57 protein-coding genes (1 of these 57 running past the window's edge) are annotated in these 55043 nt (G+C 72.2%); 30 read left to right on the plus strand and 27 right to left on the minus strand.

What is annotated here, in order from left to right; genetic code table 11:
* Nucleotides 1–215: 215 nt before the first annotated feature.
* Nucleotides 216–1097, minus strand: a complete 882-nt coding sequence (locus ACZ7OU_RS29340; protein WP_470257672.1) for a LysR family transcriptional regulator ArgP — start codon at nt 1095–1097, stop codon at nt 216–218.
* A gap of 69 nt (nt 1098–1166) precedes the next feature.
* Between ACZ7OU_RS29340 and ACZ7OU_RS29345 the strand changes: the two genes are divergently transcribed.
* Nucleotides 1167–1769, plus strand: coding sequence for a LysE/ArgO family amino acid transporter (locus ACZ7OU_RS29345; protein ID WP_470257673.1), 603 nt, complete (start codon nt 1167–1169; stop codon nt 1767–1769).
* A 1-nt stretch (nt 1770) separates the two neighbouring features.
* Here the strand turns inward: ACZ7OU_RS29345 and ACZ7OU_RS29350 are convergent, their stop codons facing one another.
* From ACZ7OU_RS29350 to ACZ7OU_RS29385, 8 genes are all read right to left on the minus strand, one after another.
* Nucleotides 1771–2259 (minus strand): methylated-DNA--[protein]-cysteine S-methyltransferase, encoded by a 489-nt coding sequence (locus ACZ7OU_RS29350; RefSeq protein ID WP_470257674.1) that lies wholly within the window; start codon nt 2257–2259, stop codon nt 1771–1773.
* Nucleotides 2256–2636, minus strand: a complete 381-nt coding sequence (locus tag ACZ7OU_RS29355; RefSeq protein ID WP_470257675.1) for a hypothetical protein — start codon at nt 2634–2636, stop codon at nt 2256–2258. Before ACZ7OU_RS29355 ends, ACZ7OU_RS29350 begins: the two co-directional genes overlap by 4 nt.
* Nucleotides 2633–3346 carry a 2OG-Fe(II) oxygenase gene (locus ACZ7OU_RS29360; protein ID WP_470257676.1) on the minus strand — a complete coding sequence of 238 codons (714 nt, stop codon included), beginning with the start codon at nt 3344–3346 and terminating at the stop codon, nt 2633–2635. The genes ACZ7OU_RS29355 and ACZ7OU_RS29360 overlap by 4 nt, the downstream gene beginning before the upstream one ends.
* Before the next feature lie 469 nt (nt 3347–3815).
* On the minus strand, nt 3816–4409 hold the full coding sequence (locus ACZ7OU_RS29365; RefSeq protein ID WP_470257677.1) for a methylated-DNA--[protein]-cysteine S-methyltransferase: 594 nt from the start codon (nt 4407–4409) through the stop codon (nt 3816–3818).
* Nucleotides 4406–4882 (minus strand): RNA polymerase sigma factor, encoded by a 477-nt coding sequence (locus tag ACZ7OU_RS29370; RefSeq protein WP_470257678.1) that lies wholly within the window; start codon nt 4880–4882, stop codon nt 4406–4408. Before ACZ7OU_RS29370 ends, ACZ7OU_RS29365 begins: the two co-directional genes overlap by 4 nt.
* Before the next feature lie 44 nt (nt 4883–4926).
* Nucleotides 4927–6231 carry a transporter gene (locus tag ACZ7OU_RS29375; RefSeq protein ID WP_470257679.1) on the minus strand — a complete coding sequence of 435 codons (1305 nt, stop codon included), beginning with the start codon at nt 6229–6231 and terminating at the stop codon, nt 4927–4929.
* A gap of 111 nt (nt 6232–6342) precedes the next feature.
* A complete protein-coding gene (locus ACZ7OU_RS29380) occupies nt 6343–7110 on the minus strand; it encodes a putative protein N(5)-glutamine methyltransferase (RefSeq protein WP_470259007.1) in 768 nt (255 codons plus the stop codon).
* A 13-nt stretch (nt 7111–7123) separates the two neighbouring features.
* The gene (locus ACZ7OU_RS29385; protein ID WP_470257680.1) at nt 7124–7627 is read right to left on the minus strand and encodes a L,D-transpeptidase; all 504 of its coding nucleotides are present in this window, start codon (nt 7625–7627) and stop codon (nt 7124–7126) included.
* Nucleotides 7628–7766: 139 nt separating this feature from the next.
* On the opposite strand from ACZ7OU_RS29385, the gene ACZ7OU_RS29390 reads away from it, so the two are divergent.
* The 4 genes from ACZ7OU_RS29390 to ACZ7OU_RS29405 are packed head-to-tail and all read left to right on the plus strand — an operon-like array spanning nt 7767 to nt 10150.
* Entirely contained in the window at nt 7767–8486 is a 720-nt protein-coding gene (locus ACZ7OU_RS29390) for a transglycosylase SLT domain-containing protein (protein ID WP_470257681.1), read from the plus strand.
* 1 nt (nt 8487) lies between these two features.
* The gene (locus ACZ7OU_RS29395; protein WP_470257682.1) at nt 8488–9504 is read left to right on the plus strand and encodes a CHAP domain-containing protein; all 1017 of its coding nucleotides are present in this window, start codon (nt 8488–8490) and stop codon (nt 9502–9504) included.
* On the plus strand, nt 9501–9755 hold the full coding sequence (locus ACZ7OU_RS29400; protein ID WP_470257683.1) for a YbaB/EbfC family DNA-binding protein: 255 nt from the start codon (nt 9501–9503) through the stop codon (nt 9753–9755). The genes ACZ7OU_RS29395 and ACZ7OU_RS29400 overlap by 4 nt, the downstream gene beginning before the upstream one ends.
* Nucleotides 9752–10150, plus strand: coding sequence for a hypothetical protein (locus ACZ7OU_RS29405; RefSeq protein WP_470257684.1), 399 nt, complete (start codon nt 9752–9754; stop codon nt 10148–10150). The genes ACZ7OU_RS29400 and ACZ7OU_RS29405 overlap by 4 nt, the downstream gene beginning before the upstream one ends.
* Nucleotides 10151–10500: 350 nt before the next feature.
* On the opposite strand, the gene ACZ7OU_RS29410 is transcribed toward ACZ7OU_RS29405, so the two are convergent.
* Nucleotides 10501–11274, minus strand: coding sequence for an ESX secretion-associated protein EspG (locus ACZ7OU_RS29410; RefSeq protein WP_470257685.1), 774 nt, complete (start codon nt 11272–11274; stop codon nt 10501–10503).
* Between the two features lie 48 nt (nt 11275–11322).
* Here ACZ7OU_RS29410 and ACZ7OU_RS29415 point away from each other — a divergent pair, with 48 nt between their 5' ends.
* A complete protein-coding gene (locus ACZ7OU_RS29415; protein WP_470257686.1) occupies nt 11323–12108 on the plus strand; it encodes a helix-turn-helix transcriptional regulator in 786 nt (261 codons plus the stop codon).
* Here the strand turns inward: ACZ7OU_RS29415 and ACZ7OU_RS29420 are convergent.
* From ACZ7OU_RS29420 to ACZ7OU_RS29440, 5 genes are read right to left on the minus strand one after another with little or no spacing between them, the layout of a single operon-like run.
* Nucleotides 12020–12616, minus strand: coding sequence for a hypothetical protein (locus tag ACZ7OU_RS29420; RefSeq protein ID WP_470257687.1), 597 nt, complete (start codon nt 12614–12616; stop codon nt 12020–12022). The genes ACZ7OU_RS29415 and ACZ7OU_RS29420 overlap by 89 nt on opposite strands.
* A complete protein-coding gene (locus tag ACZ7OU_RS29425; protein WP_470257688.1) occupies nt 12613–13305 on the minus strand; it encodes a hypothetical protein in 693 nt (230 codons plus the stop codon). The genes ACZ7OU_RS29420 and ACZ7OU_RS29425 overlap by 4 nt, the downstream gene beginning before the upstream one ends.
* Nucleotides 13298–13591 carry a hypothetical protein gene (locus ACZ7OU_RS29430; RefSeq protein ID WP_470257689.1) on the minus strand — a complete coding sequence of 98 codons (294 nt, stop codon included), beginning with the start codon at nt 13589–13591 and terminating at the stop codon, nt 13298–13300. Before ACZ7OU_RS29430 ends, ACZ7OU_RS29425 begins: the two co-directional genes overlap by 8 nt.
* Complete coding sequence (locus tag ACZ7OU_RS29435) at nt 13588–14727, minus strand: PPE domain-containing protein (RefSeq protein WP_470257690.1); 1140 nt, start codon at nt 14725–14727, stop codon at nt 13588–13590. The genes ACZ7OU_RS29430 and ACZ7OU_RS29435 overlap by 4 nt, the downstream gene beginning before the upstream one ends.
* A complete protein-coding gene (locus ACZ7OU_RS29440) occupies nt 14720–15187 on the minus strand; it encodes a hypothetical protein (RefSeq protein WP_470257691.1) in 468 nt (155 codons plus the stop codon). The genes ACZ7OU_RS29435 and ACZ7OU_RS29440 overlap by 8 nt, the downstream gene beginning before the upstream one ends.
* A gap of 126 nt (nt 15188–15313) precedes the next feature.
* On the opposite strand from ACZ7OU_RS29440, the gene ACZ7OU_RS29445 reads away from it, so the two are divergent.
* The gene (locus ACZ7OU_RS29445; RefSeq protein ID WP_470243678.1) at nt 15314–15568 is read left to right on the plus strand and encodes a hypothetical protein; all 255 of its coding nucleotides are present in this window, start codon (nt 15314–15316) and stop codon (nt 15566–15568) included.
* Between the two features lies 1 nt (nt 15569).
* Here the strand turns inward: ACZ7OU_RS29445 and ACZ7OU_RS29450 are convergent, their stop codons facing one another.
* On the minus strand, nt 15570–16946 hold the full coding sequence (locus ACZ7OU_RS29450; RefSeq protein ID WP_470257692.1) for an APC family permease: 1377 nt from the start codon (nt 16944–16946) through the stop codon (nt 15570–15572).
* A gap of 170 nt (nt 16947–17116) precedes the next feature.
* Between ACZ7OU_RS29450 and ACZ7OU_RS29455 the strand changes: the two genes are divergently transcribed.
* The 5 genes from ACZ7OU_RS29455 to ACZ7OU_RS29475 all read left to right on the plus strand — a co-directional run bounded on the left by ACZ7OU_RS29455 (nt 17117) and on the right by ACZ7OU_RS29475 (nt 21703).
* A complete protein-coding gene (locus ACZ7OU_RS29455) occupies nt 17117–17611 on the plus strand; it encodes an Lrp/AsnC family transcriptional regulator (RefSeq protein ID WP_286003766.1) in 495 nt (164 codons plus the stop codon).
* Between the two features lie 117 nt (nt 17612–17728).
* Nucleotides 17729–19102, plus strand: a complete 1374-nt coding sequence (locus ACZ7OU_RS29460) for an aspartate aminotransferase family protein (RefSeq protein ID WP_470257693.1) — start codon at nt 17729–17731, stop codon at nt 19100–19102.
* A gap of 317 nt (nt 19103–19419) precedes the next feature.
* Nucleotides 19420–20628 carry a cytochrome P450 gene (locus tag ACZ7OU_RS29465; RefSeq protein ID WP_470257694.1) on the plus strand — a complete coding sequence of 403 codons (1209 nt, stop codon included), beginning with the start codon at nt 19420–19422 and terminating at the stop codon, nt 20626–20628.
* 29 nt (nt 20629–20657) lie between these two features.
* Complete coding sequence (locus tag ACZ7OU_RS29470) at nt 20658–21047, plus strand: hypothetical protein (RefSeq protein WP_470243683.1); 390 nt, start codon at nt 20658–20660, stop codon at nt 21045–21047.
* Between the two features lie 2 nt (nt 21048–21049).
* Nucleotides 21050–21703: a response regulator transcription factor gene (locus tag ACZ7OU_RS29475; RefSeq protein WP_470257695.1), complete on the plus strand. Its 654-nt coding sequence runs from the start codon at nt 21050–21052 to the stop codon at nt 21701–21703.
* 48 nt (nt 21704–21751) lie between these two features.
* Here ACZ7OU_RS29475 and ACZ7OU_RS29480 read toward each other — a convergent pair whose 3' ends face one another.
* The 3 genes from ACZ7OU_RS29480 to ACZ7OU_RS29490 form a co-directional block, all read right to left on the minus strand.
* Nucleotides 21752–22888 carry a S53 family peptidase gene (locus tag ACZ7OU_RS29480; protein ID WP_470257696.1) on the minus strand — a complete coding sequence of 379 codons (1137 nt, stop codon included), beginning with the start codon at nt 22886–22888 and terminating at the stop codon, nt 21752–21754.
* A 13-nt stretch (nt 22889–22901) separates the two neighbouring features.
* Nucleotides 22902–25007, minus strand: a complete 2106-nt coding sequence (locus ACZ7OU_RS29485) for a hypothetical protein (RefSeq protein WP_470257697.1) — start codon at nt 25005–25007, stop codon at nt 22902–22904.
* A gap of 112 nt (nt 25008–25119) precedes the next feature.
* The gene (locus ACZ7OU_RS29490) at nt 25120–25845 is read right to left on the minus strand and encodes a FadR/GntR family transcriptional regulator (RefSeq protein WP_470257698.1); all 726 of its coding nucleotides are present in this window, start codon (nt 25843–25845) and stop codon (nt 25120–25122) included.
* Between the two features lie 142 nt (nt 25846–25987).
* On the opposite strand from ACZ7OU_RS29490, the gene ACZ7OU_RS29495 reads away from it, so the two are divergent.
* The 7 genes from ACZ7OU_RS29495 to ACZ7OU_RS29525 are packed head-to-tail and all read left to right on the plus strand — an operon-like array spanning nt 25988 to nt 36114.
* Nucleotides 25988–27586 (plus strand): ABC transporter substrate-binding protein, encoded by a 1599-nt coding sequence (locus tag ACZ7OU_RS29495; protein ID WP_470257699.1) that lies wholly within the window; start codon nt 25988–25990, stop codon nt 27584–27586.
* Nucleotides 27587–27599: 13 nt separating this feature from the next.
* Nucleotides 27600–28559, plus strand: coding sequence for an ABC transporter permease (locus tag ACZ7OU_RS29500; protein ID WP_470257700.1), 960 nt, complete (start codon nt 27600–27602; stop codon nt 28557–28559).
* Nucleotides 28556–30460: a dipeptide/oligopeptide/nickel ABC transporter permease/ATP-binding protein gene (locus ACZ7OU_RS29505; RefSeq protein ID WP_470243690.1), complete on the plus strand. Its 1905-nt coding sequence runs from the start codon at nt 28556–28558 to the stop codon at nt 30458–30460. Before ACZ7OU_RS29500 ends, ACZ7OU_RS29505 begins: the two co-directional genes overlap by 4 nt.
* Nucleotides 30457–31401 (plus strand): oligopeptide/dipeptide ABC transporter ATP-binding protein, encoded by a 945-nt coding sequence (locus ACZ7OU_RS29510; protein WP_470257701.1) that lies wholly within the window; start codon nt 30457–30459, stop codon nt 31399–31401. Before ACZ7OU_RS29505 ends, ACZ7OU_RS29510 begins: the two co-directional genes overlap by 4 nt.
* Nucleotides 31401–32324, plus strand: coding sequence for a dihydrodipicolinate synthase family protein (locus ACZ7OU_RS29515; RefSeq protein WP_470257702.1), 924 nt, complete (start codon nt 31401–31403; stop codon nt 32322–32324). The genes ACZ7OU_RS29510 and ACZ7OU_RS29515 overlap by 1 nt, the downstream gene beginning before the upstream one ends.
* Nucleotides 32324–34285: a beta-galactosidase gene (locus ACZ7OU_RS29520; RefSeq protein WP_470257703.1), complete on the plus strand. Its 1962-nt coding sequence runs from the start codon at nt 32324–32326 to the stop codon at nt 34283–34285. Before ACZ7OU_RS29515 ends, ACZ7OU_RS29520 begins: the two co-directional genes overlap by 1 nt.
* A 2-nt stretch (nt 34286–34287) precedes the next feature.
* Nucleotides 34288–36114 (plus strand): exo-alpha-sialidase, encoded by a 1827-nt coding sequence (locus ACZ7OU_RS29525; protein WP_470257704.1) that lies wholly within the window; start codon nt 34288–34290, stop codon nt 36112–36114.
* 21 nt (nt 36115–36135) lie between these two features.
* Here ACZ7OU_RS29525 and ACZ7OU_RS29530 read toward each other — a convergent pair whose 3' ends face one another.
* The 3 genes from ACZ7OU_RS29530 to ACZ7OU_RS29540 all read right to left on the minus strand — a co-directional run bounded on the left by ACZ7OU_RS29530 (nt 36136) and on the right by ACZ7OU_RS29540 (nt 39047).
* A complete protein-coding gene (locus ACZ7OU_RS29530) occupies nt 36136–37491 on the minus strand; it encodes a protein kinase domain-containing protein (protein WP_470257705.1) in 1356 nt (451 codons plus the stop codon).
* Between the two features lie 91 nt (nt 37492–37582).
* The gene (locus tag ACZ7OU_RS29535) at nt 37583–38044 is read right to left on the minus strand and encodes an HNH endonuclease (RefSeq protein WP_470243696.1); all 462 of its coding nucleotides are present in this window, start codon (nt 38042–38044) and stop codon (nt 37583–37585) included.
* Between the two features lie 64 nt (nt 38045–38108).
* Nucleotides 38109–39047 (minus strand): CE1 family esterase, encoded by a 939-nt coding sequence (locus ACZ7OU_RS29540; protein WP_470257706.1) that lies wholly within the window; start codon nt 39045–39047, stop codon nt 38109–38111.
* Nucleotides 39048–39210: 163 nt separating this feature from the next.
* Between ACZ7OU_RS29540 and htpG the strand changes: the two genes are divergently transcribed.
* Nucleotides 39211–41124, plus strand: coding sequence for a molecular chaperone HtpG (gene htpG, locus ACZ7OU_RS29545; RefSeq protein ID WP_470257707.1), 1914 nt, complete (start codon nt 39211–39213; stop codon nt 41122–41124).
* Between the two features lie 53 nt (nt 41125–41177).
* On the opposite strand, the gene ACZ7OU_RS29550 is transcribed toward htpG, so the two are convergent.
* Complete coding sequence (locus ACZ7OU_RS29550; protein ID WP_470257708.1) at nt 41178–42617, minus strand: glycoside hydrolase family 76 protein; 1440 nt, start codon at nt 42615–42617, stop codon at nt 41178–41180.
* A 162-nt stretch (nt 42618–42779) separates the two neighbouring features.
* On the opposite strand from ACZ7OU_RS29550, the gene ACZ7OU_RS29555 reads away from it, so the two are divergent.
* Nucleotides 42780–43436 carry a phosphoribosyltransferase gene (locus tag ACZ7OU_RS29555; RefSeq protein WP_470257709.1) on the plus strand — a complete coding sequence of 219 codons (657 nt, stop codon included), beginning with the start codon at nt 42780–42782 and terminating at the stop codon, nt 43434–43436.
* 58 nt (nt 43437–43494) lie between these two features.
* Nucleotides 43495–43929: a DUF6292 family protein gene (locus tag ACZ7OU_RS29560; RefSeq protein WP_470257710.1), complete on the plus strand. Its 435-nt coding sequence runs from the start codon at nt 43495–43497 to the stop codon at nt 43927–43929.
* A gap of 111 nt (nt 43930–44040) precedes the next feature.
* Here the strand turns inward: ACZ7OU_RS29560 and ACZ7OU_RS29565 are convergent, their stop codons facing one another.
* Nucleotides 44041–44454 carry a hypothetical protein gene (locus ACZ7OU_RS29565; RefSeq protein ID WP_470257711.1) on the minus strand — a complete coding sequence of 138 codons (414 nt, stop codon included), beginning with the start codon at nt 44452–44454 and terminating at the stop codon, nt 44041–44043.
* 310 nt (nt 44455–44764) lie between these two features.
* On the opposite strand from ACZ7OU_RS29565, the gene ACZ7OU_RS29570 reads away from it, so the two are divergent.
* From ACZ7OU_RS29570 to ACZ7OU_RS29595, 6 genes are all read left to right on the plus strand, one after another.
* Nucleotides 44765–45937: an FUSC family protein gene (locus ACZ7OU_RS29570; protein WP_470257712.1), complete on the plus strand. Its 1173-nt coding sequence runs from the start codon at nt 44765–44767 to the stop codon at nt 45935–45937.
* A 247-nt stretch (nt 45938–46184) separates the two neighbouring features.
* Nucleotides 46185–46799: a DUF47 domain-containing protein gene (locus ACZ7OU_RS29575; RefSeq protein ID WP_470243704.1), complete on the plus strand. Its 615-nt coding sequence runs from the start codon at nt 46185–46187 to the stop codon at nt 46797–46799.
* Nucleotides 46800–47795, plus strand: a complete 996-nt coding sequence (locus ACZ7OU_RS29580) for an inorganic phosphate transporter (protein WP_470243705.1) — start codon at nt 46800–46802, stop codon at nt 47793–47795. It begins immediately after the preceding gene.
* Between the two features lie 67 nt (nt 47796–47862).
* The gene (locus tag ACZ7OU_RS29585) at nt 47863–49047 is read left to right on the plus strand and encodes a zinc-dependent alcohol dehydrogenase (RefSeq protein WP_470257713.1); all 1185 of its coding nucleotides are present in this window, start codon (nt 47863–47865) and stop codon (nt 49045–49047) included.
* A gap of 133 nt (nt 49048–49180) precedes the next feature.
* Nucleotides 49181–50254, plus strand: a complete 1074-nt coding sequence (locus tag ACZ7OU_RS29590; protein ID WP_470257714.1) for an NAD-dependent epimerase/dehydratase family protein — start codon at nt 49181–49183, stop codon at nt 50252–50254.
* A gap of 17 nt (nt 50255–50271) precedes the next feature.
* Entirely contained in the window at nt 50272–51864 is a 1593-nt protein-coding gene (locus ACZ7OU_RS29595) for a phytoene desaturase family protein (RefSeq protein ID WP_470257715.1), read from the plus strand.
* A gap of 225 nt (nt 51865–52089) precedes the next feature.
* Here the strand turns inward: ACZ7OU_RS29595 and ACZ7OU_RS29600 are convergent, their stop codons facing one another.
* On the minus strand, nt 52090–52554 hold the full coding sequence (locus ACZ7OU_RS29600) for an SRPBCC family protein (protein ID WP_470257716.1): 465 nt from the start codon (nt 52552–52554) through the stop codon (nt 52090–52092).
* Between the two features lie 81 nt (nt 52555–52635).
* On the opposite strand from ACZ7OU_RS29600, the gene ACZ7OU_RS29605 reads away from it, so the two are divergent.
* Both ACZ7OU_RS29605 and ACZ7OU_RS29610 read left to right on the plus strand, forming a co-directional pair.
* Complete coding sequence (locus tag ACZ7OU_RS29605) at nt 52636–53622, plus strand: YihY/virulence factor BrkB family protein (protein ID WP_470243710.1); 987 nt, start codon at nt 52636–52638, stop codon at nt 53620–53622.
* Between the two features lie 4 nt (nt 53623–53626).
* Nucleotides 53627–54004, plus strand: coding sequence for a VOC family protein (locus ACZ7OU_RS29610; protein WP_470243711.1), 378 nt, complete (start codon nt 53627–53629; stop codon nt 54002–54004).
* Here ACZ7OU_RS29610 and ACZ7OU_RS29615 read toward each other — a convergent pair.
* The gene (locus ACZ7OU_RS29615; RefSeq protein WP_470257717.1) at nt 53920–54354 is read right to left on the minus strand and encodes a hypothetical protein; all 435 of its coding nucleotides are present in this window, start codon (nt 54352–54354) and stop codon (nt 53920–53922) included. The genes ACZ7OU_RS29610 and ACZ7OU_RS29615 overlap by 85 nt on opposite strands.
* A 133-nt stretch (nt 54355–54487) precedes the next feature.
* Nucleotides 54488–55043 carry the 3' portion of a DNA topoisomerase IB gene (locus ACZ7OU_RS29620; RefSeq protein ID WP_470257718.1) on the minus strand. It continues 458 nt past the right edge of the window, so only the last 556 of its 1014 coding nucleotides appear in the window; its start codon lies off the right edge, out of view; the stop codon is at nt 54488–54490.

Here is a 55043-nt window from a genome sequence, read left to right on the forward strand (position 1 = left end):
GCCGACAACCACCCCATCACCGACTAAAACCCCACCCTCTTGGCGCCGCGGCCGGCCACCACCCGCCGCGGCGCCACACCACACCCACCAGCACCGAGTTGATCTATAACCCCCACTGAAATTCGCCACTGACCCGCAGCGCGAGTGACCCGCCTCCGCGCGGGAGATTTCCCACGTCTGCGTGTGCGCGCTGGCCTTGTGAAGCGTTTTGCTGCTTAGCGGAGTGCGGTCTTCGCGCCGTTTGCCACCGCGTCGGCCACTGCGGCCAGTGCCGGGGAGTCCAGCTTCCACTGCTGCCAGTGCAGTGGGACGTCCAGCGGCCGGTCCGGGGCCAGGTCGACCAGGGCGTCGCCGCGGGGGGCCGCCTGGATCTCCGGGACCATGCCCCAGCCGAGGCCGGACGCCACCGCGTCCACGAACGACTCCGATGCCGGGATGTGGTGGCGGACCAGGGTGAAGTTCCGGCGGCGCGTCAGAGCCCGTAGGAAGCGGTCCTGGAGGTCGTCCTTGCGGTCGAACATGATCACTGGTGCTGCGGGCAGGGTCGTGGACAGCGTGCCCGACGACAGCCACCGCTCGATGAACGCCGGTGCGGCCATCGCCCGGTAGCGCATGCGGCCCAAGGGGGTCGACGTGCAGCCCTGGACCGGTTGCGGGGAAGCCGTTACCGCCGCCATGACCAGGCCGTCGCGGAGGAGGGTCGCCGTGTGGTCCTGGTCCTCTCGGCGGAGGTCGAACGCGATCGAGAGGGACGCCGGAAGGCGGGCCAGGGACGGGAGGAACCAGGTCGCCAGCGAGTCCGCGTTCACCGCGATCGAGAGCGTGCGCGTCGACGAGTCCAGGCCCAGCTCGGACAGGGCGTCCTGCTCCAGCTGAGCCAGCGAGCGGGCGAACCGGACCAGCACCTGGCCCGATGCGGTGAGCGAGATCGGCTTCGTGCGCAGCAGGAGGACCCGGCCGGTGCTCTGCTCCAAGGCCTTGATGCGCTGGCTGACCGCCGACGGGGTCACGTGGAGGACCGCCGCCGCCGCGTCGAAGCTTTGCTCGTCCACTACGGCCAGGAGGGTTCTGACCTGGTCGAGCGGGAGATCGGACATCACGAGCGCTAATGTTACGTTAAAATCTTTAGCTGGAGTAATCCCGCGGGACGGTCGTACCGTGGACGGGTGCTTCCACTGCTCCTCGCCGGGTTCGGGACCGGCCTGTCCCTCATCGTGGCCATCGGCTCACAGAACGCTTTCCTCCTGCAGCAAGGGTTGCGGGGCGGTGCCGTGACCCCACTCGTCGTCATCTGCGCGGTGTCGGACCTCGTGCTGATCGGGCTGGGCGTCAGCGGGATCGGGGCCGTGATCGAGCAGTGGCCGACGGCCATCGGGGTGATCGCGGTCGGGGGTGGGCTCTTCCTGCTGGGCTATGGCGCGCTCGCCGCGCGGCGGGCGTTCCGGCGCTCGGTCATGACCGTGGGCGACGACCGGACGCCGCTGCGGAAGGCCGTGCTCGCCTGCGTCGCCTTCACCTGGCTCAACCCGCACGTCTACCTCGACACCGTCCTGCTGCTCGGGTCGGTCGCCGTCGCCCACGGGGACGGGCGCTGGCTCTTCGGGCTCGGTGCCGGAATCGCCAGCGCCGTGTGGTTCAGCGCGCTTGGCTTCGGGGCCAAGAAGCTAGCCGGCGTGTTCGCGCGACCGGTGGCGTGGCGCGTGCTGGACGTCGTCATCGCCGTGACCATGACCGGGCTCGGCGCCACGATGCTCCTGAGCCACCTGTGAGCTACCAGAGCTGCCCCCGCTCCGTCGCCGGCGGGCGTTCCAGCTCCAGCAGGAACTGCTTGCGCTTCAGTCCGCCCGCGTAGCCCGTCAGCTTCCCGTTCTTGCCGACGACCCGGTGGCACGCCACCAGGATGCTCAGCGGGTTCTGCCCGACCGCCGCCCCGACTTCGTGCGGCAGCCCGCCGGCCGCCTTCGCCAGGTCGCCGTACGTCGCCGTCGAGCCGTACGGGATCCGGGCGATCTCGGCCCACACGGCGCGCTGGAAGTCGTCGCCGTCGGCCCGCGTGGGTGCGTCGAACTCCTTGCGCTGGCCCGCGAAGTACTCCTTGAGCTGCTCCGCGGCCGAGGCGAACGCCGAGTCGTCGCGCGCGCCGAACGTGGTGCGGTCCGGGCGGGTCCAGTGGTGCGGGAAGTACAGGCCGGTCACGACGTCACCGTCGCCGACCAGGGTGAGCTCGCCGATCGGCGAGTCGATGATCGCGTGGTTCATCGGTCCTCCCAAGTGGTGCCGTCCGCCCGGGCGCCGCGAACGCCGGGCAGGCGAAAGTCCGTCGAGGCCGCCGTGACGACCGTCCGGTGGGGACTCCACCGCGTCGACGTCAGCAGCCGTCGGGTCATGCCGGTCCAGCCCGCCGGGGTGGCGGCTACCACCCAGACGTCCGGGTCCGGTGCCGCGAACCGCCGGGCCTGGCGCAGCCAGGACGCCGCCGTCTCCGGCCACGTCACCGTCGCCAGCACCAGGCCGCCCCACGCCGCCGCGATCCGCTCCCCGTCGGCGCGGGAAGCCGGGTCCGCCGCGGTCCCGATGACCGCGTGCCGGGCCGGGCCCATCAGCCGCACGATCGCGGCCAGCTCTTCGGAAGTCATGTCGCGTCGTGGAAGACCAGGCCCAGGGTGTGCCGCCGGCCCGACCGCACGGCCGAGACGCCGTGCCGTACCGGGGCAGCCGACCAGCCGCGCGCCGAACGGACCGGGCGATCGCGGGTGGTGAACACCAGGCCGTGGCCCTGGGGGATGAGCGTCGCGGTGCCGCGCGACTGCGCCCGTGGCCTCTGCTCGACCAGGAGGAACTCGCCGCCGGTGTGGTCGGTACCCGGGTCGTTGAGGTTGATCACGACTTGCAAAGGGAACACCTTGTCTCCGTAGAGGTCGCGGTGCAGCGCGTTCCAGCCGCCCGTTTCGTAGCGCAGCAGGATCGGCGTCGGCCGTTGCTGGCCGGCGTCGTGGCAGACCCGCAGCCATTCGTCCAAAGTGGACGGCCATTCAGGATCTCGGCCGAGCCGGGCGTACCAGTCCCGGGCGATCGGCAGCAGACGGGGATAGAGCGCCTGCCGCAACCGCTCCACCGGCTCCGGGAACGGCGCGGCGAAGTAGTGGTAGTCGCCGTTGTCGCCGAAGCGGTAGCGGCGCAGGTTGACCGTCGCGCGGAAGTGTTCCGGCCGGTCCCACAGCGCGACGAGCTCCGCGCACTCGGCCGGGGTGAGCAGCTGCGGCAGGAGTGCGCAGCCGTAGTCGTCGACTTCCGCGGTCACCGCACCCCAGTCGGCCGCGGCGACGCGCTTTTCGAAAGTGCTCATACCCGGAAGACGCTCCGGCGGGCTGAAACGTGAGATCGGGCCGGGCTGGAAGTTTCCGGGCGGGTCGGTAGCGACGGTGGTGGGTGCCGACGGCCGGTTTGGCTGCAGACGAGGATGCCGCGGCTGGCAGGGCTGGAGTTGCCCAGCTCGCCCTGCTCGGCTGGCCGGGAGCCGGGAGCCGGGAGCCGGGAGCCGGGAGCCGGGAGCCGGGAGCCCGGGGGCCGGCCCGAACGGAAGCCGCGGCCCTGGCCGCAGGCCGAGACCCGGACCGGGCGCGGCCGGAACCCCGGTCTCGGCCGCGACCGGAGGCTGGGCCCGCATCCTGCCGCCGACGGAAGTCCCGACCCGGCCGGTCCGGAAGCCGGAGCCGGCCTCGACCGGAAGCCGGGGCCCGGCCCCGACCGCACGCTGGGGCGCGGCTGGAAGGCGAGTCCGGCCCGGCCTGGGAACCCGGAGCCGGAGCCGGAAGCTAAGCCGCTTCCATCGTCAGCAGGACCCGCTTCGCTTCCTCGCCGCCCGCGTACTGGCCGTACGAGCCGTCCGAGCGGACCACCCGGTGACACGGCACCACCACCGGCAGCGGGTTGAGCGCGCACGCCGTGCCCACCGCGCGGACCGCCTTCGGGCTTCCCGCGGCCGTCGCGACCTGCGAGTAGCTCTCCGTGTGGCCGTACTCGATCTCCGGCAGGTGCTCCAGCACCGACAGGCGGAACCCGCGGGCCAGGCGGAAGTCCAGCGGGACGTCGAACGCTCGCCGTCCGGCCGTGAAGTACTCGTCCAGCTGGCGGACCACCGCGTCCAGGCGGGCCGGTGCCCGGAGGATCCGCGGGCTGATGGCCGACGCCAGCTCGGCCAGCACCGCCTCGTGGTCCTGGCGATCGAAGGCCACCTTCACCAGACCTCGCTCGGTCGCCGCCAGGAGCAGCGAGCCGATCGGGGTGTCGAGGGTGCGGTAGGCGACGTCCAGCAGGCCCTCGTGCGCCGCGGCGGCGGTCAGCCGCTCGTGGAGGCGGTGCGGCAGGATCTCGACCTCCACCGGGAACGACGGGATGATGTCGATCATGAGTGCGCTCCTTCCAAGGGATAGATGGCCCGCAGGGTCTTGACGCCGTCGGCGGCCGCGCGGCGGGCGGCGTCCGTGCTGCCTCCGGTGATCTCCGCGATTTCGCGGTAGGGCAGCCCGGCCAGGTAGTGGTAGGCGACGGCGGCGCGCTGCTTGTCCGGCAGCTTCGCGAGTGCGTCCCACAGGTCGCCGTCCAGCGTGTCGGCGCGGCCGGGGCCGTCCGGGATCTCGCCGACCGGCAGCGGGCGGCGTGCCTGGGCGCGGGTGACGTCGATGGCCTTGCGGTGCGCGATCGTGACGAGCCACGCCTGGACGTTCGCGTCCGGCGGTAGCTCGGGATACGCCTTGAGGGCGGCCAGGAAGGTCTCCGACCAGGCGTCTTCGGCGTCGGCAGGGCCGAGCACGGCCCGGCAGACCCGGAGGACCATCGGCCCGTGCTCGGCCACGACTTGCTCGAACGGTTTCACGATCACACCCTGTAGACGTCCGCCGACGCCGCAACGTGAGATCGAGTTTGTCACGCGTACGGGTAAACCCAGTACCCGTCCCCGTCGAGGATGTGGTTGTTCACCACGAACTGCCCGACGCTCGCCAGAAGTGCCTGGTAGTCGCCGTCGAGCACCGGCTGGACGGCGTACGACGGACCCCGGTCGACGCCCGGGGTGGGCAGCGTCGCGCCGTCGTAGGTGGTGTCGAACGGGTAGACCGCGCAGGCGTTGACCTGCCCGTCCGGCCGGGTCGCGTAGCCGGGGCCCCAGTGCTGCGTGCAGGCCAGCTCCGCGGTCGAACGGTGGACGGCCTGCAGCGCGGTGTCGTAGAACAGCCGGGTGATCGGGTACGACCGGCCCGCGCTGCCGCCCTGGTAGCCGGGGTTGCCCGGCGCCAGGTGGCCCTGGGACGTGCCGGGGTACGTGCTCGGGAAGTTCACGAGGGCGGCCCGGACCAGCGCGGCCGACGCCGGGAAGCCGGACGTCGCCGAGTTGTCGAGGATGTACAGGGGCTGGAACCCGAACGCGCAGTCGCTGCCCGCCGCGTAGGCCGGGTTCAGCAGCCGCGCGAGGTCGCAGCGCAGGTAGGCGCTGTGGGCGCCGGTGACGAGCGTCGTGCGGTCGCCGGTGTCTTCGGCGACGAGGTGCCGCTCGCCGACGTACCAGGTGCGCTGCTCGGCCTGCACCGCGGGCGAATCGGTCGCCACCGGCAGGTCGGTGCCCTCCATGGTGAAGACGTGCGTCTCGTCGGACTGCGCGCGCCAGTCGGCGATGCTCTTGACGACCTGCGCGGACGGCTCGTCGCAGTGCGCCGTGCCGGCCGTGTAGCGCGGGCCGCAGCTCATCGAGATGCCGAACTTCATCGCGTCGGTGACCACGCCGGACAACGACCAGCCGGCCATCCGCGTCGCGACTTCGAGCTTTCGCTGCGCCGGCAACAGGTTGCTGGTCGAGATCACGCGCGCCCAGACCGTGCCGGTGACCGCGCAGCCCGCTTCGGGACAGGCGTAGCGCTGGTAGGCCATGTCGGTGATGGTGCAGCTGGCGAACCGGTTCTTCGTCCAGTACCCGGCGCGGATGTCCTTGTGGCACTCGTCGAACGTCACCGGCGTCGGGACGTTCTGGTCGAGCGCGGACACCTGGAGCTGCTGGGCCTGGGGCATCGCCGCGGGCAGTTTCCGCAGGTCGAGGTACTTCGTGAGCGGGACGCCCGCGGGGACCTCGCGGAAGACGCCGACCGAGCGGTCCGGCGCGGCGTATGCGGTGGCCGGGATGACGGTGAACAACGTGAGAAGGGTGACGAGGGCGCAGAAGACCCGTCTTCGATTCGGCATTGCTCCCCAATTCTGCCGGGAAATCGACAAGAGCTGCCACGCTAGCGCAGCCCGATCGGGACGGTCACTCCGACGAAGGAGTGAACGGAAGTCGTTGCCCCATCGGGCAAATCACGACGTCGGGGCGGTCCCCGTGACGACGGTGGCGCCCGATTCCTCGGACTCGTGCACGCGCGGTGTCAACCCGGCGGCGGTGAAGATCGCGCCCAGTACCGGCGCCTGGCGTTCACTCGTTTCCGTCAGCAGGGTGCCACCCGGCGCGAGCCACCGCGACGCGCCCGCGGCGACGCGGCGGGCGAGATCGAGGCCGTCTGTTCCACCGTCGAGCGCGACGCGGGGTTCGTGCAGCCGGGCTTCGGGCGGCATCGTCGCGACGGCGTCCGAAGGGACGTACGGCACGTTCGCCATGAGGACGTCGACCCGGCCGCGAAGCGACGACGGCAGCGCGTCGTACAGGTCGCCTTCATGGACGTGGGCGTCCGGAAGGTTCACCCGGGCACAGGAGACGGCCGCGGGCTCGACGTCGGCCGCGTGCAGCTCACGCGGGCGCAGCGCGGCGGTGAACGCGGCGCCCAGCGCACCCGAGCCGCAGCAGAGATCGAGCACCACCGGGCCGGGCGGCGCGAGCGAGACGGCGACGTCGACCAGGAACTCGGTGCGGTGGCGCGGCACGAACACCCCCGGCCGCACGGTGATCCGCAGGCCGTGGAACTCCGCCCAGCCGAGCAGGTGCTCCAGCGGCAGCCCGGCGACCCGGCGTTCGACGAGGGAGCCGAGCTCCGCGGGCGTCGTCGCGGCGGCGATCAGCAGGTCCGCCTCGTCCTCGGCGAACACGCAGCCCGCGGCGCGCAGGCGGGAGACGACAGTCGAAGTGTCCAACAAGGAACGGACGTTACAGGACCTGCACCGCGTCCCCGACGTTCAGGCCGTCGAAGAACGCCGCCGAATCGGCGTCGGTGAGGTGGACGCAGCCGTGCGACGGCGCGTCGAGCGGCCCCGCGTGGAAGGCGATGCCGCCGGCGGCGAAGAACACCGAGTTGGGCATGTCCGTGCCGTACACGCTGCTGGTGTGCTCGCGGTCCTTCCAGGCGACGCGGAACGAGCCGGCCGGCGTCGCCTGGTCGGGCGGGCCGAACCCGGCCGGGACCGGGCCGCGCACGACCTGGCCGTCGCGCAGCAGCCAGGCCAGGTGCTGCGCCAGGCTCACGCACGCGCCGGTGGTCACCGCGCACGGCGGCGCGGGCGGCGGGGTCGTGGTGGCCGGCGGGGTCGAAGTGGACGTCCGGACCAGCGGCGCCGGTTCGGCGATCGGGCTCGGCGTCGTCGTGCGCGGTGCCGCGCACGACGCCGTGACCAGCGTCAACCCCAGCAGGGTCAGCACCCTGGTACCGCGCATCCGTTCATCCCCTCGCCGAAGGCCTCCCGGGGATCAGTACGGGTGAGCGGCCCCGAAGGTTGAGCCGCACGTGCACCCGGGTTGTCCCTGCGTGCAGCGCGGCTACCGCCGGGAGTACCCGGACGGTCAAGGTCGAACCATGACGAAGCTGAGCGCCGAGCAGATCGCCCGGCACGCCTACGACGCCGGGTTCCGCGGCCAGGGCCTGACCACCGCGGTCGCCGTCGCGCTGGCCGAGTCCGGCGGCCGGACGACCGCGCACAACGCCACGCCACCGGACGACTCCTACGGCCTCTGGCAGGTCAACATGCTGGGCGCGCTCGGCCCGGAGCGGCGCCGGCAGTACCACCTGAAGTCCGACGACCAGCTGTTCGACCCGGACACCAACGCCCGCGTCGCGAACAGCATCTCGGGCGACGGCCACGACTTCACGCCCTGGTCGACGTACACGAACGGCGCGTACAAGCACCACCTCACGGCCGCGCGCAAGGCCGCCCAGGACGTCACGAAGCACCACGGGAAGGCCGCCGGGGCCGGCACCCCGGGCGGCAGCCCGCTGCGGGTGGACGACACCGTGCTGCACTCCTACGTCAGCCGGACCCGGCACGTCGCCGACGCGCTGGGCACCGCGACCGGGCAGCTGCGCGACGTCCGGGAGATCGGCCGCGAGAGCTTCGGCAAGATCGGCGAGGAGTCGGGGTTCGCCGGCGCGCTCACCGGGTTCGGGCTGGCCCTGCAGAAGCAGGTCAAGGGCGTCGGCACGCACGCCGACGGGCTGGCCACCGCCGCGCAGAAGGCCGCCAGGACCTACCGCGACCACGAGACGGCGACCGCCGCCGCGTTGAACGGAAGGCGCTGACATGGACACCGCCGCGCTCGCGCAGTCCTTCGCGAAGGACCTCGTCGCGCACCGCAACAAGCTCGCCGGGAAGGCCGAGGACGCCGTCCGCGCGGAATACGCCCTGCACCAGGTGGCCGGCGCGCTGGACGCCCAGCACCACGCCTACCACAAGGAAAGCACCACCGTGCTCGACCACTGGCACGGCCACGGCGCCGACGGTTTCCGCCACGCCAGCGCGAAGCTGACGAAGGAGCTTCGCATCACTGGCGCGGCCGGGGCGGCGGCGGAGAAGGTCGTCGCGCACGTGGCGTCCACAGTGGACTCCGGACACACGGCTGTGCAGCGGCTGGTCGACGAGTACACCGCGAAGGCGAAGCAAGTTCTCGACGCCGGTGTCGCGGCCGGGACGCAGGCCGCGCTGATGCGCGCGGTCGGGCACGCGGCCGACCTGGCACCGCAGTACACGCGGCAGTCGGCGTCGACGCTGCGGCACGTCGACGCGGAACTCAAGGCGGCGGCGAAGAAGCTGCACTCGTTGCAGAAGGACCTGACGCACGACGGTGTCGTGGACAAGACCGTGCACCAGGCGAAGGCGACCCACCCGAGCAAGGCTTCGGGGCGGGGCAAGGACATCGTCCACGCCGCGCGCACGCAGCTCGGCGTCCGGGAGAACCCGCCCGGCAGCAACCGGAACCCGTACGGGCCGACCGCGGCGTGGTGTTCGTCGTTCGCGACGGCGATGTGGCGCAAGGCCGGCGTGAAGATCCCGGTGCTGCCCTTCAGCGGCGACGTCTTCCACTGGGGCGAGCGCAACGGGCACGCGTACGGCAAGCACTCCCTGCACGAGGCGAAACCGGGTGACGTGCTGATCTTCGGCACCGGCCCGCAGAACACGTCGACGAGCACGCACATCGGCATCGTCGAGAAGGTCGAAGGCAACCAGGTCACGATGATCGAGGGCAACTCCGGGGACGCCGTCCGCCGGAACACGCACACGCTCTCGGCGTCGACGTTCTACGGAGGGGTACACCCGTGATCACCGGAAAAGCCGCCGACCGCACGGTCGCCGTCGAGGTCGCGCCGGGCGGGGCGCTGCAGGAGCTGACGCTGGAGGCGTCGGCGCTGAGGCTGGAGCCGGCCGAGCTGGCGCGCCGGATCCTGGTGCTGGCCGCGGCCGCTTCGGCGCGGGCGACGGCGTCGCTATGGCACGACGTGGACGGGCTCGGCCTGCCGGAGGCGGGTGAGGTCGCGGAAGAGACCACACCGGACAGCTGGCGGGCCCAGTGAACCCTTTCAGGACGGCTTTGGAGCTGGCCGACGACGCTTTTTCGCTGCCGGATCCGGGGTACGGGACGCGGCTGGCGGCGATCCGGGCCGCCGCGGAGGGCGACGGGGTCGCGGTGGCGGTCGACCTGCACGGGGCGCTCGTGGACCTGCGGTTCGACCGGTGGGCGCTGAACCGGTCGCCGCGGGAGCTGGCCGGGGTGATCCTGCGGCTGGCTTCGGAGGCGGGCGCGGACGCGCTGCGGCAGGGTCGCGAGCTGCTGGGTGGCTTGCTGCCGGAGGGGCCGCGGATCGGGGTGCGGCCGGCGAGCGAGCCTGGTGCGGTGGGCGGGCCGGCGATCCGGCCGCGGCCGGATCCCGAGGCTGACGGGTTCCTCCCGGCGACTTGGGCGACCTGACCGCGCGGGGTCGTGAGTGAGAAACAGGGTTAGAACACTGTTTCTCACTCACGACCGGCCGCGGTGGACTCGGGTCGGCGGGCGTCGTCCTGGTCTGCCCCGGTCTGCCGGGTCGCGCGGAGGCGGGACAGGCGCGAGCGGTCCTCGGCCCGGGACACGGCCGGCCGGGGGCGGCGCTTTCAGGTGGAAGCGTGTGCTCAGCGGGCGTTGTCGACCAGGCGCGCTGGCCGGCCGGGTGCCGTCGTCCGGGGCCGCGCGAGGGCGGTGCTTTCAGGTGGAAGCGCGTGCTCAGCGGGCGTCGTGGACCAGGCGCGCCGGCCGGCCGGGCGCCGTCGGCCGGGGCCGCGCGGTCAGCGGGCGTCGTCGACCATGCGGGTCAGGCGGTCGGCCAGCCAGGCGCCGTCCGCTGGTGTGATCGTCACCCATGGCTCGCCGGCCACGTCCTCCGGTGTCACCGCGTACCGCCCCGCCGCTGTGTCGAACCAGGCCAGGACCGGGGTGCGGCCCGCTGGGCCGGTCGCCGCCAGCTGGCCCGCCGCGTGCCGCTGCGCCGTCACCAGTGTCGCCAGGGGACGGACCGCGCGGCCGGTGATCCCGGCCGCCGCCAAGGCTCGCTCGAACGCGTCGTAGCCGCCGCGTGCGTACGCGTCCATCGCCGCCGAGTACGTCGCGCGGGGGAGGCGGAGCTGGTCGCCCGGGCCCGCCTCCGCGTCGCCGAGCATCCGGGTGACCGCGGGGACCAGGTCGGCCGGGCGCAGCGGCTCCAGTACCAGGTCGCGCTCGTCCAGCACCGCGAGCACCCCGGACGCGTCCCGCACCGCCGCGAGCAGCCGCCACGGCGCTTCGCCCAGCACCAGCGCGTCGACGCTCAGCGACGGCGCACCCAGCAGCACGACCAGGTCCGCCAGCCCGGGGTCGACGTCGTCGCCGTCCGTGAGACCCGCTTCCGCCAGCCCGGCGAAGACGCGCACGCCCAGGTCGTCGCGCTCGGCGTGGGTGGCGCCGTGCGCCGGCACGTCGAACGGGTACGGCGGCGGCCCGCCCGGCCCGAGGTCCGCCCAGAGGAGATCGAACTCGAGATGCGACAGGATCACTCCGGCCGTCGTCGCGGTGCGCCGCGCCATGGTCACCCTTCCCGTCGTGCGCGGCCGCCATCAGGCACGATGGTGCCGATGGCCGAGCCGCAGTCGATGGACGTCCCCGCGAGCGGGTACCTCGTCGTCCGCGCTTCCGGCGCGGCGGCCGCGGCCGCGGCGATCCTCGGCGGCCGGCGCGACCCGGACGGCATCCAGCTGCTGCTGCGCTGCCCGGTCCCGCGCGCGGTGGCCGATTCGGGCGCGAAGCTGACGTACGCCGACGCGACGCTGCACCTCCTGCCGTCCGGCGTCGTGATGCTGACCGTCGCGACGGCGAAGCTGTCGATCTCGTTCGCCGAGCTGCGGCCGCTGATGTTCCGGCCGGTCGAGGTCGACGCGCCGCTGCGGTCGCTGTTCGCCGGCGCGGTGGCGCACGTCCTGGCGGCCGGCCCGCGGCTGGACCCGCACGGACTGGCCCACCACCTGCTGGGACTGGCCGAACTGGTGCTGCGTAGCGCGCTACGCGTCGAACTAGACCGCGTCGACGCCCTGGCGACGCGAAGGCGTGAAGCGCTCGAGTACATGCGCGCGCATCTCGGCGAACAGTCGCTCAGCGCGGACAGGATCGCCGAAGCGCTGTACATCTCGCGAAGGCGGCTGTACCAGCTCTTCGACGACGGCCAAGGCGTCTCGGAACGGTTGAAGGGCCTGCGCGTCGAGCGGGCGAAGGCGTTGCTGGCGGACCCGGCGAAGGCGGCGCGGGGGATCGCGGAGATCGCGCGGGACTGCGGGTTCACGAGCGCCCCGCACTTCTCGCGGACGTTCCGCCGCGCGACGGGCCGGACCCCACGCGAGTTCCGGGAGCGGGCGCTGCGGGCGTGAGGTCGACGCCGGCGACGAGCGTCCCGGCCAGCCCGGCGACCTCCAGCCAGCCCCGGCCACCGGGGGAGTGGAGCGTGAACACGGCCGCGCGCGGCCGGTCCGGGTCGAGGACGACGGCCTGCAGCTGCGCGCCGGACAGCCCGATCCGCTCGACGATCACCACCGGGTAGCCGCGGCCGGTCCGCGCGGTGCTGACCTCGCGGATGCCCGGGGTCGTGTCGGCGACGAAGTGGCCGAGGTCGGCGGCTTCGTCGATGGTGGTGTCCACCGCGACGACCCCGGCGATGAGCAACGCGGGATCGGCGTCGCGGTGTTCGACGAGCGCGAGCAGCCCGGCCCGCTGTTCGTGGGCGATCTCGGCGCACTGGACGGCGGCGGCCTCCAGGCCGAGATCGCGGGCGGCATCGGGGCCACGCAGGCGCGCCATGAGCGCGTGCAGCTCGGCGGTGGTGCGCGCGACCGAGTCCAGGTTCACCGGGGTGATCCCCGGAACGGCGGGCAGTTTCACCGGCCACCCAGTGCCGCGGCGAAGGCGCCGACCGCGCCCGGTGGCGGCGTCACGGGGGTGGCGGGTGTTTTCGCGACGGTGACGCCCAGCTCGCGTCCGATGGTCGAGAACGTCTGCAGATGTGTTGCCACGCCACGGAAATCCGGGGCGCTGGGTAGGGGCGCGCCGTCGCCGAGGGCTCGTAGCCGGTCGGCGACGCGGGTTGCTTCGCTGGTGTGGGCGCGTTCCAGCTCACGAGCTTCGGCGAGGACGCGGTCGAGGTCGTCTTTTTTCGCGGCGAGCCGGATACGGGCGGCGGCGAGGTTCGGCTGAGTGGTGGGGGAGAACTGCGCTTCGGTTTCGGCTTGGTCGACGTCGTCTTGGGCACTGGTCACGGCCCGTCGTGCTTCGATGGCCCGGCGGTCGAGTTCCTCGGCGCTGCGGTGGTGGGCGACGACGGTACCGGCCCAGTCGTCGAGGATCGCTGCGGCCGAGCGTAGGGCTTCGGAGACGGGGGCGAGGCCGGCCGAGGCACGCTCGGCGCGGTCGGCGAGGGCCTGCGCGGATCGGCCGGCCCACTCGGGGATCGCACCGGTGGCAGGGACTTCGCCGAGTTTCGCGGCTGCGGCGGCGTAGCGGCGCGCGGCTTCGGCGACGTCATCGGGGCGGCAGGGGACCGGATCGAAGCCGAGGCCGCGGAACTCAGCCATCGGCGCGGCCCAGCTCTTCGGCCGCGGCTGCGTCCGATGTCCGGTAAGCCTTCGCCGCCGCACGGACGCTGCCTGCCGCCGTTGCGAAGTCCGCTTCCACCGCACGTATCCTGCCGGACCACTCGCCGGTCAGCGCGGTGAGTGCGGCCGACACCGACGTCGGTCCCAACTCGCCCGAAGCCGCTGTCTCGACCTGGGCTGCCGCCTCGCCGTACTCCTCCGACGTGTCCTCGAGGCGGACCGCCAAGGCGTCGAGAGCCGCCGGGTCCGCATGGAAGCCCGTCATTCGCCGAACACCGGGGGATACGCCGGGGGCAGGTCGTCCAGCAGGTCGTAGCCGTCCGCGTACTTGTCGCGGTGCTCCGTGTCCTCCTCGCGGCGCGTGCCCTGGCCCGGTGGGTACATGCCGTACCCGGTTCCCGCGCCGCGACCGCCGGCCGCTCCCGGGCCGAAACCCGAGGTCGCCGTTCCGAAGCGTCCGACGCCGGCCCGCCCACCGTCGCCAACGGAGCCACCGGAGCCAACGGAGCCGCCAGCGCCACCAGGGCCGACGATGCCCGTGAAACCTGTTGCCCCGGAAGCAGCCCCGGGCCCGGCCGCGCCGATCACTCCGTCCAGAACGCCGGGAAGCGCCCCGGCCCCGGTCAACGTGGGCGGCAAAGCCGACGCGGTCGACGTCGAATCGTCCGGAACCCCGGGGTCGTGATCAGGCAGCGGGTCGTGGACCACAGGCACACGCGGAACCACAACGTCCGAACCCGCCGCGCTCACCTGCGGCGCCGTGTCGAACGCCGGGGGCAGGCGGTGGCGGACGTCGTGGCTCGCGCCCTCGTACTGCTCCATCACGCGGACCGCTTCGGCCTTCGCGTCGTCCGCCTGCTTCTTCGTCGGCAGCTTGTCGTCGAGCAGCTCGTCCAGCATGTACGCGCCCTGGGGGCCGTCGAGCCGCTTGACCGCGTACCCCTCCTGGAACCACCGCTCGGCCCAGTAGTGCACCGGTTCCGGCATCTTCCGCCGCGCTTCGCCGATCGCCGAGGTGTACGTGTCCAGGCCGTCGCCGATGTGCCTGGCGTTCTCGCCCGCCGTGCTCGCCCAGCCGGTCAGGCGCTGGACGGAGTCCGCCGCCTGGGCCGCCGACGGTCCGCGCCACGACAGCAGCAGCTTCTGGACCAGCGTGTGGACGTCGCCGGTGGCCGTGTCGACGCTGCGGGCCAGCTCGGCCCACCGGTGCGCCTGCTCGCCGAGCCTCGGCGGGTCGGCCGACTGCACCATGTCCCACAGCTCGCGGTGGTCGTAGCTGTCCCAGTTGATCTTGCCGAACGCGTCTTCGCGGTCGTTCACGGCCTTCTCGCGACGCACTCGCCGCGCCTTCGCCTTCTCACGCGCGGTCGGCTCGTGGTGCGTGGCGTGGAACTCAGGCATCGCGCTCACCCGCCCGCAGCGCCGCCGCGGCCTCCTCGTCGTTGGCCCGGTGCGACGACGCGACGGTGTCCAGCGCCTGCCGCAGCGACGCGAGCTCACCGAGGTACGACTCCAGCGCCGCCTGCACGCCACCGGCCTCGGCGCCGCCGCGCAGCCCGAACGAGCGGCGCATCCAGTGGGAGACCGGACCCTTGCCGTCGGCCAGGGGCGTGCCCAGCTCACGGGCGCTTTCGAGGTAGCCGGACAGCTCCTGGTGACGCGCGTCGAGGGCGTTCTTGGCCGCGTCGATCTCGGCGTAGTCCAGCTCGAGGACGTCGGTGCCGCCGGCGACCAGCGCGGCCGCGCCGGTACCCCGCGGTTCCGCGACACCCGAGGCGCGCTCCCTCGGTTCGTCCTTCTGGGGCTGGTGCTCGGCCCGCAGCTGCCGCCGCGCGTCGGCCTCGTCGCGCACAGTCGCCAATGGAGTTCCTTCCCTCGCCACCCAGGCGTCCATCCTGGCCACTGCGCGCCGGGATGAGAAGGGAACCCCACCCGGGTGCACGGGTGGACACGAAGACTGCACGGCCGGATAGGGCAGGATGTCCGGATGATCCCGCGTCGTGCGTTCGGAGCCGTCCTCGCCGCCCTCACCGGGCTGGTCCTGCTCGCCGGGCCGGCCTCGGCCCACGCCGGACCGGAGCCCGTCACCGGCACCGCGTGGCAGGCCCAGGCGCCCAGTGCCCCGACCGCGGTGGACACCACCGGCATCCCCGACTGGATCTGGGTCGTGGTCGGGGTCGTCGGGCTGCTCGCGGTGATCATCGTCGGCCTCCGCCAGCTGAAGGGCCGCGGCAAGGACTGAGCTACTTCTCGCCCGGCACCGTCACGACCCAACGCTCGGGCCGCCGGCGCAGGTAGCCCCACCAGTACAGCGCCGAGACCACCAGCACCCCGGCGGTGATGCCGAGGTCGAGCGCACTCTGTTCGACCAGGACGTAGGCGAGCGCCGCGACGGCGAGCACCGGCACCACCGGCCACGCGGGCATGCGCCACACGTGCGACTTGCCGTGCGCCGCCCGGCGGGCGCCCAGCGCGGCGGTCGCGACGCTCAGGTAGAGCGCGACGACGGCGACCCCGGTGACGCCGCTGAGCGTGTCCACCGGCACGAAGCAGAGGACGGCCTCGGACAGCCCGACCACGAGCGTCGCGACCCACGGCGCGCCGAACCGCTCGCTCACGACGCTCATCGCGCGGTTCACCGGCGACGGCCACGCCTGGTCGCGCGCGGACGCGTAGAGCACGCGCGAATTCTGGATGACCATGACGATCACCGCGTTCACGATCGCCGCCGCGATGCACAGGCTGATCGCGGCGCCGACCGCCGAGTTGCTCCAGCCGGTGACGAGCGCGGTGAGGTCCACGCCGGCGAGCGCGGCCGCGTCCGGCACCGCGAGGGTGACCGCGACGACCGGGACGAGGATGACCACCGCGCTGATCCCGAGCGTCCAGAACACCGTCCTGGCGACGGTCTTGCGCGGCTCGCGCATCTCCTCGGCGAGGTAGACGGCGGTGCTGAAGCCCTGCACGACGAACAGCGCGACGGCGAGCCCGGCCACGACGGCGATCAGGCCGATCCCGCTCGTGCCGAGCGTCGGCTTGACCAGCACCGCCGGGCTCTGCGTGGTGTGGGTGAACCCGAGCAGCGACACGACGAAGATCGCGACGATCTCGATGACCAGGAAGATCCCGGTGATCCAGGCGTTGGAGCGCAGGTTCAGCAGGCCCATCACGGTGGACGCGAGCATCACGAGCGCGCCGGCGACCGACGGGTTGATGTCCGCGATCGCGGCGACGTAGTCGGCGACGCCGATCGCGATGATCGGTGGCACGACGAGGATCACGATGAACGACAGCATGAACGTCAGCCAGCCGGCGAACCGGTTCGCCACGGTCGTCACCATCGCGTACTCGCCGCCCGCGCTCGGGACCAGCGTGCCGAGTTCGGAGTAGCAGAAGGCGATCCCGACGCAGAGCAGCACCGCGAGGGCGATCGCGAGCGCGGTGCCGGTGCCGAGGTCGGCGAAGAGCGGGGGCACGAGGACGAACAACGACGACGCCGGCGTCACGCAGCTGAGCGTCAGCAGGGTGCCGCCGCCGACACCGATGGACCGGGTCAGCGTGCGGGCTCCGGTGGACGCGGTGGCCGTGTCGGCGTCGGGCGGGGCGGGAGTGCGGGGCATGGGCGTTCCCTCCGGCCGGGGCAAGGTGCGACGGATGGAACAGCACCGATTCGGTGTTGTCAACGCCACAAAGACGACTGAAATCGTTGTCCTGTGCGGACAGTGCCTTCGGATTTAGTCACTCATCGTGACCGGGCTGCTGCGTTTGCCCTGTGTCACCCGTGTCGGGGATGATCCGGGGCGTGAGCAGCCAGGACACCCCGAGCCGGCCCGCGCCGCCGGTGCTCGACGACATCTCGCGGCAGATCATCGCGCAGCTGCAGGAGGACGGCCGGCGCGCGTACGCGACGATCGGCAAGGCGGTCGGCCTGTCGGAGGCCGCCGTCCGGCAGCGGGTGCAGCGGCTGTCCGACTCGGGCGTCATCCAGATCGTCGCGGTGTCGGATCCCTTGCAGGTCGGGCTGTTCCGGCAGGCGATGATCGCGATCACCGTCGAGGGACCCCTCGAACCGGTCGGCGACGCACTGGCCGAAATGGACGAAATCGCGTACGTGATCCTCTGCGCCGGGCGCTACGACCTGCTCTGCGAGGCCGTCTGCGCGGACGACGAGGCGCTGCTCCAGCTGATCTCGACGCGGATCCGCGCGCTGCCCGGCGTCCGGCACGCCGAGGCGATGGTCTACCTCAAGCTGCGGAAGCAGACCTACCAGTGGGGCTCTCGCTGACCGTGACGACTAAATCCGAAGGTTCAGCGGAAATTCTTCCGATGGATTAGTTGATGATGTTCGTCTGGACGACTGAATCGCTTGCGCTCGGTCGTCGCCGCGTGCGATAACCGAGCCATGACCACTACCGCCGCCTCGGACCTCGCGCAGGCCGCCCGCGACAACCTCTGGATGCACTTCACGCGCCACTCCGCCTACGACGAGACCGACGTCCCGGTGATCGTGCGCGGCGAGGGCGCCTACATCTGGGACGCCCGCGGGAAGCGCTACCTGGACGGGCTCGCCGGCCTGTTCGCGGTCCAGGTCGGCCACGGCCGCGAGGAGCTCGCCGAAGCCGCCGCGCGGCAGACGAAGCAGCTCGCGTACTTCCCGCTGTGGGGCCACGCGCACCCGACGGCGATCGAGCTGGCCACCCGGCTGGCCGACACGGCGCCCGGCGACCTGAACCGCGTGTTCTTCACCGTGAGCGGCGGCGAGTCGGTCGAGACGGCGTGGAAGCTCGCCAAGCAGTACTTCAAGCTCGTCGGCAAGCCGACCAAGCACAAGGTGGTCAGCCGCTCGCTGGCCTACCACGGGACGTCGCAGGGCGCGCTGTCGATCACCGGCATCCCCGGTGCGAAAGCCGATTTCGAGCCGCTGGTGCCGAGCACGCTGCGGGTGCCGAACACGAACTTCTACCGCGCGCCCGAGCACGCCGACGACTACGAGGCCTACGGCCGGTGGGCCGCCGACCAGATCGAGCAGGCCATCGAGTTCGAAGGCGCCGACACCGTCGCCGCGGTGTTCCTCGAGCCGGTGCAGAATACCGGCGGCTGCTTCGTGCCGCCGCCGGGGTACTTCGCGCGGGTGCGGGAGATCTGCGACAAGCACGACGTGCTGCTGGTCTCCGACGAGGTGATCTGCGCGTTCGGCCGCGTCGGGTACGACTTCGCCGCCAAGCGCTACGGCTACCAGCCGGACATCATCACGACGGCGAAGGGCCTGACGTCCGGGTACGCGCCGCTGGGCGCGGTGCTGGCCTCGGAGCGGTTGATGGATCCGTTCACCCGCGGCGCGACGACGTTCATGCACGGCTCGACCTACGGCGGGCACCCGGTTTCGTGCGCCGTGGCGCTGGCGAACCTCGACTTGATGGACCGTGAGGGCCTGTACGACCACGTGCTCTCGCGGGAAGGCGCGTTCCGGTCCACTTTGGACAAATTGACCGACCTGCCGATCGTCGGGGACGTCCGCGGCGCCGGGTTCTTCTACGGCATCGAGCTGGTGAAGGACAAGGCGACCAAGGAGACGTTCAGCGCCGCGGAGTCCGAGCGGGTGCTGCGCGGGTTCCTGTCGGACGCGTTGTTCGACGCCGGGTTGTACTGCCGCGCCGACGACCGGGCCGAGCCGGTCGTGCAGCTGTCGCCGCCGCTGATCTGCGACCAGCGGGAGTTCGACGAGATGGAGCAGATCCTGCGCGACACGCTGACCCAGGCGTGGAAGTTGCTGTAGGCGGGCCTCCGGCCCCCGGTTTCCACGGTAGCGGAGGGCACCGACAGTTCCGGGTGCGCGGGCGGGCTTCGGCCCTCGGTATCCACATCTACCGGGTGAAGCGGGCAAGACAGGCGTACCAGGTCGGCCGCGGGTCGTGCCGGTGCACCGCGCCCGCGGTCGTGCGTCGTTGGCCCGAAAGGGCGGGGAATCGCGCGATCCCCGCTCTCGCGCGGGTTTCTGAGTACCGTGGGACGCGGGGAGGACCGGCGGGAGCGGCCGGTGACCGGGCCGCCCGCGTCCGCGCCGACCGGCCGCGCAGCCGGGAGGAGAACCCGATGACCGCGACCACGGACACCCCACGCCTGCCGTTCGAGCGGCCGAACGTCCTGGAGATCGCCCCGCTCTACGACGTGCTGCGCCGGCAGGGGCCGGTCGTGCCGGTGACCACGCCGACCGGCGACCCGGCGTGGCTGGTCACCGGGTTCGAAGAGGTCCGGGCGGTGTTCACCGACCCGCGCTTCGGCCGGTCGCACCCGGCGCCGGAGACCGCGTCGTCGCTGTCGGACGCGGCGATCCTCAGCCGGCCGCAGGGCGACCACGAAACCGAGCACGTCGAGCACGCGCGGATGCGGAAGATGCTCGTGCCCGCCTTCTCCGCCAACCGGATCCGGCGGCTCGCCGGTCACGTCCAGGAGCTGGCCGACGGCTGCTTCGACGCCATGGAGCGCGCCCGGCACCCCGGCGAGCCGGTCGACCTGCACGAGCACCTGTCGTTCCCGCTGCCGGTGCTGGTGATCTGCGAGCTGCTCGGCGTCCCCTACGAAGACCGCGACACGTTCCGGGTGCTGTCCGAGCGGATGGGCCGGATGGACATCGGGTCCGGCGCCGACGCCGCGCTCGACGAGTTCGCGGGGTACATGGGCCGGCTGGCGGCGGCCAAGCGGCGCTCGCCCGGTCAGGACGTCGTCTCCGACATGGTGCGCACGCAGGCCGAAGACCCCACGTTCACCGACGGCGACCTCGCCCGGCTGGCCGCCGGCCTGCTGTTCGCCGGCCACGAGACGACGTCCAACCGGATCGACCTCGGCGTCCTCTACCTGCTCGCCGACCTCACGCGGCGCGATGCGCTGGCCGCCGACCCCGAGGGCCGGGTGCACGGCGTCGTCGAGGAGGTCCTGCGGCTGTCCGCGCCGGGCGGGCTCGGCGCGCTGCGGTACGCGCACGACGACGTCGAGCTCGGCGGGGTGGCGATCGCCCGGGGCGACGCGGTCGTCCTCTCGATGGCGGCGGCGAACCGGGACGCGTCGGTCTTCCCCGCCGCCGCGGAGTTCGACCCCGAGCGCAAGCCGAACTCGCACGTGTCGTTTGCTTACGGCGGCTGGTTCTGCATCGGCGCGAGTCTCGCCCGCACGGAGCTGCGTGTCGTGTTCGGCTCGCTGTTCCGCCGGTTCCCGGGACTCCGGCTGGCGGTGCCGGTCGAGGAGCTGGCGGTCCGGACCAACCGGGTCACCGGGGGAGTGGACCGCGTGCCGGTCCTCTGGTAGACCTGCGGCGGCCACGACAGGAGGAAAACGTGACCCTGTGGGACAAACTCGGGATGGACGACAAGCTCATCAAGGTGCTGACGGAGATCCCGCCGGGGCCGGACGCGTCGGAGTTCGGCCCGGCCTACGTCACGATCCACCAGCTGGCCGTCGAGCTGGACCAGCGGTTCCCCGAGGTGCGCCGGCAGCTGGACGTTCCCCTCGGCGGCGGCTCGAACCGGCATACTGGCCTGGTGGAGCTGCTGGGCAAGGAACTGGTCGACAAGATCAAGCGCTACGGCGACGTGTACCCGATCGAAGCGGCGCAGCTGTCTTCGGTGCGGTTCCGCGAGCTGCGGCTGCGCGGCCCGGGCGGGCGTGACCTGGTGGGCGCGTCGCGGACCGACCTGCCGCTGATCCGCCTGCGACCCAAGGACTGACCGTGCTGCCACCGCCGCCGGTCCGGGTCCTGGTGGCCGAACGCGACCCGGCGGTGCGGGCCCGCCTGGGCTCCCTGCTGGCCGACGTCGACGGCATCGAGGTGATCGGCTCGGCCCCGGACGCCGCGGCGGCCCGCACGACGCTGCGCAGCCGGCTGCCGGACGTGGTGCTGCTGGACCTGAGGCTGGGGCCGCTCGGGCCGGTGTTCCGCCGTCCGGCGGTGCTGGCCCTGGTGACGTTCGACTCCGACACGGGCATCCTGCGGGCGCTGCGCGACGGGGCTTCGGGGTACGTGCTGCGCTCGGCCCGGCGCAACGAGCTGATCAAGGTGGTCCGGCTGGCCGCCGACGGGCACGTGGTGCTCTCCCCGGACGCGTCGCGCCGGCTCGTGTCGGCCGCGACGCGGCTGTCCGGACCGCGGGACGAGCGGCTGGCCGGGGTGGACCGGCTGTCGGTGCGGGAGCGCGAGGTGCTGGTCGGCGTCGGGTCCGCGTGGACGAACGCGGAGATCGCGACGCGGCTCGAGCTGCCGGAGCCGGAGGTCCGGAGTCTCGTGGCACAGGTCGTGCGGAAGCTCGGGTGCGCGCACCGGACCGAAGCGGGCTTGCTGGCCTACGAGCGGGGGTTGTGCCGGCCGGGCACCGAACGGCCGTGACGGCCGCCTTACCTGCCATAAGAGCCGGTAAGGCGGCCGTCACGGACTTCAGAAGCCGGTCAGGCCGTGGGGCACCCCCAGTCCGGTCGGGGCGTCATAGCCCGGCCCCGCCACGCACAGGTAGTCGTCGCCGCACTTCTTCCCGCCGCCCGCGGGGTCGTTGTTGCCCGCGGTGATGTCGACGAAAGCGGACGCGTACAGGTCCGCCGGCTGGGTCACCCCCGCGTGGCCGGCGCGGCCGATCAGCCCCGCGATGTACGGCGCCGACGCGCTGGTGCCGTTCGCCGGGAGCCAGCCGCCCGCGTCCGTGTAGTGGATCGCGATGTCCTCCGCCGCCGACGCGATGTCCGCGACCGTGCGCTTGCCGCAGTGCGTGTCCCGCTGCCACGACGGCTTCGCGATGTACGCCGAGCAGCCGCTGCCGCCGTACTGCCACGCGGACTCCGTCCAGCCCCGCGCCGAGGACGGGTCACGGGCCAGCGCCGTCCCGCCGACCGCGACCGTGGTCGCGAGGACCGCCGGGTAGCTCGCCGCCGTGAACCCCGCGTCGCCCGACGACGCCACCACCGTCACCCCCGGGTGCTGGTAGTGGCTGGCGAACGCCAGCGGTGCGCCGCTTTCCCGGGCGCCGTAGCTGTTCGACACCACCTTCGCCCCCAGCCGGACCGCGGTGTCCTCCGTCGCCGCCAGGTCCGCGAAGCCGGGTGAGTCGCCTTCGACGACCACGAGCCGGCACGACGGGCATGCCGCCGACACCATCGAGACGTCCAAAGTGGACTCCATCGCCCAGCCGAAGCTCGCCGCGGGGAGCGGTGCGGCGAGGCCCTGCTGGTTCACCTTGCGGAAGCAGCCGTTCGCCGTCGTGCACGGCGGCAGGCCGTACTGCGCCCGGTAGGTCGCGAGGTCCGCCTCCAGGTTCGGTGCGTCGTAGGCGATCGAGATGCCGACGACGGTGTCCGGACCCGGGTCGGCGGGCAGCCCGTACGCCGATGCCAGGTCGTCGGCACCCCAGCCGGCCGGGCCGTCGACCAAGGCGTGTACCGGCGTGTATGTGGTGAGGCAGCGCAGCTCGCCGGGCCGGTCGGGACACGCGGCGCGTGTCACCGGGGCGGCGGACGCCGCGGGGGCGAACACCCCGGCGACGACCGCCACGGCGCTCAGCACGCCGATCATTCGTCTGTTCACAGTGGACCCTCCCTCAGGACGTGTAGATGTGGTAGGCGGCGGTGATCGACTCGGCGACGGTCGCCCCGGCCGCGTCGGACGCCGTGACGCGCAGGGAGACGTCCCCGCCGCGGAAAGCGTCCGTGGTCGCGGCGAAGTCCGCGTGGAAGACGCCGTCGCCGCGCGGGGTCACCGCCGCGTCCTGCCAGGTCGTGCCGTCGGTCGAGTACTGCACCGTCGCGGCGGTCACCGGCGAACCCGCGCTCTGCTGCAGGTGCCCCACGGTGAGGTCGAGGCCCTGACGACCCGACGGCGTCGAGCCGTCCGGCCGCAGCCCGCCGACGGCGTACCCCAGCGTCAGCATCGGTTCGACCGCACACGCGCGGTCCGCGCCACGCGCGCAGTGCAGCGCCGGGGGGAGCGTGCCGTCGGCGTGCCGCGACGGCCACGTCCACTCGGTGTGGGTCGCCGTGCTCTGGTGGTACATCGGGCCGGTGCGGCCCGCGTCGATCGTCAGCCCCAGGGTCGACGGCCCGGCCGCGACCTCCTGCTCCAGCGCCAGTGCGGTCGCCCCCACCGGGCTGCCCTCGGCGATCGTCGCGCCGTCCTGGGTCAGCGTGTAGTGCCCGGTGATCGTGTCCGTCGGTTCGCCGTAGAAGCCGAAGCCGGTGTGGCCGGGCTGGTTGTCGCTGAACGGCGTGATGTTCACCCGCAGCAGGTCACCGGCGCGGGTCGCGGCCGGGATCTCCGGTGCGCTGCCGTCGGACAGCGGCAACAGCGCGACGCCGCCCGCCGGGTGCAGCGGGAACTTGTTCCAGTCCTCGGTGACGGAAGAGCCGCCCTGGTAGGAGTGGAACGGCTCGTACTGACCGCCGGCCCACGCCGGGAACGGACCGGGCACGACGTACTTCGAGAACCCGCCGAACCAGCGCAGGTCCGGCCCGGCCGAGACGTACTCGGTCTGCTTCCGGGGCGTCTCGATCAGGTGCGACGCCCGGCCGCTGCTGTCCTCGAAGGAGAACATCCCGCTGCGCTGCCGCCGCCCGAGCGTCGCGTATTCGCTGAAGTAGGTCGCGTCCACCGCGGCGACGTCCTTCGCCGTGATCACGTACCGCTGCTGCGGAATCGTGCCGACGCTCGCCTTCTGGAGCACGTATTCGTACGGCGTGCCCGGCCCCGGTGGGGACACGAGCCTGCTGTACGGGTACGTCTGCAGCGCGCCGGTCCGGACCGGGACGGCCGTCGGCGACACCGAGATCGGCACGCCGGGCCCGGCGTCGAAGTCGACGAGCAGTGCCGGCCCGGTCGTGGCCGCCCGGCGGAACAGGAACCCGGTGTCGTCGAGCAGCGCCGGCCGCGGCGTCACCCACGTCAGCCTGCTCGAAGCGCGGGAAGCGTCGACGCGGACGGTCTTGTCCGCCTTGACCGCGAACTCGGGCTGCGCGCTGAACCGCACTTCCGTCGGGTTGCCGTCGGCGTCGGCCGTCCAGAACAGGCCGAGTGCGCTGTAGTTCCCGTCCGGGACGCTGAACTTCGCCGTGCCACCCGAGAAGTAGTTGAGGCTCTCGTCCGGGGCGAGGAGGTTCCCGTCGTCGGTGTTGTAGAGGAACGCGACGCCGGTGTCGGCCGGCTGACCCACGATGTCATCGGCATCGACCGACACCGTGCGCATCACTGAACGCGGCTGGACGGCCGGGCGCGCCCCGGGCAGCGCGAAACGAGCGCCGCCGGCGAAGAGCCCCTGCCCGCCGAAGTGCCCGCGCGCGTTGTCCTCTTTGAACTGCTTCGCCAGCGCCGGCCCGAACGTCGCCGGGTCGGCGGGCAGCGGCGCGCCGGCCAGCAGCGCGCCGACGTCGAACAGACCGAGGTCCAGGCCCCGCCCGAGGTAGGGGAGCGCGGTGCCGGGTACCTCGTAGTCGCGGTCGCCGAGCCGCAGGTGCACCAGGGTCCGGGCCATGCCCTTCTCCGCGGCCGGCTGGACTTCGAACAGGGACCGGCCGTCGGCGGTGGTCCGGACGCTGACGCGTTCGCCGGTGATCAAGGTGGCGGACGTCGTGGGCACCGCGGCGCCGGCCTGCGGGGAAGCGATTCCCCCGAGCCCGGCGAGCACGACCCCCAGGACGGACAAAGTTCTTCGCACTGGCACCTCCGTGTGGTGGTTGATCACCACTACCGACGAGCCAGACGCCGGACCCGTTGAGCCCGGTTCTCGATCTTCGCGAAGTTACCTCGATCGGGTCAACGACCCAGAGTCAGGAATGGGCCGCGGGCACCGGCCGGGCGACGCCGAAACCGCCGTACGGACCGGCTTTCGCGCGCTTGCGGACCTCGTCGAAGTGCCGGTGCACGGCTTCGGCCGCGGTGTCGGCGTCCCGCAGCAGGAGCGCGTCGACGATGACCTGGTGGCGTTTCGCGGTGGCGGTCGGCGACGCGGCCGGTCCGCCGAACTCGCTTTCGGCGATCCGGTAGACGTCCCAGAACAACCCGGTGAGCTCGCGCGCGAGGTCGAAGCCGGCCTCGGCGCAGATGAGGTCGTGGAACTCGCGGTCGGCCTCCGCCGCGTCGGGGCCCTTGCGCTTCATCCGCGCGACGCAGGCCTGCAGCTCCTCGATCAGGCCGGGCCGGTGGTCGGTCGCGACGCGCCGGGTCAGCTCGGTCTCGAGCATCTCCCGCACCTCCAGCAGGTCACGCAGCCGCCCGACGTCGGTCGCGCCGCGGGCGCGGGTGCGGAAGAGCAGCCACGTCTGCAGGGACTCCGACCCCGCGGACCCGACGAACGTGCCGTAGCCGTGGCGGATCTCGACGATGCCGAGGGCCTGCAGGGCCTTGATCGCCTCGCGGATGGAGTTGCGGCTGACGCCGATGTCCTCCATCAGGCTCAGCTCGGTGGGCATGGGTGCGCCCGGCGGGAGCTCCCGCTCGACGATCAGGTCGATGATGCGCTTGGTGATCTCTTCGCTGCGCTGCGGACGGGCCACTGCTGTCCTCCCCGGATGCGTCGTGAGAGGACATCCTACGTCATACGTCCAGAAAGCTTGACCGGCACGCGAACCCATCCTAGGCTCACGCCGGTCATAGGACGTCCCATGTCCTACCGTTCGAGGCCAGCCGGAGACACCGATGTCCCAGAGCCCGTCGCTCAGCCGCCGCCAGTTGCTGCGCTACACCACCTTCGCCGGGGCGGCCATGGCGTTCCCGACCGTGCTCGCCGCGTGCGGCGGGCCGGCGTCCACCAACAAGACCGGCAGCTCGGCGGGCTCCCTGACCGCCGTCATCGGCTACGGCAACAACCAGACGTGGGACCCGCTGCAGACCGCGTCCGCCTTCTCGATGGCCGCGATCCTGCACTGCTACGAGTCCCTCGTGGAGGGTGACCCGATCACCCGCGCGCCGTTCCCCGGCCTGGCGAAGGCGCTGCCCGCCGACGTCAGCGGAACGAGCCTGAAGTTCGAGCTGCGAGACGGCGCGAAGTGGCATGACGGCCAGCCCGTGACCGCCGACGACGTCGTCTTCACCTACGCCCGCGCGCTCGACGAGAAGGAGAACGTGCTGATCCACAGCTTCTTCTCGCACTGGCTGCAGGAGGTCCGCAAGACGGGCGACCGCGCGGTCGAGTTCGTCCTCAAGTTCCCGTTCCCGTACGCGCTGCAGCGGATCCAGTGCTGCAAGATCGTCCCGAAGCACGTCTACGAGGGCAAGTGGGACGACGCCAAGGGCGGCAAGGTCGTCGGCTCCGGCCCGTACAAGGTCGTCGAGCAGGCGCCGCTGTCCCACACCAGCTTCGAGAAGTTCGCCGACTACAACGGCCCGCGCCCGGCGGCCTACGACAAGATGCTCTGGAAGTCCATCGTGGACTCCGCCCCGCGCGTCGCCGCGATCTCCGGCGCCACGCCGGACGCGCAGATCGCCGAGAACATCCCGGCCGCCAACGCCGACCAGCTCCGCAAGGCCGGCCGCACGGTCGAGTTCGCCGACGGCGGCAACAACCTCTTCCTGCTCTTCAACACCGCGCACAAGCCGTTCGACAGCAACCTGGTCCGACAGGCCCTGCACTACGCCATCGACAAGCAGAAGATGATCGACATCGGGCTGAAGGGCGCCGGCTCGCCCGGCACGTCGTTCATCAACCCGAAGCTCCCGTCTTCGCAGCCGGCGTCGCAGGACTTCGTCTACAACCCCGACAAGGCCAAGCAGCTGCTGCAGCAGGCCGGCGCCACCGGGCTGAAGGTGACGCTGTCGACGACGAACACCTCGCTGGTCGCCGACTGCGTGAAGGTGATCAAGGAGGGCTGGGACGCGATCGGCGTCCAGACCACTTTGGACTCCCAGGACACCAAGGCGCTGTTCTCCAAGCTGGACGCGGGCGCCGACTTCCAGGTCGTCGCCACGACCAACAACCCGCTGCAGTTCGGCAACGACCCCGACCTGATGATCCGCTACTACTACGACGCCAAGTCCATCCTCACGAGCAAGTACGCCCGCTTCACTGGCTCCGACGCGCAGTCGCTGCTGGCCCTGCAGGACCAGGCCGCGGCCGAGACGGACGAGGGCAAGCGGACGACGCTGAACAAGCAGCTGCTGGACCGGATCTCCGAGCAGGCCGTCATCTACCCGGTCGTGTTCACCCAGCTCGGCACGGCCTGGGACCCGAAGGCGATCTCCGGCGTGCGCGCCCAGGGCTACCCGGGCATCTACCTGAACCAGGCCAAGCCGGTCTAGGAGGAGAACACCCGTGGCCGTCGTCGTGCGGATGCTGCTCAGCCGCATCCTCGCCCTGATCCCGCTGCTGCTCGGCGTGATCCTGTTCGTGTTCATCGTGATGCGGTTCGCGCCGGTCGACCCGGCGCTGGCCGCGTTCGACGGCGCGAACGCCACCGCCGAGCAGCTGCAGCAGTTCCGGCTCGAGAACGGGCTGCTGGACCCGCTGCCGCTGCAGTACGTCCACTTCGTCTGGCACCTGGTCCAGGGTGACTTCGGCACCAGCGTGATCACCAAGCAGCCGGTCGGCCAGACGATCTCGACGGCGCTGCCGCTGACCGTCCAGCTGACCCTGCTCGGCCTGGTCATCGCGCTGGTGACGGCGCTGGTGCTCGGCGTGACCTCGGCGCTGTTCCGCGACCGCTGGCCGGACAAGGTGATTCGCGTGGTCACCCTGGCCGGGGTCGCCGCGCCGGCGTTCTGGGTGGCGCTGCTGCTGGTCCAGTGGCTGGCGGTCGGCCAGGGGCTGTTCCCGACCAGCGGGTACGTCAGCCCGGCCGACTCCTTCGGCGGCTGGCTCAACTCGCTGACGCTGCCCGCGGTCTCCCTGGCGCTGCCGGTGGCCGCGCAGCTGACCCGGGTGATCCGGACGTCGATGGTCGAGGAGCTGGACAAGGACTACGTCCGCACCGCGCGCGGCGGCGGCCTGCCGCCGGTGGTCGTGGTCGGGCGCAACGTGCTGCGCAACGCGCTGGTCACGCCGCTGACCGTGCTCGGCCTGCGGGTCGGCTACCTGCTGGGCGGCGCCGTCGTCATCGAGACGATGTTCGCGCTGCCGGGGATGGGGCAGAACATGATCCAGGCCGTCACCGACGGCGACACCGCCAAGGTGCAGGGCTTCGTCATCACGATCGCGATCGGGTTCGTGCTGGTCAACCTGATCGTCGACGTCCTGTACCTGATCGCGAACCCGCGCCTGCGGAGCCACGCGTGAAGCGCCTGCGCGCGGCCTGGCCCGCGCTCGCGATCCTCGGCGTCCTGCTCTTGGTCGCCGTGCTCGGCACGCTGCTCGCGACGCACAACCCGGACGCGCTGAGCACCGACACCGGCGGCCCCAGCGGGGCGCACTGGTTCGGGACGGACACGTCGGGCCGGGACATCTTCTCCCGGCTCGTCGCCGGCACGCGCTGGTCGCTCGCCATCGGCCTGGGGGCGGTGGCGCTCGCGCTCGTGTCGGGGGCGGTGATCGGGGCGTTCGCCGCGACCTCGCACCGCCGGGTGGACGCCGTGGTCATGCGCGTGCTGGACGTCATCATGGCGTTCCCCGGCATCGCGCTGGCCGCGGTGCTCGTCGCCGTGTTCGGCCACGGCATCCTCGTGCTGATCCTGGCCATCGGGTTCCTCAACATGCCGCCGGTGGCCCGGGTGATCCGGGCGAACGTCCTGGCCCAGTACGGCGAGGACTACGTCGCGGCCGAACGCGTCATCGGGGCGCGGCGGTTCTTCGTGCTGACCCGGCACGTCGCGATCAACTGCGCCGCGCCGGTGCTGGTGTACTGCACGGTCACGGTGGCCGACGCGATCGTCTTCGAGGCGTCGCTGTCGTTCATCGGCGCCGGCATCCAGCCGCCGGACCCGTCGTGGGGCTCGGTCCTCGCCGACGGCAAGGACCTGGTGCTGACCGGCGGCTGGTGGGCGACGCTGTTCCCCGGTCTGCTGATCCTCGTCACGGTGCTCGCGCTGAACATCCTGTCCGAGCGGATCTCGGACGCCTGGGCCGCGCCGTCGGCCCGCGCCGTCAAGGCGGCCGAAGTCGCGAAGGCCGTCGAGAAGCGCGAAGACGCCGACACCGCGCCCGTCCTGCCGATCGCCGGCCTGCGGGAAGCGGGGGAGCGGCTGGCCCGCACCGCCCGGTCCCTGGACCACCGCGACACGGTCCTCGAGGTCGACCGGCTGCGGATCGCGTTCCCGGGCCGCCACGAGGGTGTCGACGTCGTGGACGGCGTGTCGTTCAGCGTCCGCGCGGGCGAAGTCCTCGGCCTGATCGGCGAGTCCGGCTGCGGCAAGACGCTCACGGCGTTGTCGATCCTCGGCCTCCAGCCGGCGACCGCGCGCGTGTCCGGGCAGATCCGGTTCGCTCAGCGCGACCTGCTCGCTTTGCGCCCCGGTGAACGGCGGAGGCACCTCGGCCACGACATCGCGATGATCTACCAAGACGCGCTGAGCTCCCTCAACCCGGCGATGACCATCCGCGCGCAGCTCAAGCAGTTCACCCGCCGCGGCGGCACCCGCACCCCGGCCGAGCTGCTCGAACTGGTCAACCTCGACCCGGAGCGGACGCTGCGCGCCTACCCGCACGAGCTGTCCGGCGGCCAACGCCAGCGCGTGCTGATCGCGATGGCGCTCTCGCGGGACCCGAAGCTGATCGTCGCCGACGAGCCGACCACGGCCCTGGACGTCACGGTGCAGGCCCAGATCATGGCGCTGCTGCTGCGACTGCAGGAGGAGCTCGGCTTCGCGCTCATCCTCGTCTCGCACGACCTCGCGCTCGTGTCGGAGATCGCCGACCGCGTCGTCGTCATGTACGGCGGGCAGGTCGCCGAGCTGGGCGCGACAGCCGAGGTCGTCGGCTCGCCGCGGCACCACTACACGCGCGGCCTGCTCAGCGCGGTGCTGTCGCTGGAGGAGAACGAAGCCCGGCTCACCCAGATCAAGGGCGTCGTCCCGGCCCCGGCGGAGTTCCCGGCGGGCTGCCGGTTCGCCGACCGCTGCCCGGCCGCCCGCGCCAAGTGCCACGACGAAACCCCGGTCCGCTTCGGCGAGCCGGTCGACCACCTCGTCGCCTGCCACTTCCCGGCGGTCGACATCGCCCGCGAGAAGGAGGCGACGGCGTGAGCCTGCTGGAGCTCGACGGCGTCCACGTCGTCCACAAGATCCGCGGCCGGGGCCTGTTCGGCCACGACAGCGTCTACGCCCTGACCGACGCCCACCTGGTCGTCGAGCCGGGGGAGACGATCGGCGTCGTCGGCGAGTCCGGGTGCGGCAAGTCCACCCTGGCCAAGGTGATCGTCGGCCTGCAGCCGCCGACGGCGGGCACGGTCCGGTTCCGCGGCAAGCCGCTCGACGAGGGCTTCGGGCGCGAGGTCGGCATGATCTTCCAGGACCCGTCGACCGCGCTGAACCGGCGGCTCGCCGTCGCCAAGATCATCCGCGACCCCCTCGACGTGCACCGCGTCGGGACGCCGGCCGAGCGCGACGACCGCGTTCGCGAGCTGATGTCACTGGTCGGCCTGCCCGCCAGCGCGGCCGACGCGGTGCCCGGGCAGCTCTCCGGCGGCCAGCGCCAGCGCGTCGCCATCGCGCGGGCCCTGGCCCTGCGACCGGCGCTGCTGGTCGCCGACGAACCGACGTCCGCCCTCGACGTCTCGGTCCGCGCCCAGATCCTCAACCTGCTGCTCGACCTGCGCGAACAGCTGGAACTGGCGATGGTCTTCGTCTCCCACGACATCCAGACCGTGTCGAAGATGAGCGACCGGATCGTCACGATGTACCTGGGCCGGATCGTCGAGGAAGCGCCGGTGCGGGCCGAGGCCCGCCACCCGTACACGCGGGCCCTGTTCTCGGCGACGCCCAGCCTGCTGAACCCGGTCGAGCCGATCGTGCTCACCGGCCCGGTGCCGTCGGCGACGAACCCGCCGAGCGGCTGCGCGTTCCGCACCCGCTGCCCGAAGGCCACCGACGAGTGCGCGGCCGAGCTGCCGCCGCTCGCCGCGGCCGAGGGCGGGCACACCTACCGCTGCATCCACCCAGAGATCCCGACCGGAGTGAGCACCTGATGCCGAAGTTCGCCGGAATCGTCCCGCCGCTGTGCACGCCGTTCAACGACGACTTCAGCGTGGACACCGACTCCCTGCGGCGCCACGTCGAGGTCCAGCTCGACGCCGGCGTGCACGGCGTGTTCGTCCTCGGCTCCTCCAGCGAGGTCGCCTTCCTGCCCGACGCCCAGCGCCGCGTCGTCGTCGAAACGACGGTCGACCAGGTCGCCGGCCGCGTCCCGGTGCTCGTCGGCTGTATCGACATGACGACATTGCGGGTCGCCGAGCACATCAAGACGGCCGAAGCCGCCGGGGCCGACGCCGTCGTCGTCACCGCGCCGTACTACACGCGCACGCACGTCGCCGAGGTCGACCGGCACTTCCGCCTGCTGCGCGAGCGGACGTCGCTGCCGATCGTCGCCTACGACATCCCGGTCGCGGTGCACACCAAGCTCGACGGCGGGATGGTCCTCGACCTGGCCGCCGACGGCGTCATCGCCGGGCTCAAGGACTCGAGTGGCGACGAAGCCGCGTTCCGCTCGGTGCTGCTCGGCAAGCGTGAGCGCGGCCTCGACACCTTCGCCGTGTTCACCGGGTCCGAGCTGGTCGTGGACGCGGCCCTGGCGATGGGGGCCGACGGCGCCGTCCCGGGCCTCGGCAACGTCGACCCGGTCGGGTACGTGCTCATCCACGACCACTTCAAGTCCGGCAACCTGGCCGCGGCCCGCCGCGAGCAGGAGCGCCTGCTGAAGCTGTTCTCGATCACCTCCGTCGCGCCGCCGAGCCGGATGGGCCGCGGCTCGGCCGGGCTCGGGGCCTTCAAGGCCGCGATGAAGATGCGCGGGTTCATCGACAACGCTGTCATGGCACCGCCGCAGCTTCCCCTGGACGACGAGGAACTCCTGCGGATCAAGGAGAAGCTCGCCGAAGCGGGTCTGCTCTAGTGCTCCACTACGGCGCCGACTACAACCCCGAGCACTGGCCCGAAGAGGTCCGCCGGGAAGACCTGAAGCTGATGGCCGAAGCGGGCGTCACGATGGTGACGGCGGGGATCTACTCGTGGGCCGGCGTCGAACCGCGGCCGGGGGAGTACGCCTTCGGCTGGTTCGACGACGTCCTGGACGACCTCGCGGGCGCGGGCGTCCGGGTGTGCCTGGCGACGATGACCGCGTCGCCGCCGGCGTGGCTGTCCCACGCCCACCCGGAGATCCTGCCGGTGCGCGCCGACGGCGTCCGGCTCTCACCCGGTGCGCGGCAGCAGTTCTGCCCGTCGAGCCCGGTCTACCGCGCGCATGCCGCCCGGCTCGTCGACCAGCTGGCCACGCGCTACGCCGGGCACCCCGCCCTGGCGATGTGGCACGTCGGCAACGAGTTCGGCTGCCACATCCGCGCCTGCTACTGCGACGAGTCCGCGTCGGACTTCCGTCGCTGGCTGCGGGAGCGCTACGGCTCGATCGAGGCGCTCAACACCGCGTGGACGACGACCTTCTGGGCCCAGCACTACTCCGAGTGGGACGAGATCCTGCCGCCGCGCGTCGCGCCGACGTTCCCCAACCCCGCGCAGCAGCTCGACTTCCACCGGTTCTCCTCCGACGCCGCGCTCGGCTGCTTCCTGACCGAACAGGCGGTGCTGCGGCGGCTCACCCCCGACACACCGATCACGACCAACTTCGTCGGCCTGGTGCAGAAAGCCCTCGACTGGCACACGTGGACGCCACACGAGGACGTCGTCAGCCTCGACTCCTACCCCGACCCGTACGACCCGCGCGCCCACATCGAAGCCGCGTTCGCCTACGACCTCGTGCGGTCCACGAAGGACCGGCCGTGGATGCTGCTCGAACAGGCCCCCAGCGCGGTGAACTGGCGTCCCCGCAACAGCCCCAAGCCGCCCGGTGCGATGCGGCTCGGCAGCTGGCAGGCCATCGCCCAGGGCGCCGACGCCGTGCTGTTCTTCCAGTGGCGCCAGACCAGTGGCGGCGCCGAGAAGTTCCACTCGGCGATGGTCCCGCACGGTGGCCGCGAGACCCGGACGTTCCGCGAGACTTCTTTACTGGGGAAGGAACTGGCTCGGGTGCCCGAACTGGCCGGGACGCGCGTGCGGGCCGACGTCGCTCTCCTGCACGACTGGCCGAGCTGGTGGGGCCTCGAACTCGACTCGCACCCGGCGTCGCTGGACCAGCTCGAGACACACCTCGCGCACTACGCGCCGTTGTTCGACGCGAACATCACCTGCGACGTCGTCTCTCCGTCGCGTGACCTGTCGGGCTACCGGCTCGTCGTCATCCCGAACCTGTACCTGCTGGAACAGGCGTCCGCGGACAACCTGCGCGCGTACGTCGCCGGCGGCGGGCACCTCGTGGTGTCGTACTTCTCCGGCATCGTCGACGGCTGTGACCGCGCGTACCTCGGCGGGCACCCGGCACCGCTGCGGGACATCCTCGGCCTGCGGGTCGACGAGTTCTGGCCCTTGGACGGTCCGATCCCGCTCGAGTTCGCCGACGGGACAACGGATTCCGGTGCGATCTGGTCCGAATGGATCGAGCTCGAAGGCGCCGAAGTGGTCGCGTCCTTCGCCTCCGGCGACCTGGCCGGGCGGCCCGCAATCACCCGCCACGCGTTCGGCGACGGCGTCGCCTGGTACGTGGGGACCCGGCCCGACCTGGCTTCGCTGCTGGGCCGCGTCACCGCCGAAGCCGGGGTGACGCCGGTGCTGAGTGCGCCGCCGGGCGTCCAGGCGGTTGTCCGGCACGGCGAGGAAAGCGCTTACCTGATCCTGCTCAACCACGGCACCGAGCCGGTCACCGTCGACCTGCCGCACGCCGCGCCGGACCTGCTGACCGACCCGTCGCGGCCGGTGCGCGAGGTCCGGCTCGCCCCGCGAGGTGTCGCCGTCCTGAAGGGATGAGAATGAGAACACTGGGGAGATGGGCCGCCTTGGTGGCCCTGGTGGCGAGCACGCTGCTCGCCGTCAGCCCGGCGCAGGCCGCGCCGCAGTTCGACCAGCAGGTCCTGTTCAAAGCCTCGCAAGACCCCGGGTACAGCTGCTTCCGGATCCCGGCGATCGTGAAGTCCACGCACGGCACGCTGCTGGCGTTCGCCGAGGGCCGCATCGACAACTGCGGTGACACCGGCGACATCGACCTCGTGCTCAAGCGCTCCACCGACGGCGGGAAGACGTGGTCGCCGCTGCAGGTGGTCAACCCCGGCGGCGGGGACACCCACGGCAACCCGGTCCCCATCGTGGACGGCCGCACCGGCCGGATCGTGCTGATCACGACGTACAACAAGGGCCGCACCGACGACAAGGCGTGCGACGTCCCGTGCCCGCGCACGCCGCATTCGCAGTACAGCGACGACGACGGCCTGACCTGGTCGACCCCGGTCGACATCAGCGCGCAGGCCAAGCTCCCGAACTGGGATTCGTGGTACGCGTCGGGGCCGGTCCACGGGATCCAGCTGACCCGCGGCCGGCACGCGGGACGTCTGGTGTTCGGCTTCAACGCGGAAACCAGCGACGGCAAGAACTCGATCGAGAACCACGCGGGCCTGGTCTACAGCGACGACGGCGGGCGCAGCTGGCACGTCGGCGCGGTGAACAGCTATCCGCACCCGGTGGGCGGCACGTACACGCAGAAGCCGTCCGAGGTCACGGTCGTCGAGCTGCCCGACGGGTCGATCTACGCCGGCGGCCGCGAGCAGGGCGGCACCGACATCGGCAACCGCGACTACGCCCTCAGCCGCGACGGCGGCGAGACGTTCTCCAGGTCCTTCACCACCATCCCCGACCTGGTGACGCCGATGGTGCAGGGAGCGGTGCTGCGCCTCGGCGACCGGCTGCTGTTCTCGTCGCCGTCGGACACCGACCGGCGGCGGTGGATGATGATCCGCTCGTCCTACGACGGCGGCCGGACGTGGGAGAACGCCGAGCAGGGCACGCAGATCACGACCGACTGGTCCGGCTACTCGGACCTGGTGGGGATCGGCGGCTCGCGGATCGGGCTGCTGTACGAGGGCGGCGCCGTCGACGCGCGTGACGAGATCCGTTTCGCGCGCTTCGACGAGTCGTACCTGGGCCGGCACAACTCGGCGGGACCGTCCACACCGGACGTTTCAGGACACGCGGACGCCCGGGTCCTCGGCGGCGCTTCACTCGCCGACGGCCGTTTCGGGAGCGCGGTGGCGTTGGACGGCGTCGACGACTACGTCCGGGTCCCGTACGACCCGGCGCAACCGCCCGGCGATGGCGACCTGACCTGGACCGGCTGGTTCCGGTATGGCGCCACGAAGGGCAACCAGGTGCTGTTCTGGCTGGGCGGGATGGGCACGACCGCGCCGCAGCTGTGGTTGCGCGGCGAGCCGGCCAACCACCGGCTGCTCGCGATGATGACGACGTCGGCCGGAAGTGCGTCGATTTCGTCGGCCCAGGCCTATGACGACCAGGCCTGGCACCACGTGGCTCTCGAGCGCACCGGCGGGAAGCTGCTGCTGTGGGTGGACGGCGTCCAGGTCGCATCGGGCGCGGCGGCCGCGGGGTCGGTCAGTCAGACGGTGTCGTTCCAGCTGCAGCTGGGGCAGCGGCTGGACAACCAGTTCCGCTGGAACGGCTCGTTCGACGAGGTCCGCTTCTACCGCCGGGCGCTGTCGGTGGCGGAGCTCGACGCGATCCGGGTGCGGAACGCGCCGGTTCCCGCGGGGCAGGTCCTGCGGCTGCCCTTCGACCGGATCCGCGGCTGAGGGGGCGTTGGCCGACGCTGCCTAGACCGTCCGGCAGGTGAGCTCCGGGCGGTCGGCGGCGTTGCCGGTGCCGGTCACGGCGTTGAAGCCGAACGTCGTCGAGCCGCCCGCGTCGAGCTTGGCGTTCCAGTCGGCGCTGTCCACCGTCACCGTCGTGCCCTCGACCGTGAACGTCCCGTTCCACAGGCCCGCGATGTGGTGCCCGTCGGGGAGGGACCAGCGGACGCTCCAGCCGCGCAGCCCGGTGTCGTGGTCGTTGCGGACCGTCACCTGGACCTGGTAGCCGCCCGGCCACGAGTTCGTCACGTCGTAGCGGGCGGCGCAGCCCAGGTCGGCGGGGGTGCCGGACGTCGTCGGCGGCGCGCTGGTGGTGGCGGGAGCCGACGACACGGGCGCGGCGACCGGGGTGCTGCCGTCCGGGACGAGCGCCGTCCCGATCACCACGCCGAGCGCCAGCAGCACGGCGCCGCCCGCGGACGCCAGCACCACCCGGCGGCGCGGCCGGTGGACGCGCAGCATGCGGGTTTCGGTGCGGGGCCGGGGCCGGGGGCGCGGCGGCGGCAGCGGACGGCCGCCGGTGACGGCCTCGAACAGCTCCTGCACCTCGGCCATGGCCGGCCGCTGGTCCGGGTCGCGGTGCAGGAGCCGCCCGAGCACCTCGGCCAGCGGGCCGTCGTGCTTCGGCGGGATGACCTCGTCGCGCGCGATCCGCTTCAGCAGGACGATCGTGTTGTCCTCGGTGCCGAACGGCGGTGTGCCCTCCAGCGCGCGGTAGAGCGTCGCGCCGAGGGAGAAGACGTCCGAGGGGAACCCGGCTTCGGCACCTCCGGCGACCTCGGGCGCCAGGTAGGCGGGCGTGCCGGCGATGAACCCGCCGCCCGTCACGGTCCCTTCGCCGGTGGCGCGGGAGATGCCGAAGTCGGCGATCTTCGTGACGCCGTCGGGTGTGGTGAGGACGTTGCCGGGCGTGACGTCCCGGTGGACGATGCCTTCGGCGTGCGCGGCGGCGAGCGCCGAAGCGACCTGCTCGCCGATCCGCGCGACCTGGTCGGCCGGCAGGGTTTCGCGCTCCAGCAGGACGTCGGCCAGGCTCTGCGACGGCAGGTACTCCATGACCAGGTACGGGGCTCCGTCGTGCTCGACGACGTCGTGCACGGTGATGGCGTGCGGATGCCGCAGCCGGGCGGTGAGCCGGGCCTCCCGCAGCGCCCGCGCGCCGCCCTGGCCGCCGCCGGAGGGGTCGTAGCCCAGCTGCTTGACGGCGACGACGCGGTCGAGCCGGTCGTCGCGGGCACGCCAGACGACGCCCATCGCGCCCTGGCCGATCCGGTCGACCAGCCGGTAGCGCCCGGCGATCAGCTCTCCTGCGTCGGTCACGACGACCTCCCGGCCTTCCCCGGAACACACGGATGCGGGGGACGTTCGGTTCGAGCTTAACGACCCCCGCCCGTGCGTGCCGACGAGCGCCTCACCCCGCGAGCGCGTGCAGCTGGTCCCACGTCGGGACGTACGGCGTGAAGCGCAGCGTCATCCCCGCCTCCGCCGGCAGCTTGTCCGCCTTCCGCGCGTTGCAGCTGCGGGACGCGCCGCCGCACGCCGCGACCGTGTTCAGCCACGACGTCCGCGGGCCACCGCGGCTCAGCGGCGTCACGTGGTCGATCGTCGTGGCGCGGCGGCCGCAGTACGCGCAGCGGTGGCCGTCACGGGTGAGCACCCCGCGGCGTGACCAGCGGGGCGGCTGCGTATATCGCCACTTCATGACGACGTACCTCAGCAACCGCACGATCTTCGGGCGCGGGAACAGCCCGTACGCGAGACCGTCTTCGGCCTCGTGGATCTCGGCGACGTGCCGGACCAGCATGCGGATCGCGTGCGGCACCGAGACCGTCTGCAGCGGCTCATAACCGGCGTTCAGGACGAGCACCTTCACAACACACCTTCTTTCCTCTCGGCGGAAATCGTCGCCGAGAGGAAAGTGGTGCGTCAATCGTGTTTCACCGCAGCGGATGCGTGCGGAAGAACCGCCAGATGACCGGCGTCGCGTCGATCACCGTCGGCGTGGCCGAGTCGTTGTTCGGCCGGGTGCTGGGCCAGACGTGCCCGGCACCTTCGACGCGGTAGTGCTCGAGCGTGCTCCGCCGGTCGCAGCCGAGCCACTTCTGCGCGACGACCCCGCGCACCGGCGTCCACGACACCGGCTTCGGGAAGCAACCGTCCCTTGTGGACCATCCGGCCAGCCAGTCCGGGATCGACGGCAGGCCCTTCGCCGGGTTGCCGGTGTAGGGGATGGTCGTGTCGGCGGTGCCGTGGAAGTCGAGGATCGGCGCGGGCCGGCTCGGCCGGCAGGCGCCGCCCTGCGGGTAGAACGCGCCCGACACCGGGGCGAACGCCGCGATCCGGCCGGGCAGCCGGCAGGCCAGCAGGCCGACGAACCCGCCGCCGTTGGACTTGCCCGCCGCGAAGATCCGGTCGTTGTCGACGCACAGCTCGCGCTGCAGCGAGTTCAGCAGGTCGCTGGTGAACAGGACGTCGTCGGCGGCGGCCGAGTAGGGCGCGCCGGTCCAGGCCGACTCGCCGTCGGTGCCGATCAGGCCCTGCGGGTAGACCGAGATCGCGTCGAGCGCCGAGAAGCCGGACAGCTCCTCCTGGTACTCCGACGTGCGCTTGTGCCCGTGGAACGACAGGACCAGCGGGTACGCCCGGCGCGGGTCGTAGTGCGCCGGCAGGTGGACGGTGTACTCGCGGTCGAGCCCGCCGGAGCCGACGTGCCGGGTGGTGGTTACCCCGGACGGAACCGGCGCGGCGCGGCCGCAGCCGGTGGTGCGGACGGGGTGGTCGACGACGGTCGACGCGGCGGCGGGAGCGGCGAAAGCGGTGGTCAGGGCGCAGGCCGCGGCGAAAACGGCCGCCAACCGGGGCAGGGGTCCGGGCACTCGATCCTCCTTGATCGACAGCGGGGCGTGGCCAGCATCACCCCGGGAGCCGGGGCCCACCTACATTGCGTTCATAAAGTGCGCGACCGGGTGAGCACCGGGAATGTCGGACCGCCTCGGTAGGATCGGGCCGCTCGGCACCCCGCACCGGAAAGGACCGGAAGTGACCACCCCGATCGAGACGCTCGAGTTCCAGTCGGAAGCGCGTCAGCTGCTCCAGCTGATGATCCATTCGATCTATTCGAACAAGGACACGTTCCTGCGGGAGCTCGTGTCCAACGCCTCCGACGCCCTCGACAAGCTGCGGCTGGAGTCGTACCGCGACAAGGACCTCGGCGCGGACACCGAAGACCTGCACATCGCGCTCGAGACGAACCCGGCCGAGCGGACCCTGACGGTGCGCGACAACGGCATCGGCATGACGCGCGACGAGGTCGTCGCCCTCATCGGCACGATCGCCAAGTCCGGCACCGCCGACTTCCTGAGCAAGCTGAAGGAGGCCAAGGACGCCGCCGCGTCGCAGGACCTCATCGGCCAGTTCGGTGTCGGGTTCTACGCGAGCTTCATGGTCGCGGACAAGGTCACGCTGGTGACCCGCAAGGCCGGCACCACCGAGGGCGTCCGCTGGGAGTCGTCCGGCGAAGGCACGTACACGATCGAGCCGGTCGAGGACGCGCCGCAGGGCACCGCGGTCACGCTGCACCTCAAGCCCGAGGACGCCGAGGACCACCTCTACGACTACACGTCCCCGGCGAAGGTCCGGGAGATCGTGAAGAAGTACTCCGACTTCATCACCTGGCCGATCCGGATGGCCACCGAGGCCACCGACGCCACCGAGGGCGAAGAGCCGAAGGTCGAGACCGTCAACTCGATGAAGGCGCTGTGGGCGCGCTCGTCGAGCGAGGTCACCGAGGCCGAGTACCACGAGTTCTACAAGCACGTCAGCCACGACTGGCAGGACCCGCTCGAGACGATCCGGCTGCAGGCCGAGGGGACGTTCGAGTACCAGGCGCTGCTGTTCCTGCCGTCGCACGCGCCGATGGACCTGTTCCTGCGGGAGCGCAAGCGCGGCGTCCAGCTGTACGTGAAGCGCGTCTTCATCATGGACGACTGCGAGTCGCTCGTCCCCGAGTACCTGCGGTTCGTCAAGGGCGTCGTCGACGCGCAGGACCTCTCGCTGAACGTCTCGCGGGAGATCCTGCAGCAGGACCGGCAGATCCAGCTGATCCGCCGTCGCCTGGTCAAGAAGGTCCTCTCCACGGTCAAGACGATGATGACCGCCGACGCCGAGAAGTACGCGACGTTCTGGCGGGAGTTCGGGCGGGCGGTCAAGGAGGGTCTGCTCGACGACTTCGAGAACCGCGAGGCCATCCTCGAGATCTCGTCGTTCGCTTCGACGCACGACGCGGAGAAGCCGACTTCGCTGCGCGAGTACGTCGAGCGGATGAAGGACGGCCAGGAGCACATCTACTTCATGACCGGCGAGTCGCGTTCGTCGATCGAGAACTCGCCGCACATGGAGGCGTTCCGCGCCAAGGACTACGAAGTGCTGGTGCTGACCGACCCGATCGACGAGATGTGGGTCGACGCGGTGCCCGGCTTCGACGGCAAGCAGTTCCAGTCGATCGCCAAGGGCCAGGTCGACCTCGAGTCGGACGAGGACAAGAAGGCCACCGAGGTCGCGCGCGAGCAGCAGAGCAAGGACTTCGAGGGCCTGCTGTCGTGGATGGGCACGGCGCTGGGCGAGGACGTCAAGGAGGTCCGGCTCTCGTCGCGGCTGACGACGTCGCCGGCGTGCATCGTCGGGGACACGCACGACCTGTCGCCGACGCTGGAGAAGATGTACCGCGCGATGGGGCAGGAGCTGCCGCCGATCAAGCGGATCCTGGAGCTGAACCCCGAGCACGGCCTGGTGACGGGCCTGCGCGAGGCGCACACGGCCCGTCCGGACGACTCCGGCCTGGCCGAGACGGCGGAGCTGCTGTACGGGATGGCGCTGCTCGCCGAGGGCGGCGAGCTGGGCGACCCGGCCCGGTTCATCAAGCTCCTGGCCAGCCGCCTGGAGAAGACGCTCTGAGAGGTCGTGAGTGAGAAACAGTGTTCTAACCCTGTTTCTCACTCACGACCCGGTCAGGGGGCCGCGTTCATCAGGTCGAGGGCGGTCTGCTGGCGAGCCGCGTCGGCTTGATCGAACGGGCCGGCCCACAGCAGGCCGTACGCGTCCGCGCTGTTCCGGTCGTTCGCGTACGCCGAGTTCGCCTGGCGCTGCAGGTAGGCCGTGTACGGGTGGTCGGACAGCACCTTGTTCAGGGCCGCCAGATCCCGGGCGTACACGCCCTTGAACGTCGGCCCGTCCGCGCCGCCGCCACCCGCCGACTCGCCCGGGTCGCGGAGGATGCCGCTGGGGTTCAGCGAGCCGTTCGTCGTGGACGCGTTCGCCATCGCGCGAGCCTTCGTCAGCAGGCTCGCGTCCCCGGTCGCGCGGTTCAGCTCGGTCAGCGCCGCCAGCGGCACGCCCTGGTTGTACGACCAGACCGCCTGGCCGTTGTTGGCGCACGACGTGGTCAGCCCGTCGTTGACCAGGTTCGAGCCGTTGATCATGCCGCTGCCGGCGAACCAGGTCCAGCCCGCGCGAGCGCGCGCCAGGTACGTCGTGTCGCCGGCGATGCGGTTGTGCAGCGCCGCGTTGAGCTGGATGTACAGCGAGTTCGGGATCGCGTTCTTGTAGGTGCGGCTGGTGCTCCACCAGACTCCGCCGCCGCAGACGCCGTCCCAGTAGGCGAACATGTGGTCCGCGTCGGCGCGCGCGGTGTTCAAGTACTTGCTGTCGCCCGTCAGGTCGTACGCGTCCACCCACGCCAGGCCCCACCAGCCCGTGTCGTCGATGTAGTCGTTGCGGAACTGGCCGCCCTGGGCGCCGAGGTTCTTCGTGTACGTCGTGTCGATCGCGTAGCGGTAGCTGTCCATGCCGCTGATGCGGGCGTTGTCGATGACCGCGGTCAGCGCGTTGGCCGAGTTCCACCAGCCGGTCGTGTCGAAGAGGCCGGTGCCCTGGTTGTAGCGCTCCATCAGCGCCGTCGCGGCCGCGGTGCGCCGGTCCCAGGCGTTCCACGTCGGGCGGGCCCACCCGGTGCAGGCGATGCTTCCGGAACCCGCGGGCTGCCCGCAGGCGCGCAGCAGGCCGACGCCGCGGTTGTTCCAGTCGTCGGCGTTGTACATCAGGGTCCGCCAGCCGGTCGACCCGGACGGCGTCGCCGTGTCGCCCAGCTTGCTGCCCGACGCCCACGTGCGCCCGGCGTCGAACGAGCGGTCCAGCCAGACGTGGTCGCCGGCCGCACCGCCGGTGATCGCGGCCCAGCCCATGTCGTCGCCGTCGTCGAGGTGCAGGGACAGCCGGCGGCCGCTGATGGACGCCGACGCGCCTTCGCGATCGCCGGGGGAGAGGGCGGGATCCCTGGCGTCGCAGTACTTGTCACAGATCGTCGCCAGCGGTGCCGCGGCGGCGGGCGAGGGAGCCGGGGTGGGGGTGGCCGCGAGGACCACGGACAGCAGGGGGAGGAGGAGGTTCATCGGTCACCTTCCGCGCCGAAGGGCGATGTCTCCATTCTCGGGAGCTAATAATATTGGTCCAGTCCTCACCGAGACAGGTTTCGGACAGGAATTCACGCACTCCGCGCTCTCTCGTCGGGCCTGAGCGGGCTTACCCTGGCGACCGACGCGGAGGGAGCGGGGATGGCCGGTCAGCGGGTCTTCGCCGATCGCGAGCACGGCGGCCGCCGGCTGGCCGACGAGCTGGCGCGCCGCACCTGGACCGGTCCGCTCGTGCTCGGCCTCGCCCGCGGCGGCGTGCCGGTGGCCGCCGTCGTCGCGCGGCGGCTCGGCGCCGAACTGGACGTCGCGGTGGCGCGCAAGATCGGCGCGCCCGGCCGGCGCGAGTTCGGCGTCGGCGCGGTGACCCCGGACGGCCCCGCGATCTACGACGAGACGATCCTGCGCGGGCTCGAGCTCACCGCCGCCCGGATGGCCCGGGCGGAGCGCCGGGAACGCGCGGAGGCACGCCGCCGGCTCGGGCGCTACCGGGACGGCCGGCCCGCCATCGGCGTCACCGGTCGTGACGTCATCCTCGTCGACGACGGGCTCGCGACCGGCGTCACCGCGACGGCGGCCCTGCGCGACGTGCGGGCCGGGCACCCGCGGACCGTCGTGTTCGCGGCGCCGGTCGGTGCGCCGGACGCGGTCGCGGGGTTGCGGCACGAAGCCGACGACGTCGTCTGCGTGACCGAACCGCCGGACTTTCGCGCGGTCGGCCAGTGGTACGCGGATTTCCGTCAGACGAGTGACGAAGATGTCCTTGACCTGCTGCTCCACCTGGGGGAACAGCGGGGTTGACGGGCTGGGCGGCGGGGTACCACCCGGCGGGGGTTCCGACCGGATGGGCAGGCGCGCGATGATCGAACGGGACGGGCTCGGCGCGGCGGCGCGCGGGCTGAGGCAGTACCTGCTGGCCGTCGCGGCCGAGCTGGACGCGCCCGCCTGGTTCTGCGAGGTGGACGCGCCCGCCACGGCGTACCTCGCGCTGGAGCAGCGGCTGGCGCGGTTCCCGGAGCACGAGACGGCGCTGCTGTGGGACGAGCGCGACGGCTGGGCGGCGGCGGTGGAGTCGGCGACGGGCGAGGACGTGGTGGTGCTCGCGTACCTCGGCGAAGACGTGTTGCCGTCCCCGAAGACGGTGGTGGCGTTCGTGCGAGGTCTCTACGGCGACAGCTACCCGGGCCAGCCGGACCCACCGGACTTCCGGAGACCCGGGGCCCAGGACGGCTTCGACGAACGCCTCGCGACGTACGCGAGCGACGACGTCTGCCTGCCCGAGGGCCAAGCCTGAGTCAGCGGGGCCGGAGAACCTTCGCGCCCAGCAGTACCAGCCGCTCCACCTACGCGCGCTCGTCGCGGGACCCCGGGGCGAGGTCGAGGTGCAGCCGGTTCTTCACCGTGCTCACGCCCCCGTCACCACCCGGTTGATCGCCGCGGCGACCAGGTCCGGTTCGGCGACCGTGACCGTCAGGCCCGGGTGGCGGATCAGGCCCCACGGGTCGATGCCCGGCACGGGTTCGTGAAACCGCACGCACACGCCGCCGGCGGTCGTCGTGCCGAAGGTCAGGCCGCGGTCGGCGAGCGACAGCCGCACGCCGAGACCGCGAAGCGGGCTGTACGGACCGCCGGCCTCGGCGCCCGCGACGTTGCTCAGCGGGGTCGAAACGAGCCACGGCCCGAGCCGGACGCGCAAGCCGCCGGCGTCGAGCTCCAGCCCGCTACGGGGACCCAGCGCGCGGCGCAGCCACGGGAACCGGACCGCGAACCCGGCGTGCAGGCGGTGCTGGACGACGACCGCCGTCTCGCCGTTCGTCATGCGCCGCCGCCGACCGGGCGCAGCCAGGCCGCACCGGTCCGAGAGCGGGTCTCGGCGGACGTCATGGGACCTCCTCGGGCAAGGGGGAGGGGCCGGACGGCGGGGCTGGGAGATCCGTCGTCCGGCCCGCGGCCGGGACCCGCGCCGGTCCCTGCAGCCGGAACGCGAGCCCCTGGTCTCGGGGAAACTCTCTTCGGCGGCTACCACGTCCTCGACGGACTAAACACGGGATCCGAAGTGGACGGGAGAACCCGGCGTGTCGACCGCGGGGCGCGCGGGTAACCGGACAGGGACACGAAGCGAGGTGGGGATGACCGGACGGCGTGCCCGCGTCCGCGCGCTCCGGCTGAAGGCGGGCGACGACGTGAAGCGCGGCCTCGCCGCCGCGTTCGCCCCGGCGGAAACCGAGCAGCACGACCGGACTCCCGTGACGTGGATCGCCCGCGCGCTGCGGGTGCCGGGCCGGGAACGCCGGATCGTCGTCCAGGCGGCCAAGGCCACGCTGGCCGCGACCGGGGCGTGGCTGCTGGCGACGCTGGTGCTCGAGCTGCCGCAGCCGTTTCTCGCGCCCTACGCGGCCATCTTCCTGGTCGAGGCGACGGTGTACCGGTCGCTGCGCGGGTGGCTCCAGCAGGTCGGGTCGGTGGCGACCGGCGTGCTCCTCGCGGCCGTGGCCGGTCGGCTGATCCCGTCGCAGGCGGTCGCGCTGGCCGTCGTCGTCTTCGTGGGGCTGCTCGCGGGGAACTGGCGGCGCTTCGGCACGTCGGGGGTCTGGGTCGGCGTCACCGGCATGCTGCTCGTCTCCTACGGCACGGCGCGGGACTCGGTGCTGATGGGCGACCGGCTCCTGGAGACGGCGCTGGGCGCGGCGATCGGCGTCGCGGTGAACACCCTGATCTTCCCGCCGCTCTACGGCGAACGCCTGGCCACCGCGGCCGACCGGCTCGGGACGGCACTCGCGGACCTGCTCGAGTCGCTGTCCGACCTGGTCCGCCGGGACGAGCCGGGGAACCTCGAAGAACTTCTGTCGCAGGCCCAGGACGCGCGGAGCCAGGTGCTGGCGGCCGAGGAGGCGGCCGGCCTCACGCGGGAAGGGCGGCGGCTCAACCTGCGCCGCGGCCGCCCGAAGGCCGGTGCGCGCCACGAGCGTCCACTGCGGACACTGATCGCGTTGTGGCCTTCGGTGGCGCAGCTGATCGCCGCGGTCCGCACCACGGCGGTCCGGCGTGAACAGCACCCGTTCGAATACCCCTGGCGGGACGCTCGGGATGCGCTCGCGGACCTGGTGCACCTGCTGGCCGGCGCGGTCCAGGCGGTGGCGGTGGCCGGCGAGCCGGTCGACCTGGAGGAGTGCCGCGCGCTGCTGGAGAAGCTGGAGCTGCGGCTGGTGACGGCGGAGGGCGACGGGGTCCCGGCCCGCCTCGGCCTGGGCACGATGACGCTCCCCGCGCGGCTGCTGGTGGAGAAGCTGGAGGACCGCTGACCGGCTCAGCGGACGGCGACGGCTTCCGCCCCGGCGCGGTGCCGGCGGCAGGCCGTGCAGACCGGCGTCGCGTTCGGCGAAGGGGTCGAGCAGCGGTACGCGGCCACCCGGCTCCGGTCCCCGCAAGCCCGGCGCGCCTGGTCATCGTGCCTCCGCGCGCCGGGTGCGGGGCCGGGCAGTACGCTCGGGCGCCGGATCGGGGGGTACCCGGTTCGTGGCGGTCGCGTCGACGAAGGGACGGCTTTTCATGCGCTTCACCCCGCGGGGTACCCGGTTCTTCGACCTGCTCACCGACGCCGCGAGAAACCTGGTGACCGCCACCGCGGTGCTGCACGACCTCGTCGCCGCCCAACCGGCCGATCGCGAGCCCCTCGCCAAGCGCCTGCACGAGGTCGAGCACCAGGGCGACGAGCTGATGCACACGATCATGGTGGAGCTGAACAGCTCGTTCGTGACGCCGTTCGACCGCGAGGACATCCAGGCGCTGGCCGGGAAGATCGACGACGCGCTCGACTTCATGGACACCGCCGCGGACCTGGCCGTGCTGTACCGCATCGAGGCGTTCCCGCCGGGTACCGACCTGCTGGTGCGGGTGCTGTCGCGGTGCGCCGAGCTGACCGCGGCGTCGATGCCCGGCCTGGCCAAGGTGGGCGACCTCGAGCCGTACTGGATCGAGATCAACGAGCTGGAGAACGAGGCCGACCGGATCTACCGGCGGATCCTGGCGCACCTGTTCGAGCCCGGTGGCGACGCCCTCGAGGTGCTGAAGACCAAGGAGGTCGTCGAGCAGTTCGAGCTGGCGGCCGACGCGTTCGAGCACGTCGCCGACGTGGTGCAGACCATTGCCGTCAAGGAGTCGTGAGTGACGGGCACCGCCGCCCTGGTCGTCGTCATCGTCCTGACGCTCTTCTTCGACTACACCAACGGTTTCCACGACGCGGCGAACGCGATCGCGAGCGCGGTGTCGACGCGGGCGCTGACCCTGCGCGCGGCGCTGCTGCTGGCGGCGGTGATGAACCTGGCGGGCGCGCTGCTGTCCACCGGTATCGCCGCGACGGTGGCCAAGGGCATCATCGACGTCCCGGCCGGCCCGGACGCGCTCACCGTCGTCTTCGCCGCGCTCGCCGGGGCGATCACCTGGAACTTGACGACCTGGTACTTCGGGCTCCCGTCGTCGTCCTCGCACTCGCTGATCGGCGGGATGGTCGGCGCCGCGCTGGCCGCCGCGAGCACCGTGCACTGGGCCGGGATCGGCGAGAAGGTGCTGATCCCGATGGTGGCGTCGCCGCTGCTCGGGCTGGGGCTCGGCTACTTCGCGATGGTCGCGGCGCTGTGGCTGCTGCGCCGCGCCAACCCGCACCGCAGCGGCCGGGTGTTCCGCCGGTTCCAGATCCTCTCGGCGTCGGCCCTCGCCCTCGGCCACGGTCTCCAGGACGCGCAGAAGGGCATGGGCGTGATCGTCCTGGCGCTGGTGGCGGCGGGTGAGCAGAAGACGTTCGACGTGCCGCTGTGGGCCACGCTGCTGTGCGCCGGGGCCCTGTCGCTGGGCACCTACTCGGGCGGGCTCCGGATCATGCGGACCCTGGGACGCCGGGTGTTCCCCCTGGACCCGCCGCACGGGTTCGTCGCGGAGTCGGTGGCGTCGTCGGTGCTGTACGTGACGGCGTTCGCGGTGAAGGCCCCGATTTCGACGACGCACGTGATCACGGCGGCGATCATGGGCGTCGGCGCGACGCGTCGGCTGTCGGCGGTGCGGTGGGGGATCGCCCGCGACATCGTCCTGGGCTGGGTCCTGACGTTCCCGGCCGCGGCGGCCGTGGCGGCGGCGGTGTACCTGGTGGCCGACGCGCTGACCTGAGGGGCGTTTGCCTGACCCGCGTGCGGGAAACCGGGTTCGAGACCCGCACGCGGACAGAGGGAGAGCCATGAAGGCAGTGACCTGGCACGGTAAGCGCGACGTCCGCGTCGAGGACGTACCGGACCCCAAGATCGAGGAGTCCACCGACGCCGTCATCCGCGTCACCTCGACCGGGATCTGCGGCTCCGACCTGCACCTGTACGAAGTCCTCGGCGCGTTCATGACCGAAGGCGACATCCTCGGCCACGAGCCGATGGGGATCGTCGAAGAGGTCGGGGACGCCGTCACCGGGATCAAGCCCGGTGACCGCGTCGTGATCCCCTTCAACATTTCCTGCGGCCACTGCTGGATGTGCGAGCGCGGCCTGCAGTCCCAGTGCGAGACGACCCAGGTCAAGGAGCAGGGCAAGGGCGCCGCGCTGCTGGGCTACACCAAGCTCTACGGCCAGGTTCCCGGCGGCCAGGCCGAATACCTGCGCGTCCCGCAGGCGCAGTACGGCCCGATCAAGGTCTCGGACGGCCCGCCGGACGAGCGGTTCGTGTACCTCTCCGACGTCGTGCCCACCGCGTGGCAGGCTGTCGAGTACGCGAACGTCCCGGCGGACGGCACGGTTGTCGTCTTCGGGCTCGGGCCGATCGGGCAGATGGCCTGCCGCATCGCGCGGCACCGCGGCGCCGCGCAGGTGATCGGCGTCGACCTCGTGCCCGAGCGGCTCGCCCGGGCCCGCGAGCACGGCGCCATCGCCATCGACACCCGTGACCACAAGGACATCGGCGACGGCATCCGCCAGCTCACGAACGGCCGCGGCGCGGACTCGGTCATCGACGCCGTCGGCATGGAGGCCCACGGCGCCCCGATCGGCAAGCTCGCGCACAACTTCGTCAACCTGCTGCCGCAGCAGCTCGGCGCCAAGATCACCGAGAAGGCCGGCATCGACCGCCTGAGCGTGCTGTACGCGGCCATCGACAGCGTCCGTCGCGGCGGCACGATCTCGCTGTCCGGCGTCTACGGCGGCATGGTCGACCCGATGCCGATGATGGAACTGTTCGACAAGCAGGTCCAGCTGCGGATGGGCCAGGCCAACGTCCGGCACTGGCTCGACGACATCATGCCGGTGCTCACCGCCGACGGCGACCCGCTGGGCGTCGAGGGCTTCGCCACGCACAAGCTGCCCCTGCAAGACGCGCCCCGCGCGTACGAGATCTTCCAGAAGAAGCTCGACGGCGCCCAGAAGATCCTGCTCCAGCCGTAGTCACGCCGACGGCTTCTGCTCGCCGGTCGCGGACACCGGATTCGTCATCGACGCCCGGCTCGACGGCTACGCCGGCGGATCCCGCGCGACCTGGTCTGAGTTTCGTCGCCGCGACACGGGGTACGCGTCGGGTGTGCGCATCGTGATCACCGGAGCCACCGGCAACGTCGGAACGGCCCTGTTGGACGCCCTCGAACCCGGCCACGACGTGGTCGGGCTGGCCCGGCGGCTGCCCGACACGACGGCCGAGCCGTACCGCGTCGCGGGCTGGCGCGCCGTCGACATCGGCGAGCCCGGTGCGGACCGCGAGCTGACCAGCCTGTTCGAGGGCGCCGACGCCGTCGTCCACCTCGCCTGGGCCATCTCGCCGGTGCGCGGCGATCCGCCGATGTGGCGGACCAACGACCACGGGACCCGGCACGTCCTGTCGGCGGTCGCGGCGGCTCGGGTGCCGCACCTGGTCGTCGCGTCGTCGGTCGCCGCCTACGGACCGGCGCCGCGCTGGGAAAAGGTGCCCGAAACGCATCCGTGCACCGGGATCGCCCCCAGCGCCTACAGCCGGGGCAAGGCCGCGCTGGAGACCCTGCTCGACCGGTTCGGAGAGCGCCACCCCGAGGTGGGGGTGGCGCGGCTGCGGCCGTGCGCGGTCCTGCACCGGCGCGCGGCCGGGGAGTTCGCGCGCTGGCTGCTCGACCCGGTGGTGCCCGCCGGTCTCGTCGGCGGCCGCGCGCTGCCGGTTCCGCTGTGGACGGACCTGCGCGCGCAGATCGTGCACACCTCCGACGTCGCCGAGGCGATCCGGCTGATCCTCGACGCCCGTTTCACCGGCCCGGTCAACCTCGCCGCGCCCGAGGTGCTCGACGCCGACGCGCTGGCCGCGGTCCTCGGTGGCGTCCGCGTGCCGGTCCCGAAGCCGTTGGTGCAGGTCGCGGCCCGGGCCGCGTGGTGGACCGGCGCGCTGCCGCTGCACCCGGGCTGGCTCGACCTCGCCGACCGGGCCGCGCTCGGTGATCCGGCGCTGGCCAAGATCGAGCTGGGCTGGCAACCTCGGTACGACGCCGCGTCCGCGCTCGCCGAGCTGGTCGCCGGGCTCCGGTCGGGCGCGGGGGCGGCGAGTGCGCCCCTGGCCCCGCCGCGCCGCGACGGGGCACTGGCCCGGCTCCGCTCCCTCACGCGGGTGGGGCCGAGCCACCAGTCACAGTCCTGATCGCCGGGAGGCCGCCAGTGAGTACCGAAGCCGTCGACGCCGTCGTGATCGGTGCCGGGCACAACGGCCTGGTGGCGGCGAACGTCCTGGCGGACGCGGGCTGGTCGGTGCTCGTGCTGGAGGCCACGGAGCACCCGGGCGGCGCGGTGCGCACCGCCGAGGTCACCGAACCCGGCTTCCGCAACGACCTGTTCAGCGCGTTCTACCCGATGACGGCGGTGTCACCGGCGATCAAGAGCCTGCGGCTGGGGGAACACGGCCTGCGCTGGCGGCACGCGCCCGACGTCCTGGCGCACGTCCTGCCCGACGACCGGAGCGTGGTGCTCTCGCGCGACGTCGACCGCACGGCGGCGTCGGTCGAGGAGTTCGCGCCCGGCGACGGCGACGCGTGGCGCCGGCTGTTCGAGCAGTGGCGGGACATCCGCGAGCCCTTGCTGAACGCGTTGTTCACGCCGTTCCCGCCGGTCCGCCCGGCGCTGAAGCTGCTGCGCCGCACCGGCTCGGCCGACGCGTTGCGCTTGGCACGTATGTTGACGCTGCCGGCCCGCCGGTTCGGCGACGAGCTGTTCGACGGCGAAGGTGCCCGGCTCCTGGTGGCCGGGAACTCCGCGCACAGCGACCTTTCCGTCGACAACGCGGGCAGCGCGGTCTTCGGCTGGCTGCTGGCGATGATCGGGCAGGACGAAGGGTTCCCGGTGCCCGAAGGCGGCGCCGGCGAGCTGATCTCGGCGTTGGTGCGTCGGCTGGAGTCCCGCGGCGGGAAGGTCCACTGTGGACGTCCGGTGCGGGAGATCCTCATCGGCGACGGCCGGGCTTTGGGCGTGCGGGACGGTTCGGGCGCTCCGGTGCGGGCCCGCAAGGCCGTGCTGGCCGACGTCCCCGCGCCGGTGCTGTACCGCGAGCTGGTGGGGGAGCAGTGGCTGCCCGCGCGGCTGGTCGAGGACCTGGGCAAGTTCGAATGGGACAGCGCGACGGTGAAGGTGGACTGGGCGCTGTCCGGCCCGATCCCGTGGACGGCCGAGGGTGCACGGGGCGCGGGGACGGTCCACCTCGGCACGGACCTGGACGGGCTGTCGGCGTTCGGCGGCGAGCTCGCGCGCGGCCGGACCCCGCGCCGCCCGTTCCTGCTGCTCGGCCAGATGACGACGACCGACCCGACGCGCTCACCGGCGGGCACGGAGGCGGCGTGGGCGTACACGCACGTGCCGCGCGGCACGATGGAGAGCCGCGCGGCCCTGGAGCGGCGGGCGAAGCGCATCGAGGAGACGGTCGAGGCGAACGCGCCGGGGTTCACGGGTCTGATCAAGGCCCGCTACGTCCAGGGGCCGGCGGAGCTGGCGGACCGCAACCCGGGACTGGTGGGCGGCGCGATCAACGCGGGGACGACGGCGATCCACCAGCAGCTGTTCTTCCGCCCGGTACCGGGAACGGGCCGCGCGGACACCCCGGTCGACCGCCTGTTCCTGGCGGGCGCTTCGGCCCACCCGGGCGGGGCGGTGCATGGTGGCCCGGGAGCGAACGCGGCCCGGGCGGCGCTGGCCCGGGCGGGGCGGTTGGGGGGCGGGTACGCGGCGGTGATCCGCGCGGCGCACCGCGCGATCTACGGCTGACTTCGGCGCGGGCGGCGGCCTGGGCGGGGCGGGTGTGCGGTAGTGATCCGGGCGGCGCACCGCGCGATTTACGGCTGAGTGCGGCGCGGGCGGCGGCCTGGGCGGGGCGGGTGTGCGGTGGTGATCCGGGCCGCGCGATCTAGCTGACTTCGGCGCGGGGCGGCCGACCATCGTGATCAGCCGCCGCGCCGGCCTGCGACGCTTGCCGAGGGCAGCGGTTCGGCACTAAGGCCGCGGGTGGCCGCTCTTGGCTCGGGCGTGCTTGCCCGTCGCCAGGTCCGCGAGGCGGGCCAGGGACTCCGCGTTGCGTGGCTTCACCAGCAGCGACTGCACCGCCGCCGGCAGCACCTTCCCCGGGCCGCGGACGATGTGCTCGGTCATGCGGACCAGGGTTCCTTCGCCGTGCGGCACAAGCGTGAGCCCGACCGCCGCCGCGCCGAGGGGCCAGCCTCGGGCTTCCAGGGACAGCGAAAGCCCCGGCTCGACCGCCCGGACCACCGTCTCGTCCTGGATGTGCACCGGCCACGGCCCCACGCTGTGGTGGATCCGCGCGCCCACGTCCGGCCAGTCGAGGTCGACGTCGCGGATGTGGGAGCTCCCGACCACCCAGCCGGCGTAGAGCCAGCCGTCGGCGAGCACCTCGAACACGGCCTCGGGTGGCACGTCGATCACACGACTGACCTCGGTCACGGTTTCCTCCTGCTGGTCGGGACGAATCAGGAGTACCCCGTCGTGGACGGGGTATGCCCGCCGCGGAAAGCGGAGGTGGCGATGGTGGCCGGACGACGAAAAACACCCGACGGGCCGGGTGAGCTGTCCAAGTCGACGTGGGGCGGGGTGCTCAAGCGCACGTTCAAGCAGTTCAACCGGGACAACCTGACCGACTGGGCGGCGGCGCTCACCTACTACGCCGTGCTGTCGCTGTTCCCGGGCATCATCGTGCTCACGGCGATCCTCGGACTCCTGGGCCCGAGCGCGATCCAGACCGTGATCGACAACATCAACCAGGTCGTCCCGGGACAGGGAAAGGACATCCTCGTCGGTGCGATCAGGGAGCTGGCCGGCTCACGCGGCCTGGCCGGGCCGCTGGCGATCATCGGCCTGCTGGGCGCGCTGTGGTCGGCGTCCGGTTACGTCGGCGCGTTCATGCGCGCCTCGAACTCGATCTACGGCATGCCCGAAGGACGCCCGATCTGGAAGACGATCCCGCTGCGGATCGGGCTGACCGTCGGCATCGTCGTGCTGCTGGCGGCGTGCGCGCTGGGCGTGGTCGCGACCGGCTCGGTCGCCCGCCGGATCGGCGACCTGATCGGGCTCGGCTCGACCGGCGTGCTGGTGTGGGAGATCGCGAAGTGGCCGGTGATCGCGCTGCTCGTCAGCCTGGCGTTCGCCTTGCTGTACTGGGTGGGGCCGAACGTGCGGCAGCCGGGGTTCAAGTGGTTGACGCCGGGCGGGCTGGTGGCCGTGGTGCTGTGGGTGCTGGCGTCCGCGGGATTCGCGTTGTACATCGCGAACTTCGGTTCCTACAACAAGACCTACGGTTCGCTGGCCGGGGTGATCGTGTTCCTTGTATGGTTGTGGATCTCGAACCTCGCGGTGCTGCTGGGGGCGGAGCTGGACGCTGAGGTCGCCCGCGGCCGCACGATCGAGGCGGGGCGCGAGGAAGACCAGGAGGAGCCCTTCCTGCCGCCGCGCGACACGAAGGCGATGGACGACGACGAAGCCGCGGCCGTGGCGAAGGAAACCGAACGGAGCTGAGCGGATGGCCTGCCGGATCACCGAACTCGTCCTGGACTGCCGGGACCCGGACCGGCTCGCCGAGTTCTGGTGCGCGGTGCTCGGCTACGAGGTCATCGGCCACGAGCCCGACGGTCTCGAGCTGGGCCCGCCCGGCGGCCGCTTCGGCCAAGGGCCGCCGACGCTGGTGCTCGCCCGGACGGAGAACCCCCGCCGCGGGAAGCTGCCGCTGCACCTGGACGTGAGCCCGGCGGGCGGCGACCAGGAGACGGAGCTGGCGCGGCTGCTGGCGCTGGGTGCGCGGCCGGCCGACGTCGGTCAGGACGGCAGCGAGTCCTGGGAAGTGCTGCAGGATCCCGAGGGCAACGAGTTCTGCTTGCTGCGCACGGATGTGGGAGCCTGACGGCCGTCGGCACCGACCGGGGGCTCGGCCGCGCAGCGGCGCCACGACACGTGGTCTCCGGCCCGGTCCGCGTGCCACACCTGAGTTTCTTCGGACTCCCACGTCGGCAGCAGCCGCCCCGTGACGACGCGCCCGCGGGCGACCCGGCCGAACAGTTCGACCCCGTCGGCGCGCCGGGCCGCCGGGATCCACGCCGGAAACCTCGTCCCCGGCAGCTTCCGTTCGATCCACTCCCGGGCCGAGCCCTCGCTCCCGTGGTCGGACTCGACGATGCTCGACACCGGCCCGCCGCCGCCGACCGCGAGGCCGATCGACGCGCGCCAGCGCACGGGGGAAGCATCGGGGTTCATTGGTCCCAGGTTCCCGGACTGGCGGGTCGGCGGGCCAGTACACGGACGGGTGGATCGGCGCTCACTCACCGTGTCTCCTGTCACTCGTCAGCTCCGGATCACCGGGCGGTTTCCCCGACCGGGTGACGTTCAATCACGCGCGGCTGAGCAATCGCGCGCACGCCTTCTCCAGCACCGCCCGCGCGTCGTCCCCGTCGACGCGGGCCGCCCGCTTCAGCGCCGCCGCGATCGTGCGTTCGCCGCGGTACGCCTCGACCAGCCTCGGGTCCACATAGGACGCTCGGCACACCGCCGGGGTGTTGCCGAGCGCATGCGCAACCTCCTTCATCACGCCCGCCTCCGCGCGCTTGCGGGCGGTCTCCGACGAGGGCGGGTCCGCCGCGGCGAACGCGGCCGCCGCCAGCACCGTCGCGTTCCACGTGCGCAGGTCCTTCGCCGTACAGTCGTCGCCGGCCAGCTCCTTGAACCGCTCGTTGACGTCGGCCGCGTGCACCTCGTGCCAGGTCCGGCCCACGCGGTGGACGAGCAGCCGGTCGCTGCCGGACCGGCTGCGCAGCAGGGACTTCACCACCGAAGCCAGCGCGGCGTCCCGGATCGCCACCTCGCGGTCGAGACCGCCTTTGGCGACGTAGCGGAACCGGCACTCGTCGCCGCGAACCGACGCGTGGGACCGCAGCAGCGTCGCGACG

The organism is Amycolatopsis sp. NPDC114505 (genome assembly GCF_055633615.1).

Excerpts from the sequence above, each read along its gene's own strand:
- ACZ7OU_RS29340 (WP_470257672.1), bottom strand. The coding sequence starts at position 1,097 with ATGTCCGATCTCCCGCTCGACCAGGTCAGAACCCTCCTGGCCGTAGTG.
- ACZ7OU_RS29350 (WP_470257674.1), bottom strand. The coding sequence starts at position 2,259 with ATGAACCACGCGATCATCGACTCGCCGATCGGCGAGCTCACCCTGGTC.
- ACZ7OU_RS29355 (WP_470257675.1), bottom strand. The coding sequence starts at position 2,636 with ATGACTTCCGAAGAGCTGGCCGCGATCGTGCGGCTGATGGGCCCGGCC.
- ACZ7OU_RS29360 (WP_470257676.1), bottom strand. The coding sequence starts at position 3,346 with ATGAGCACTTTCGAAAAGCGCGTCGCCGCGGCCGACTGGGGTGCGGTG.
- ACZ7OU_RS29365 (WP_470257677.1), bottom strand. The coding sequence starts at position 4,409 with ATGATCGACATCATCCCGTCGTTCCCGGTGGAGGTCGAGATCCTGCCG.
- ACZ7OU_RS29375 (WP_470257679.1), bottom strand. The coding sequence starts at position 6,231 with ATGCCGAATCGAAGACGGGTCTTCTGCGCCCTCGTCACCCTTCTCACG.
- ACZ7OU_RS29385 (WP_470257680.1), bottom strand. The coding sequence starts at position 7,627 with ATGCGCGGTACCAGGGTGCTGACCCTGCTGGGGTTGACGCTGGTCACG.
- ACZ7OU_RS29390 (WP_470257681.1), top strand. The coding sequence starts at position 7,767 with ATGACGAAGCTGAGCGCCGAGCAGATCGCCCGGCACGCCTACGACGCC.
- ACZ7OU_RS29395 (WP_470257682.1), top strand. The coding sequence starts at position 8,488 with ATGGACACCGCCGCGCTCGCGCAGTCCTTCGCGAAGGACCTCGTCGCG.
- ACZ7OU_RS29410 (WP_470257685.1), bottom strand. The coding sequence starts at position 11,274 with ATGGCGCGGCGCACCGCGACGACGGCCGGAGTGATCCTGTCGCATCTC.
- ACZ7OU_RS29415 (WP_470257686.1), top strand. The coding sequence starts at position 11,323 with ATGGCCGAGCCGCAGTCGATGGACGTCCCCGCGAGCGGGTACCTCGTC.
- ACZ7OU_RS29425 (WP_470257688.1), bottom strand. The coding sequence starts at position 13,305 with ATGGCTGAGTTCCGCGGCCTCGGCTTCGATCCGGTCCCCTGCCGCCCC.
- ACZ7OU_RS29430 (WP_470257689.1), bottom strand. The coding sequence starts at position 13,591 with ATGACGGGCTTCCATGCGGACCCGGCGGCTCTCGACGCCTTGGCGGTC.
- ACZ7OU_RS29435 (WP_470257690.1), bottom strand. The coding sequence starts at position 14,727 with ATGCCTGAGTTCCACGCCACGCACCACGAGCCGACCGCGCGTGAGAAG.
- ACZ7OU_RS29445 (WP_470243678.1), top strand. The coding sequence starts at position 15,314 with ATGATCCCGCGTCGTGCGTTCGGAGCCGTCCTCGCCGCCCTCACCGGG.
- ACZ7OU_RS29450 (WP_470257692.1), bottom strand. The coding sequence starts at position 16,946 with ATGCCCCGCACTCCCGCCCCGCCCGACGCCGACACGGCCACCGCGTCC.
- ACZ7OU_RS29455 (WP_286003766.1), top strand. The coding sequence starts at position 17,117 with ATGATCCGGGGCGTGAGCAGCCAGGACACCCCGAGCCGGCCCGCGCCG.
- ACZ7OU_RS29460 (WP_470257693.1), top strand. The coding sequence starts at position 17,729 with ATGACCACTACCGCCGCCTCGGACCTCGCGCAGGCCGCCCGCGACAAC.
- ACZ7OU_RS29465 (WP_470257694.1), top strand. The coding sequence starts at position 19,420 with ATGACCGCGACCACGGACACCCCACGCCTGCCGTTCGAGCGGCCGAAC.
- ACZ7OU_RS29495 (WP_470257699.1), top strand. The coding sequence starts at position 25,988 with ATGTCCCAGAGCCCGTCGCTCAGCCGCCGCCAGTTGCTGCGCTACACC.
- ACZ7OU_RS29515 (WP_470257702.1), top strand. The coding sequence starts at position 31,401 with ATGCCGAAGTTCGCCGGAATCGTCCCGCCGCTGTGCACGCCGTTCAAC.
- ACZ7OU_RS29525 (WP_470257704.1), top strand. The coding sequence starts at position 34,288 with ATGAGAACACTGGGGAGATGGGCCGCCTTGGTGGCCCTGGTGGCGAGC.
- ACZ7OU_RS29550 (WP_470257708.1), bottom strand. The coding sequence starts at position 42,617 with ATGAACCTCCTCCTCCCCCTGCTGTCCGTGGTCCTCGCGGCCACCCCC.
- ACZ7OU_RS29555 (WP_470257709.1), top strand. The coding sequence starts at position 42,780 with ATGGCCGGTCAGCGGGTCTTCGCCGATCGCGAGCACGGCGGCCGCCGG.
- ACZ7OU_RS29560 (WP_470257710.1), top strand. The coding sequence starts at position 43,495 with ATGATCGAACGGGACGGGCTCGGCGCGGCGGCGCGCGGGCTGAGGCAG.
- ACZ7OU_RS29565 (WP_470257711.1), bottom strand. The coding sequence starts at position 44,454 with ATGACGAACGGCGAGACGGCGGTCGTCGTCCAGCACCGCCTGCACGCC.
- ACZ7OU_RS29570 (WP_470257712.1), top strand. The coding sequence starts at position 44,765 with ATGACCGGACGGCGTGCCCGCGTCCGCGCGCTCCGGCTGAAGGCGGGC.
- ACZ7OU_RS29575 (WP_470243704.1), top strand. The coding sequence starts at position 46,185 with ATGCGCTTCACCCCGCGGGGTACCCGGTTCTTCGACCTGCTCACCGAC.
- ACZ7OU_RS29585 (WP_470257713.1), top strand. The coding sequence starts at position 47,863 with ATGAAGGCAGTGACCTGGCACGGTAAGCGCGACGTCCGCGTCGAGGAC.
- ACZ7OU_RS29605 (WP_470243710.1), top strand. The coding sequence starts at position 52,636 with ATGGTGGCCGGACGACGAAAAACACCCGACGGGCCGGGTGAGCTGTCC.
- ACZ7OU_RS29610 (WP_470243711.1), top strand. The coding sequence starts at position 53,627 with ATGGCCTGCCGGATCACCGAACTCGTCCTGGACTGCCGGGACCCGGAC.
- ACZ7OU_RS29615 (WP_470257717.1), bottom strand. The coding sequence starts at position 54,354 with ATGAACCCCGATGCTTCCCCCGTGCGCTGGCGCGCGTCGATCGGCCTC.